Source organism: Comamonas sp. MYb396 (assembly GCF_037479555.1).
Lineage (GTDB): Bacteria > Pseudomonadota > Gammaproteobacteria > Burkholderiales > Burkholderiaceae_C > Comamonas.
Genome location: NZ_JBBGYU010000005.1, coordinates 135,121 through 190,182 on the forward strand (window position 1 = coordinate 135,121; position 55,062 = coordinate 190,182).

Consider the following 55,062-nt stretch of genomic DNA (forward strand, 5'->3'; position numbering starts at 1 on the left):
TCGCCGTTGCTGGCCGTGGGGCCCAGCGGTGTCGAGCAGTGCCTGATAGCCGGCTGGCGGCAATTGGGCTTGTTGGGCGATGCGCCAGTGGCGGAGCCGCTGGCACCCGCGCAGGGCCCGGTGCTGGTGTTGGTGGGCAGCCTGTCGCCGGTATCCAGCCAGCAGATCGCGGCCAGCCAGCAGTTTGATAAGCGGGAGGTGGAGGTGGGCCGGCTGTTGGCCGAAGAGGGCTATCTAAGCGCTTGCGCGGCCCAGCTGGCCCAGGGGCTGCACGAGGGGCGCCCTATGCTGGCGCACACCAGCCGACCTGACCAGGTGGTGGACGCGGCCACGACGGCAGCGGTGGCACAGCGCAGTGCGCAATTGGTGGCAGAAACCTTGCGCCTGGTGGCAGCACAGGGCCAGCCCTTGCGGCGCCTGGGCATTGCGGGCGGCGATACCTCCAGCCTGGCGACCCAGGCTTTGGGGTTGTGGGGGCTGGCCTTCCACAGCACCTTGGCGCCCGGCGTGACCTTGAGCGTGGCGCGCAGCGATGATGCGCGCATCGATGGGTTGGAGCTGATGCTCAAAGGCGGGCAGATGGGCGATGCGCAGCTGTTCGACCGGCTGGTGACGGGGGCGGGCTGAGGGGCGCGTGGGCTGCAGCGCAGACGTAAAAAAGCCCCAGGCGCTATGCCTGGGGCTATCTTGTGGTGTGGTGTGCTGTGGCTTGCTGCGCAAGCAAAGGCGCGGCCTGCGCCGCGCCAGGGCTTACTTGCCTTCCTTGCGCGCTTGGGCTTGGGCGGCGACCAGGGCCGTCATGTTGACCACGCGGCGCACGGTGGACGAAGGGGTCAGCACATGGGCGGGTGCCTCGCTGCCCAGCAGGATCGGGCCGATGGTGGTGCCGTGCGAGGCAGTGGTCTTGAGCACATTGAACAGGATGTTTGCGGCATCCAGGTTCGGGCAGATCAGCACATTGGCTTCACCGGTCAGGCTCGACTCGATGAGCGTGCGCTCGCGCACGTTTTCGTCCAGCGCAGCATCGCCATGCATTTCGCCATCGCATTCGATGTCGGGGTTGGCAGCGGCGAACAGGTCGCGGGCAGCGCGCATCTTGAGCGCCGACTTGCGGGTGGACGAGCCGTAGTTGCTGTGCGAGAGGAAGGCCACCTTGGGTGGCAGACCAAAGCGCTGCACCTCTTGCGCGGCGAGCTTGGCGATCTGGGCCAGCTCTTCGGCGGTGGGGTCTTCGTTGATGTAGGTATCCGCGATGAACAAGGTGCGGTTTTCCAGCATCAGCGCGTTCACGGTAGCCAGGCGGTTGGCGTCGGTCTTGTGGCCCAGCACGTCTTCGATATGGCCCAGGTGGCGGTCAAAGCGGCCCATCACGCCGCAGAGCATCGCGTCGGCATCGCCCAGGTGCACCATCAGTGCGGCGATCACGGTGTTGGAGCGGCGCACCGCCGACTTGGCCACCTCAGGCGTGACGCCATTGCGGCCCATCAGCGCGTGGTAGGCCTCCCAGTACTGGCGGAAGCGCGGGTCATCTTCAGGGTTGACGATGTCCACATCCTTGCCCAGTTGCAGGCGCAGACCGGCCTTGGCAATGCGTGCTTCGATGACGGCAGGGCGGCCGATCAGGATGGGCTTGGCCAGGCCGTCGTCCACCGCCACTTGCACAGCGCGCAGCACGCGGTCGTCTTCGCCTTCGGCGTAGGCCACGCGTTGCACGTTGGCCTTGGCGGCTGCAAAGACCGGGCGCATGAACATGCTGGTCTGGTAGACGAAGCGGGTGAGGTTCTCACGGTAGGCGTCGATGTCCTCGATCGGGCGTGCTGCCACGCCGGATTCTTGTGCAGCCTTGGCCACGGCGGGCGCAATGCGCAGAATCAAACGGGTGTCGAAAGGCGTAGGGATCAGGTAGTCGGGGCCGAACTTCAGCTCCTTGCCCTGGTAGGCGGCGGCCACTTCGTCGCTCACGTCCTGCTTGGCCAGCGCGGCAATTTCGCGCACGCAGGCCAGCTTCATCGCTTCGGTGATCTTGCTGGCGCCGCAGTCAAGCGCGCCACGGAAGATGTAGGGGAAGCACAGCACGTTGTTGACCTGGTTCGGGTAGTCCGAACGGCCGGTGGCGATGATGCAATCGGGGCGAACGGCCTTGGCCAGCTCGGGGCGGATTTCTGGCTCGGGGTTGGCCAGCGCCAGGATGATCGGCTTGTCGGCCATGGTCTTGACCATGTCGGCGGTCAGCACGCCGGGAGCCGAGCAGCCCAGGAACACATCCGCGCCGTTGACCACGTCGGCCAAGGTGCGGGCCTCGGTCTTTTGCGCGTAGCGCGCCTTGGAGGCGTCCAGGTTGCCGGGGCGGCCTTCGTAGATCACGCCCTTGGAGTCCACCATGAAGATGTTCTCGCGCTTGACGCCCAGGCCCACCATCACATCGACGCAGGCAATGGCAGCCGCACCGGCGCCAGAGACGGCGATCTTGACGTTGCCGATCTGCTTGTCGACCAGCTCCAGGCCGTTGAGCAGTGCGGCGCTGGAGATGATGGCCGTGCCGTGCTGGTCGTCATGGAACACCGGAATGTTCATGCGCTTGGACAGCTCTTGCTCGATGTAGAAGCACTCGGGGGCCTTGATGTCTTCGAGGTTGATGCCGCCCAGCGTGGGTTCGAGGCTGGCGATGATGTCGATCAGCTTGTCCGGATCGCGCTCGGCCAGCTCGATGTCAAACACATCGACGCCGGCAAACTTCTTGAACAAACAGCCCTTGCCTTCCATCACCGGCTTGCTGGCCAGCGGGCCGATATCGCCCAGGCCCAGCACGGCGGTGCCATTGGTGATCACGCCCACCAGGTTGCCGCGCGAGGTGTAGTCAGCAGCCAGGCTGGGATCGGCCTCGATGTCCAGGCAAGGGTAGGCCACGCCTGGCGAATAGGCCAGCGACAGGTCACGCTGGTTGGACAGCGGCTTGGTCGGGGTGACGGAGATCTTGCCCTTGCTGGGGCTGCGGTGGTATTCGAGTGCGGCTTCGCGCAGTGCCTGTTCGGCGGCGGACAGTTGTTGTGCCATAAGAGTGAATCAATCCAGAGTGAACCAAGCTGATGATAAAGGCGCAGGCCCACCCCTATGGGGCAGTGGGCCTAAGTTTCGATGCTGCACCGCAGCAATCTTGTCAGTGGGCATCTGCTTGCTGCGCAGCCTTGATGATCTGGGCCTGGTCGAGTTTGGCGCCGTTGAAAAACAGGTTCAAGGCGACGGCACAGATGGAGGCCAGCAGGATGCCCGATTCGATCAGCGGGTGGATGGCGTGGGGCATCCATTGGCGGAACTGCGGTGCAATCAGCGGGATCATGCCCACGCCAATCGACACGGCAACGACCATGGCGTTGTAGCGGTTATGGCGGAAATCCACATTCGACAGGATACGGATGCCGGTGGCGGCCACCATGCCGAACATGACCAAGCCCGCGCCGCCCAGCACCATGGTGGGCAGCGATTCGACCAGCGCGCCCAGCTTGGGCAGCACGCCCAGAATGATCAGGATAAAGCCGCCGGCCACGCAGACAAAGCGGCTCTGGATGCCGGTGACTGCGACTAGGCCGACGTTTTGCGAGAAGCTGGTGTAGGGGAAGGTGTTGAAGATGCCGCCCAGCAAGGTGCCCAGGCCATCGGTGCGCAGGCCCCGGGTCAGGTCGGCGGGGGTGACCTCTTTGTTGGTCATGTCGCCCAGTGCCAGGAACATGCCCACCGATTCGATCATCACGACGACCATCACCAGGGTCATCGTCAGGATCAGGATGGGGTCGAACACCGGCATCGCGATCTCGAACGGCATGACAAAGTCAAACCACTCGGCATGCGCGACTTTTTCATAGGTCATCAGGCCCATGGCCGAGGCCACGATGGCGCCGATGACAATGCCGGCCAGCACCGCGATATTGGCCATAAAGCCCTTGGCAAACTTGGTGATCAGCAGGATGGAGACCAGCACCAGCGCGGAGATGCCAACGCCGCTCAGGTCCGCATAGCGGGGGTTGGGCACGGACGGCAGGATGGCCAGGCCGTGTGGGATGGGCGGCAGCGCCGAGCCCGGCGCGCCAGCGGCCATCTGGGCGCTTTGCAGCCATTTGACATGCTCGGGGTTGGGCACGGAAGGCGCCGTGGGGCCCACCGGGTTGCCAAAAATCCAGTTGATCCCCACGCGCATCAGGCTGATGCCGATCACCGTGATGATGGTGCCGGTGACGACCGGCGGGAAGAACCGCAGCATGCGGCTGACCAGCGGTGAGATCAGGATCGATATGACCCCCGCACCGATGACCGAGCCAAAGATGAGGCCTGCGCCATAGACGCCTCCTGTGGTCTGCGCCATCGAGATCATCGGCGCCACGCTGGCAAAGGTCACGCCCATCATCACCGGCAGCTTGATGCCAAACCAGCGGGTCGCTCCCCAGGCCTGGATCAGGGTGACCAGACCGCAGACGAAGAGATCAGCCGATATCAGCTTGGCGATCTGGTGGGAATCGAGGTTGAGTGCGCGCCCTACTATCAGCGGCACCGCCACGGCCCCCGCATACATGACCAGCACATGCTGCAAGCCCAAGGTGGTGAGGCGCCCCAGGGGCAGCACCTGGTCGACGGGGTGTTTGTCAGACTGCATCTTTATCACTCCTCATGCGGGGAATTTCTGACCAGAAAAGCCAGTGTTATGTCTTAAAAATCCATACAAAAAGTGTATACACATGCGCTGATGGCGCACCCCCCTGATTACCCTCAAGCCGCCACCATGCGATGGGGAGTGGCCGGTCGGATGCGCGTGGCTCGTTCACAAAAATGCCTGCCGCCACATGCAAAACCGCTCCCAGGCACGGGGCATGGGGGCGGTGGATGCAAAAAACGGTAAGGCGGCGCTGCCGGGCGCCGCGTTGGATCAGGCCAACAGATCGACCAGCGAGCGGGCGATGACCTTGGTGGCGCGGCGCAGGTCTTCCAGGTCCAGGCGCTCGTCGGCGCGCTTGGCATGGCTCTCCAGCACGGTGCGGGGGCCGGCGCCGTAGATCACACCGGGAATGCCACGCTCCACATAGAGGCGCACATCGGTGTAGAGCGGTGTGCCCACAGCTGGGGGCTTCTCGCCAAACACGGCTTCGCCATGGGTCTGGATGGCATCGACCAGCGGCTGGTTGCCGGCCAGCGGCGTCATCGCATTGGCCAGCAGCAGGCGCTTGATGTCGATGCGCACGGCGTCGTCACCTTGGTAGCCGCGCTCGTTGTTGAAGCGCTCCACCGCCTTGGCAATCACCTGGCGGATATGGGCTTCGACCTCGACCGGGTTTTCCTCGGGGATCATGCGGCGGTCGATCTTGAGCAGCACCTTGCCCGGGATCACATTGGTGTTGGTGCCCCCTTCAATGCGGCCAATGTTCAGGTAAGGGTGCTTGATGCCTTCGACCTTAGAGCAGACCTTTTGGTAGGCGGTGTTTTCCGCATACAGGTCGTTCATGATCGCCACGGTGGCCTGCAGCGCATCCACCCCGGTGTGCGGCACGGCGGCATGGGCCATCTTGCCGTGTACGGTGATCTCCATCTGCAGGCAGCCGTTGTGGGCGACGACCACCTCATAGCTGAAGCCGGCAGCGACCATCAAGTCGGGTTTGGTCAGGCCTTTTTCCAGCAACCAGCCGGGGCCCAGCAGGCCGCCAAACTCTTCGTCGTAGGTAAAGTGCAGCTCCACCGCGCCCCGGCTGGGCTTGGCCACGGCCTCCAGTGCGCGCAAGGCGTAGGTGAAGGTGGAGAAATCGCACTTGCTCACCGCAGCAGCGCGGCCATAGAGCTTGCCGTCAACAATGCGGGCGCCATAGGGGTCATGGCTCCAGCCCTCGCCGGGCGGCACCACATCGCCATGGGCGTTGAGTGCAATGGTGCGGCCCGAGCCGGCTGCGCCAAAGGGGCGGCGCACGATCAGGTTGGTGATCGAGGTCATGCCGTAGGCTTCGACATCGGCCTGGGGCACTTCATGCTTTTCAGCGGTGTAGCCCATGGCCTGCAGCAGCTCGGCGGTGCGCTCGGCGTGGGGCGTGTTGTCGCCCGGTGGGGTGTCGGTAGGCACTTGCACCAGCTTCTGGAAGAACTGCACCTGCTCGTCAAAGTGCTGGTCAATCCACTGGTCCAGGGCGGCGTAGGTGGCGTTGTTCGTGGTCATACGGTTTCGTTTTCTAGTTGTTGAAGGACGTGGCTGAAGCTGTCGATCGCTAGCTGCATGTCATCGGCGGTCGAGGACTCCAGCGGGTTGTGGCTGATGCCGCTGTTGATGCCGCGCACAAAGAGCATGGCCTGGGGCATGATCTCGTGCAGCTTCATCGCATCATGGCCGGCGCCGCTGGGCATGCGGAACAGCGGCACGCCCTGGGCGGCCACGGCCTTTTCCCAGCGCTGCTGCCAGGCCGGCGCGCTGGGGGCGGCAGCCGCTTGCATGGTTTGCTCGGCGCGGTAGCGCAGGCCGCGCTTGTGCGCAATCGCCTCCAATTGGCCCATCACATCGCGCACCAGCGCGTCGCGCTGCGGATCGGTGGGCGCGCGCATGTCAATACTGAACTTGCACTGGCCGGGCACAACGTTGATCGAGCCGCTGGGCACTTCGAGCATGCCGACGGTGGCGACCGAATCCCCGTCTTGCGCGGCGCGCTGCTCGGCATACAGCATCAGCTCGGCCACGCCGCAGGCGGCGTCGCGGCGGCGGTCCATCGGCGTGGTGCCGGCATGGCTGGCCATGCCCACCATTTCGCAGACATAGCGCGAGCTGCCGTTGATCGAGGTGACGATGCCCAGCGGAATATCCAGCTCGGTCAGCACCGGGCCCTGCTCGATGTGGACCTCGATAAAGCCCAGGTAGTTGGATGCATCGCGCTGGATCTTGGGGATGTCGTCAATGCACAGGCCGGCATGCTGCATGGCTTCGCGCATCGTGATGCCGGCGGCATCGGCCTGGTCCAGCCACTGCGGGTTGAAGTGGCCGATCAGTGCGCCCGAGCCCAGGAACGTGGCCTTGTAGCGCTGGCCTTCTTCCTCGGCAAAGGCCACCACTTCGATGCCAAAGGGCAGGCGCTTGCCGGCGCGGTGCAGCTCGCGCACGCAGGCCATCGGCACAAAGATGCCCAGGCGCCCGTCGTACTTGCCGCCGTTGCGCACGGTGTCGTAATGGCTGCCGGTGAGCAGGTATTGGCCGCCTTCCTGCGCGGGGCGGTAGCGGCCCACCACATTGCCGACCGCATCGATCTCGACCTCGTCAAAGCCGCTGTCGCGCATCCAGTGGCTGATGCGCTGGGCGCAGGCGCGGTGGGCATCGGTCAGATAGGTGACGGTGAGCTGGCCTTTTTCAGCAAAGCCCTCGTCGCTGTGCTGGGCCAGGCGCTCCTGCCAGTCCCAGACGTCATTGCCCAGCACCGGCTCGTAGCCGAACTTGTCGTTCAGGCGGATCTCGGCAATGCGGTGGATGTTGCGCAGCGCCTCGTTGCGCTCGAAATCGGGGTGGTGGTTCAGGCGCCGCGCAAAGGTGGCGATGATCTCCTGTTTGGCCAGGCCCAGGCCCCGTGGCCCGCGCACCGCCAGGATGAACGGAAAACCAAAGCGGGCGTTGTAGTCCGCATTGAGCTGCTGGATCTGCGCGAACTCCTCGGGTGTGCATTGCGTCAGGCCCGCGCGGTTTTGCTCCAGCGTGGACTCTGCCGTCAAGGTGTTGGCCACCATGGCCTTGCCCGCCAGCTCCGGGTGGGCGCGGATCAGCGCCAGCTGCGCATCGACCGGCGCCTGCGCCAGCACGCGCACCATCGCGTGCTTGAGCTGGGCGAGCGAGGCAAAAGGCCGCTGGGCCAGCGCGGCTTGGGCAATCCAGGGCGAGTGCTCGTACAGCCCATCGAGCATGGCCAGCGCCGCATCGGGCGTGGCTTGGTTGAGTTGTTCCAGGGTCAGGGCCATGTGTTTCCTATCGAATGGATGGGGTACTAGCGCTTCTTTTCGCTTGGGCGCGGCGCTGTGTCATCTTTCAAAGCGTGGGGGCGGGAAAGTGCGCGGCCCAGTGGCGGGCAATGTCGATGCGGCGGCAGACCCAGACGTTCTGGTGCTGCTGGATATGGTCCAAAAAGCGCTGCAGTGCGGTGATGCGGCCCGGGCGGCCCAGCAGGCGGCAGTGCATGCCGATGCTCATCATCTTCGGGCGGTTCTCGCCGGCCGGGTCGCCTTCGGCGTACAGCACATCAAAGCTGTCCTTGAGGTACTGGAAGAAGGGATCGGCATGCGAGTAGCCCTGGGGCAGCGCAAAGCGCATGTCGTTGCAGTCCAGGGTGTAGGGAACGATCAGCTGGTGCGCGGCGCTGCCATCGCTCTTGCCGACCTTCATCCAGAAGGGCAGGTCGTCGCCGTAGTAGTCGCTGTCATAGGCAAAGCCACCAAAATCGGCCACCAGGCGGTGGGTGTTGGGGCTGTCGCGGCCGGTGTACCAGCCCAGGCCGTGGGTGCTGCGGCTGCCGTAGAGGCTGTGGAAGATGTCCATTGCCTGCTGCATATGGGCGCGCTCGACCTCTTCGGGCGTATTTTGGTAATGCACCCATTTGAGGCCGTGGCAGGCCACCTCATGGCCCAGATCGGAGAACGCCTGGGCCAGCTCGCGGTGGCGCTGCAGCGCCGAGGCCACGCCAAACACCGTCAGCGGCAGGCCGCGCTTTTCAAACTCGCGCAGCAGGCGCCAGACGCCGGCGCGCGAGCCGTATTCATAGATGCCATCCATGCTCATGTGGCGGTCCGGGTAGGAGGCCGGGTTGAACATTTCCGAGAGGAACTGCTCGCTGCCCGGGTCGCCGTGCAGCACATGGTTTTCACCGCCTTCCTCGTAGTTCAGCACAAACTGCACCGCAATGCGTGCGCCCTGGGGCCACTGGGCATGGGGCAGATCGCGGCCGTAGCCGATCAGGTCGCGGGGGTAGGGGGTGGTAGCGTCGTAGGTCATAGCGTGATCGAGGACAGAGCCATGGATAAATCGTTGCTGGGAATCTCGCGTTCGAACTGCAGGCCTTGCTCCACATGCTCCAGGTGCGCGATCATCAGCTGCACTGCGCCTTCGGCATCCTTGCGGGCAAGGGCCTGCACAATCTCTTCGTGCTCCTCATGGGAGTGGGCGGCGGCGCTGGCCGACTGGTACATCAAGGTGATCAGCGCGCAGCGCGAGATCAGATCGCCCAGCAGTTGGGCCAGCACTTCGTTGCCCATCAGCTCGGCCATGCGCACATGGAAGTCGCCCAAGAGTTCGGTGCGCTCGGTGACATCGGCGCGGTGCACGGCGGCGGCTTCCTGGCGCACATGCTCGCGCAAGACCTTGATCTGCTTGGGCGTGACGGTCTCGACAAAGCTGCGGGTCATCTGCGCTTCGAGCATCTTGCGCACGGCAAAGACCTGGCGCGCTTCGGTGACGGACGGGGTGGACACAAAGGCGCCGCGTGCGGGCTCCAGCGTGACCAGGTGGTTTTGCGACAGCTGGAACAGCGCCTGGCGCACCAAGGTGCGCGATACGCCAAAGTGGTCGGCGAGTTTTTGCTCGGCCAGCTTGGTGCCCGGCAGCAACCGGTGCTCGACGATGGCACGGGTCAGGGCTTGGGCAATGGTGGACGTTGAGGTGGATTCCATGTCAGGATAGTAGGCCGAATGACAAAAAGTGTATACACTTTTAGTGCACATCACCAGTCCGATCTTACCCAGAATCATCAGGAGATTTACCTATGGGCCTGAGCACCCACGTTCTCGATACGATGCACGGCTGCCCCGCTGCGGGCATGGACATTGCGCTGTACGCCACCGATGGCGGCGAAGCGCGCCTCATCCGCCGCGAAACCCTGAACCACGACGGCCGCACCCAGACTCCGTTGTTTGACAATGCGACGCTGCGCCCCGGCACCTACCGCCTGAGCTTTGAAGTGGCGGCCTACTTTGCCGCCAAAGGCGTGGAGCTGCCCAGCCCCAACTTTTTGAACCAGGTGAACCTGGACTTTGGCGTGGCCCATGCCGACCAGCACTACCACGTGCCGCTGCTGGTCAGCCCCTGGAGCTATTCGACGTACCGGGGGTCTTGAGGCTTATCGACGGCAATGGGGTATGGGGCAAGCGCCTGCCCTTGACCTGTCTCAAACGCGCATCGCCAAAACTGTAGGCCGAAGCCGCAAGTTGCGGCTGCGGCCTTCCAGCGTCATCGGGGATGGCTACTATTTGCTCCTAGGCGCACCGCAGGATTCGCAGCGGTGCCAACCTGATTGACATAACAGCAAATTTCAAAGGAGTAGGTATGCAACGTTTCTCTATGCGCACCCTGGGTGTCGCCGCTGCAGTGGTTGCCGGCGCTCTGTCGATGGCGGCCTGCACGGTCACCAAGCCTGAAACCAGCAATGCGCCTCGTGCCGATGAGACGTCGGTAGACGCCCGCGCGAACGCCGCGCTCGAGCGCCTGTACCAGACCGCTCCTGGCTCCAAGGACCTGGTCGCACGCTCCAAGGGCGTGCTGGTGTTCCCATCGGTGATTGGTGGCAGCTTTGTGGTGGGCGTGGAGCACGGCCGCGGCGTGCTGCGCGTGGGCAGCCGCAGCGACAGCTACTACAGCACCACGGGCGCGTCGATCGGCTGGCAGGCCGGTGGCCAGTCCAAGGCTGTGATCTATGTGTTCAACACGCCCGAAGCGCTGGCGAAGTTCCGCCAGAGCAACGGCTGGTCAGTGGGTGCAGATGCCACCGTGGCCGCAGGCCGCGTTGGCGCCAACGGCAGCATCGACACCACCTCGGCCCAGGCCCCGGTGACCAGCTTTGTGCTGAACAATGCCGGCCTGGAAGCGGGCGTGTCGCTGCAAGGCGCCAAGATCACCAAGATCAAGGAATAAGGCAGCGCCCACCGCGTCTGCACAGCACAAACCGGCCAGCAGGCCGGTTTTTTTGCGTTTGTCGCGCCTGTCCTATGCCTGCCTTTATTGCTGGCCTTCGCTCAAGGTGTGCAGCTGGAACTTGCCCGAGGCATCCCAGAGCCAGGTCTCGGTGTAGGAGACCATGACCTCGCCATGGCGCAAATGCTGGGGGGCGGGAAAGGGCGCAGCGGCCTGCACCAGCGCCTCGATCAGTGGCGGCACTTCCTGGGCCTGCGCGGGCTCGCGCATCCAGTTCATGTCCTGGATATGGCCGTCTTCGTCGAGCAAGAGCTCCAGCACGCCAATGGCATAGAGCATGGGCGGCAGCATGCCCGGGTAGATGCGATCGGCGTAGCGCTCATACAGGTGCTGGGCGCAGCGCTTGCGGTAGGCCTCGTCGGCGACCGGGTTGAGCACCGAGTCCTGCCCATCGGCCTCCGGGGACCATTGGGGCATGCGCGCGCCGGGCAACTGGGTCAGCACCGACAGATAGCTGTCCTGGTCGTCGTCCTGCTCGGGGGCGTGGGGCGGCTTTGCGGGCCCGCCGGCTGCTGCCCGTGGGGGCGCGGGCGACGTTTGCGGTATACGAAAAAGCGTATGCCAAAGTCGTGACAGCAGGGAGGTGGAGGGTCGATCGCTCATGGTACAAATCCGTCTATAGCGGCCCTGCAGTATGGCAGGCCGATCTTCATCATGGAACAAGGCATGCCCGTACTGCAGCAATTATTGGCGCGCCTGGCGACGCAGGATGCCTGTCTGGTCCAGGTGGAGTCTACCCAGGGATCGGCTCCGCGCGACGCCGGTGCCTGGATGGCCGTGTTTGCCCAGGACCAGCTGGGCACGATTGGCGGTGGCCACCTGGAGTGGCAGGCCGCCAACAAGGCCCGTGATCTGCTGGCCCGTGGCGGCGCGCCGCAAAGCGAGCGCTTTGCGCTGGGCCCGCGCCTGGGCCAATGCTGCGGCGGCGTGGTGCACCTGCGGTTTCAGCGCATTGCGCAGGCCGACAGCGAACCGCTGGCGCTGCAGCTGGCGCCCGAGTGCAGCCCCGTGGCGGTGTTTGGCGCGGGCCATGTGGGCGCAGCGCTGGTGCAGGTGCTGAGCAACCTGCCGCTTGCCATCACCTGGGTGGACAGCCGCGAGGCGCTGTTTCCGCCCGCGTTGCCGGCCAACGTGCAGACCGAGTACTCCGATCCGATCGAGGGCGCGGTGGCCGCTCTGGCGCCGGGCAGCAGTGTGTTCATCCTCACCCACGACCACCAGCAGGACCTGCAGATCAGCCAGGCCTGCCTGCAGCGCCAGCGCCAGCACGGCGATCTGGATCTGGTCGGGCTCATTGGCAGTGCTACCAAGCGCGCCAGCTTTGCGCACCGGCTGGCCGAGCGGGGTTTTGCCGATGCGGAGTTTGCCCGCATCACCTGCCCGATCGGGCTGCCGGGCATCCAGGGTAAGGCCCCGGAGGTGATTGCGATTGCTGTGGCCGCGCAGCTTTTGCAGCATCTGCAGCGAACGCAGCATGCCTGATGCGTCTTCCCCCCTGGGCAGGTGCCATGCATGCGGTGTAGAGGCCACCTGCAGCGGGTTTGCTGCGTTGCATCAGGGTTTTATCTAGGGGCTGTGCAGCTTTTTGCCGACCTTTGGGTGGCAGAAATTGCATACACTTTGAGTCTACAAAAGGTCGCAGCGGTGCCCCGGTCATTCCGATGATGGCTGTGGATTGCGGCCTGTCTGCTGCTCAGATCGCCCGCCGTGGTGAGCAGGTTCAACAAGTGGCCGGTGCCTCCACGCTGGCTGCTTGATGAGGAGAGCGGGCATCACCCCTCCCTCGCACTGGCAGACCCCACGCTGCCAAGGATGAGAGCAATGGAAGGCTATATCCTCGATTGGGCGAACCTGTTGTTGCGCTGGCTGCATGTGATCACAGCCATTGCCTGGGTCGGTTCGTCGTTCTATTTTGTGTTTCTCGACAGCAGCCTGACCCCGCCGGAAGACGAAGACCTGAAAAAGCAGGGCGTCAGCGGCGAGCTCTGGGCCGTGCATGGCGGCGGCTTCTACCACCCGGTCAAGTTCAATGTCTCGCCGCCCAAGCTGCCCGACCACCTGCACTGGTTCTACTGGGAGAGCTACACCACCTGGCTGTCGGGCTTTGCGCTCTTGACGGTCTCCTACCTGTGGAACGCCAATATCTACCTGGTCAACCCGGCCGACCCGAATGCGATGAGCGCGCCGCTGGCGGTGTTCACGGCGCTGAGCTTTCTGGCGGTGTTCTGGCTGCTGTACGACGGCATCTGCCGGGTGTTTGGCTTCAAAAAGCATGGCGATGCGATTGTGGGCGCGATGGTGCTGGTGCTGGTCTGCATTGCCGCGTACCTGGCCTGCCATATCTTCCCGGGCCAGGCGGCCTTCTTGCTGATGGGCGCGATGCTGGCCACCTCGATGAGCGCGAATGTGTTCTTCTGGATCATTCCTGGCCAGCGCACCGTGGTGCGGGCCCTGAAGAATGGCGACCCGGTGGACCCCATCTACGGCAAGCGCGGCAAGCAGCGCAGTGTGCACAACACCTATTTCACGTTGCCGGTGCTGTTTGCGATGCTGTCCAACCACTACGGCTGGCTCTACAACCAGAAGTACAACTGGCTGGTGCTCATCGGCATGATGTTTGCCGGCGCGGCCATTCGCCAGTTCTTTGTGCTGCGCCACGGCCACAAGCTCGGCCGCAACAAGCACCCCTGGCCCTATGCGCTGATCGGTGTGCTGGTGATTCTGGGCGTGATCGCCTGGCTGCGCCCCGGCCCCAAGCCCGCAGCAGCCGCTGCGCCCGCGTCGGCCCCCGCCAGCCAGCCCGCAGCTGGCGCCGTGCCCTATGGTGAGGTGGCCAAGGTGTTTGCCCAGCACTGCGTGCTGTGCCACAGCGCCACGGGCCTGGCGCAAAAGAATGTGAAGCTCGACAGCCCCGGCGAGGTGGCCCAGCATACCCAGCAGATCTACCAGCAGGTGGTGGTGCTGCGCAAGATGCCCTTTGGCAACCCCGATGGGCTGAGTGCCGACGAGCGCGATCTGGTCAAGCGCTGGTTTGAATCCGGCGCCTCTACCGCGCCTTGATGGCGGGTGCCAGGGAGCGGGGCGGCGGCCCCGCCCGCCGAAATCCGACTACAGCCTGGGGTGGCTGATCGGCGTAGGATGGGAGGGTTGGGGCATGCCCAAGCCCCTCTTTGCGGTGGGTGGCTGGGGATGCGTGTCACAAATCCACATCTTCTCGCATGTCAAATTTCGATATCCAATTGCTGCTGACCGCCTTGGTGAGCGTGCTGGTGCTGGTGGCGCTGATTGTTTCGCGCATCCGCATGCACCCCTTGCTGGCCTTGCTGATCGTCTGTATCGGCGTGGGCTTTGCCACTGGCATGGCGCCGGGCGACATTGCCAAGAACATCACCAATGGCGCGGGCAAGACGCTGGGCGCGGTCGGCGTGGTGATTGCCTTGGGCGCGATGCTTGGCAAGATCCTGGCCGACTCGGGCACCACCGAGCGCCTGGCCAGCGCCATTCTGCGCCACACCTCGGACCGCATGATCCCCTGGGCGATGACCCTGGTGGCCTTCATCATCGGCATCCCGATGTTCTTCGAAGTGGGCCTGGTGGTGATGCTGCCGCTGATCTTCAGCGTGGCGCGCAAGCTCGAGAGCCGCGAGAACTTCAAGGGCTCGGCCTATGTCTATGTGGGCGTGCCGGTGATTGCGGCACTCGCCTCGATGCACGGCATGGTGCCGCCCCATCCGGGCCCGCTGACCGCCATTGCGACCTTGAAGACCACCGTCGGCCCGACGATGCTCTACGGCTTTTTGGCCGCCTTGCCCGCGATGGTGCTGGGCGGGCCGCTGTACGGCGCCTTTATCACGCCGCGCATGACGACCCGGCCTGAGCAGGCGCTGCTCGACCAGTTCACCGAAGCCAAGCCCGACAGCGGCAAGGACCAACCCGGCATTGCGATGGGCGTGCTGTCTGCCCTGCTGCCTGCGCTGCTGATGCTGGCCCATGCGCTGGCCGAGATGGCCTTGCCCAAGGGTTCGGCCCTGCTGCAGGTGGCCAGCTTTCTGGGCAACCCGCTCATTGCGATGCTGCTGGGCGTGCTGTTCGCCGCCTTCACCCTGGTCTACCTGCGCGGCGGCGATGCCGAAAAGCTGCGCGACACCCTGGGCGCCAGCCTCAAGCCAATTGCCGGCATCATCATGATCATTGCCGGCGGCGGCGCTTTCCAGCAGGTGCTGACCAGTGCCAAGGTGGGTGACGCCATCGTGCACCTGACGCACCAGTTTGCGTTTCCGCCGCTGGTGCTGGGCTGGCTCATTGCGATGCTGCTGTCGGTCTCGACCGGCTCGGCCACCGTGGGCATCGTGGGTGCGGCCGGTTTGCTCGCGCCGCTCGCCGCTGCCGACCCCTGCCTGAACCTGCCTCTGCTGGCGCTGTCGATCGGCTGCGGCTCGCTGTTCTTCAACTATGCCAACCATGCCGGTTTCTGGATGGTCAAGGAATCCTTTGGCATGACCATGGGGGAGGCGACGCGCACGATCACCGTGGTGCAGTCCATCGTCTCGTTCGTGGGCCTGTTGATGGTGCTGCTGTTCAACACCTTGCCGGCGCTGGGCGGATAGCGCTTTTTCCCATAAGAACCTGTTCAAAGCAAAAGGGCCGCAGCAGCAATGCTGGCGGCCCATTTTTTTGCGCACAAGGGCGCTGCGCTCAGTCGGCCGGCTTGTCTTGCGCAGGCGCGTCGCTGCTGTCCGCGCCGGTCGCTGGCTCCTGCTCGGGGGCGTCGCCATCAGCGCCTTCAGGCGCGTCCGAGGCATGCCCGCTGGCCTTGCGCAGGGCTTTTTCTTCCTTTTTCTTCTTCTTTTCCAGCTCGCGCTGGCGCTTTTCATACTGGTAATTCGGCTTGGCCATGTTTTTTGTTCCTTATCGGTGTGCAGCCTCCACCATACAGCATGCGCCGTACTCGGGGCGCCGCCATAGGATTGTTTGAAGGCCGCAATGGGTAAAGTGGGCGGTTTGGGGGCCTGGCCGAGGCGGTCAGGATGTAGGTGCTGCTCCCAGCAGCTGGGAATGCGGGCTGCAGGCAGCAAAAAACCGCCCGAAGGCGGTTATGGGGAGCGGTGCCGGACGATCAGGCGCCTGCCACTTCAATGCCCTTGAATTCGCCGGTGGCAATCTTTTCCTTCCAGATCGCCGGGCCGGTGATGTGGGCGCTGGTGCCGCCGGCATCCACCGCCACGGTCACGGGCATGTCGACCACGTCGAATTCATAGATCGCTTCCATGCCCAGATCGGCAAAACCGACCACCTTGGCCTGCTTGATGGCCTTGGAGACCAGGTAAGCGGCGCCGCCCACGGCCATCAGGTAGGCCGATTTGTGGTTCTTGATCGCTTCGATGGCGACCGGGCCGCGCTCGGACTTGCCGATCATCGCGATCAGGCCGGTCTGCGACAGCATCATGTCGGTGAACTTGTCCATGCGGGTGGCGGTGGTCGGGCCGGCAGGGCCAACGACTTCGTCACGCACCGGGTCCACCGGGCCCACGTAGTAGATCACGCGGTTGGCAAAGTCGACGGGCAGCGGCTCGCCCTTGGCCAGCATGTCCTGGATGCGCTTGTGGGCAGCGTCGCGGCCGGTCAGCATCTTGCCGTTGAGCAAGAGGGTGTCGCCCGGCTTCCAGCTGGCCACTTCTTCCTTGGTCAGGGTGTTCAGGTCCACGCGCTTGGACTTGTTGTAGTCCGGTGCCCAGTCGATCTTGGGCCAGGTGTCCAGCGATGGGGGATCGAGGTACACCGGGCCGGAGCCGTCCATCACGAAATGGGCGTGGCGGGTGGCGGCGCAGTTGGGGATCATCGCCACGGGCTTGGAGGCCGCGTGCGTGGGGTACATGTTGATCTTCACGTCCAGCACGGTGGTGAGGCCGCCCAGGCCCTGGGCGCCAATACCGAGGGCGTTGACCTTCTCGAACAGCTCCAGGCGCAGCTTTTCCACCTGGTCGAGCTCGGCACCGCTGGCCGCTTTTTGCTGCAGCTCGTACATGTCGAGGTCTTCCATCAGGCTTTCCTTGGCCAGCAGCACGGCCTTTTCAGCGGTGCCGCCAATGCCGATGCCCAGCATGCCCGGTGGGCACCAGCCCGCGCCCATGGTCGGCACGGTCTTGAGCACCCAGTCGACGATGCTGTCGCTGGGGTTCATCATGATCATCTTGGACTTGTTCTCCGAGCCGCCGCCCTTGGCCGCCACGGTCACATCCAGCTTGTCGCCCGGCACGATCTGCACATTGATGACGGCGGGCGTGTTGTCCTTGGTGTTCTTGCGGGCGAACTGGGGATCGGCCACCACGGAGGCGCGCAAGGTGTTGTCGGGGTGGTTGTAGCCCCGGCGCACGCCTTCGTTGATCGCGTCTTCCAGGCCCATCGTGAAGTCTTCCCACTTCACCTCCATGCCCACCTTCAGGAACACGTTGACGATGCCGGTGTCCTGGCAGATGGGGCGCTGGCCGGTGGCGCTCATCTTGGAGTTGGTCAGGATCTGGGCCATCGCATCCTTGGCCGCCGGGCTTTGCTCGCGCTCGTAGGCCCGTGCCAGGTGCTGGATGAAATCCGATGTGTGGTAGTAGCTGATGTACTGCAGGGCGCCCGCGATCGAGTCGATCAGGTCCTGCTGACGGATGGAGGTGGTCATCGTGCTTGTGGGGTGGGTTTTGGATTGCGCAAGGCTATGGTGCCGTTGGCGCTCGGTATCACGGGGGCAATTATCGGCCTTTCGCCAGGCCGGTGGTGGCAAATGCCCGATAAGTCTTCTAGAAGACTCAGGTGTCGCGCAGGTGTCGAGATGGCGCAAGAGCATGCGCCCAGTATGGCTGCTTGATGCAGATGAGAACGGCTGTCATTGCCTGCGTTAGGATGCGATGCCGCGCCCGCTTTGCCGCAAAGCGGGCGGCATCCTATTTACGAATCCTGCGGCCCACCAGCCACACGCTTACCAGCCAGACGAGCCGCGTTGCAATTGTTGAGATACAAGGAGTGATCCAGACATGACAGCTACCCGCCAGGAAAAAGACACCTTCGGCCTGATCGATGTGCCGGCCGACAAACTCTGGGGTGCCCAGACGCAGCGCTCGCTGCAGAACTTTGACATCAGCGGCGAGAAGCAGCCCGGCGAGATCATCCACGCGCTGGCGCAGGTGAAAAAGGCCAGTGCCACCGTCAACCACGCGCTGGGTCTGCTCGACGAGAAGAAGGCCAAGGCCATCAATGCGGCGGCCGACGAGGTGATTGCCGGCCAGCATCCCGATGAGTTCCCGCTGGTGGTCTGGCAGACCGGCTCGGGCACGCAGACCAATATGAACGTCAACGAAGTGCTGGCCAACCGCGCCAGCGAGCTGCTGGGCGGCGAGCGCGGTGAGTCGCGCCTGGTGCACCCCAATGACGAGGTGAACAAAAGCCAGTCCAGCAACGACGTCTACCCTACGGCCATGCATGTGGCCGCCGTCACCGCCATCGAGCGCAAGCTGCTGCCTGCATTGGAGAAGCTGCGCCGCACCCTGCAGGCCAAGAGCGAGGCCTTCAACGACATCGTCAAGATCGGCCGCACCCACTTGCAGGATGCGACGCCGCTGACCCTGGGCCAGGAGATCTCCGGCTGGGTGGCCCAGCTCGAACACGGCGCCAAGCACATCAAGTCGGCGCTGCCCCATCTGTATGAGCTGGCGCTGGGCGGCACCGCCGTGGGCACGGGCCTCAACGCCCCCAAGGGCTATGCCGAAGGTGTGGCGCAAGAGCTGGCCAAGCTGACCGGCTACCCCTTCATCACCTCGCCCAACAAGTTTGAATCGCTGGGCTCTTGCGACGCGCTGGTGTTTGGCCATGGCGCCCTCAAGACGCTGGCCGCCAGCCTGATGAAGATCGCCAACGATGTGCGATGGCTGGCATCGGGCCCGCGCAGCGGTCTGGGCGAGATCTCCATCCCCGAGAACGAGCCCGGCTCGTCGATCATGCCGGGCAAGGTCAACCCCACGCAGTGCGAAGCGATGACCATGCTCTGCGCCCAGGTGTTTGGCAATGATGCGGCGATCAACGTGGGCGGTGCCTCGGGCAACTTCGAGCTCAACGTGTTCCGCCCCATGGTGGCGCACAACTTCCTGCAAAGCGTGCGCCTGCTGGCCGATGGCATGGTGAGCTTTAACGACCACTGCGCCGTCGGCATCGAGCCCAACCGCGAGCGCATCACCGAGCTGGTCAGCCGCTCGCTGATGCTGGTGACCGCCCTGAACACCCATATCGGCTACGACAAGGCGGCTTATATTGCGAAGAAGGCGCACAAGGAAGGCAGCAGCCTGCGCGATGCCGCTGTGGCCAGCGGCCATGTGACGGCCGAGCAGTTTGACCAGTGGGTCGTGCCCGAGCACATGGTCGGCAATCTGTAAGCGCTATTGAGACGCTGGAACGTCCCAGGGCCCGCATCGCTGCGGGCCTTTTTTTTTGCTCGGCCGAGCTTGCAGGCCTGCTGCCTTCAGGCCTGCGCCCGCGCCACCCAGGCCGAACGGCCACCTTGCCAGGCCAGCAGCGCCAGGGTCAATAGCATCGCCACATTCACCGCTTGCCAGCCTAGGGTCTGGATCAGCACGCCGCAGCTGAGCGACATCAGCGCGGCGCTGCCGTTGTTGGTCCATTCCATCATCGGCTGGGCCTGGGGGCGCTCCTCGGGGCTGCAGGCCTGGTTCAGCAGGCTGGTGCCGGCGAGGATCATCAGGTTCCAGCCGGCGCCCAGCAGCAAGGAGCTGAGCAGGAACGGTACAAATTCCGTGCCGATCAGCGCCACGCCTGCGCTGGCGGCCAGCAGCGCCGCGCCCAGCCAGGCCAGGCGCCGGGCGCCAAAGCGGTCCACCGCGCGGCCCGCGAACAAGGACGGCGCAAACATGCCCAGCACATGCCACTGGATCACCTGGGTGGAGCTGGCCAGCGAGTGGCCCGCGCCATGCATGGCCAGCGGGGTGGCGTTCATCACCAGCACCATCAGCCCATGGCCGCAGGCGCTCAGCACAATGGCCTGGCGCAGCGCAGGGCGCTGCCAGAGCTGGCGCCGCGAAAGTGGGGGCTTGGCGGCAGACTTGGCCTGCATCGGCAGCTGCAGGCGGGGCGGCAGGCATTTCAGCAGCGCGCAGGCCAGCAGGGCCAGCACCGCAATGGCCAGGTAGGCGCCGGCCAGCGGTGTGGCCAGCGCGCCTGCGGTGTGGATGGCCAGGCTGGGGGCGAGCAGGGCGGCCGCGATGCCGCCGGCCAGTACCCAGGCTGCGGCACGGCCGCTGTGCTCGGCCGGCATGCCGTCCAGCGCCGTGAAGCGGTAAAAACCGGCAGAGGCCTGGTAGCCGCCCAGCAGCAGCATCGCCAGGCAAAACAGCCCAAAGCTGGCCTGCACCACTGCCCAGGCGGCCAGCAGCCCGGCCGCAACCCCCAGCAGTGCCCCGTATTGCAGGCCCCGCGCGCGGCCATGCCGCTGCATCCAGCGGGCCAGCTGGCCAATCGACAGCAGATTGCCTGCCACCAGCAAGGTCAGCGGCACCGTGGCCAGCACCGGCCAGGGCGCCAGCTGCCGGCCCACGAGGCCGGTGAGGGCGATGCCGATGATCGAGCAGGACCAGTACAGCGCTTGCGCGATGCTGAGGGTGAGCAGTTGAGGGTGGCGTTGGAGCAGCATGGGTGGTGATTTGGGAATAACGGGGCGTGGGGGAGCTGCCGGGCAGCATCGGCTGTCCGGATCGCATGGTTTGGGCAGGAGGGTTCAGCCGCTCAATGGCGGGCGCTGGTTAACCCACGCCAAAGCGCTCGGCAAAGGCCTGGGGGCTGACGGCCAGCGTTTTGTGAAAGCTGCGGCGCAGGTTTTCCGGGTGGCCAAAGCCGCACAGCCGCGCCACCGTGGAGACGGAGGCCTGGCGCTGGCTGAGCAAGGTGGTGGCGGCCTGCAGCCGCACGCGTTCCACATAGCGGGCCGGCGTGGTGCCCAGCTCTTGCTGGAACACGCGGGCCAAGGTGCGGGGCGGCAGGCAGGCCTGCGCGGCCAATTTCTCCACACCCAGGCGCTCGCCCAGGTGGCCGGGAATCCATTCGAGCAGGCCAGCCAGGCGCGGCGCCTGCGTGGTCTCGGCTGCCAGCAGCGGGCTGAACTGCGCCTGGCCGCCGGGCCGGCGCACAAACATCACCAGGTGGCGGGCCACGGCCAGCGCCATGCTGCGGCCCAGGTCGGCCTCGACAAGGCTCAGCGCCAGGTCGATGCCCGAGGTCACCCCCGCCGATGTGAAGATATGGCGCTGCTGCGGATGGCTGGCATCAAAGGTGTGCAGCCGGTCGCCATCGACCTGGATGGGGCGCTCCATCGCCGCGAGCTCGGCCAGGCGGCACCAGTGGGTGGTGGCAGGCAGGCCGTCGAGCAAGCCGGCGCGTGCCAGGATCAGCGCGCCCGAGCAGACCGAGCCCAGGCGCTGCACCTGGGGCGCCGTGCGCTGCAGCCATTGGCGCAGGCCGCTGTGGTGCTGTACATCGACCACGCCATCGCCCCCCGGCACCAGCACGGTGCTGTTGGCGCCCGGGCGCAGCTGGCCCAGGCCCTGGGTGGCGATGGTCTGCAAACCGCAGGACAGGGTTACCGGCCCCGCCTCCAGCCCGGCAAAGACCAGCTGGTAGAAGGCGGGCTGGCCCTGGCGCTGGCGCACATCGTTGGCAGTGGCAAACACCTGCATGGGCCCGGTGATGTCCAGGCTCATCGCGCGCGGGTAGGCAATGCAGATGACGCAGTGGCCGGGCTGGGCGCTGTGGGCGGCGGTGGTGCGGGATGGAGGCATGCGCACAGTGTGCATGCAGCGCGATGTGGCAGCAATGACATTGATCGCACAGATTCTGCCAAGCTGCAGTTAAAGCGCAACAACTATGGCCGTGATTGGGCAATGCAAACGGCCAAGCGAGGAGTTTGTAGGACAGCTGCGCGACAATAGCCGATTGCAATCCAACAGCGAAGACGCAGCGGCACAGCTGCGCGTCCCCCACACGATGACTGCCTTGAACCAACCCGGAATCCTGCTGGCGCTGCCCGCTGCCAGCCGCTACCAACTCTGGAACATCTCGGGCGACGCCCCGGCCGTGCGCGCCGCGCTGGCGCGCCTGCAGCAATGGGCTGATGGCGAGCAGGCCGTCGTCTGCATCGGCCAGCCGGTGGCCGATTTGCTGGGTGTGCAGGTGCCGGGCCTGCGCAATTTTCCAGCCATCACCGGGCCCCAAGGCCCGCTGGCGCTGACGCCCCATGCGCTGTGCCTGTGGCTGCGCGGCAATGACCAGGGCGATCTGCTGCGTCTGTCGCGCGAGGCCGCAGCGCTGCTGGCGCCGGCCTTCAGCCGCGAGAAGGTAGTCGATTGCTTCCGCCATGGCTGGAACGGCAAGGATGCGGTGCGCGATCTGACCGGCTACGAAGACGGCACCGAAAACCCCAAGGACGACGACGCTGTGCACGCCGCCATTGCCGATGGCATGGGCCCGGGGCTGGATGGCGGCAGCTACTTTGCCGTGCAGCAGTGGCTGCATGACATGGACGCCTTTGCCCGCATGAGCGCCTTGCAAAAGGACCACATGATTGGCCGCCGCCTGAGCGACAACGAGGAGCTGGACGATGCGCCCGAGTCGGCCCACGTCAAGCGCACCGCGCAGGAGAGTTTCGAGCCCGAAGCCTTTATCCTGCGCCGCAATATGCCCTGGTGGAAGGTGCAACCCGATGGCAGCGACGCCGTGGGCGCCATCTTTGCCGGTTTTGGCCGCAGCTATGAGGCCTTTGAAGCGCAGATGCGCCGCATGGCGGGCGAGGAAGACGGCATTGCGGACGGCCTGTTCCAGATGTCCAACCCCGTTACCAACGCCTACTACTGGTGCCCGCCGATGCTGAACGGCCGCATCGATTTGCGCGCGCTGGGTTTGTAAAACGCTAATTCCAGAGCGTGGGCTTGTTGACCATCAGGTAATACACACCCAGCATCGCCACAAAGGCCGGGTAGCCCAGCGCTTCCCAGCGCCCGGCCAGGCGCCGGTAGGCGTCGGGCAGCGGCAGGCCCTGGGCACCGGCGTTCGCGGCCAGGCGGGCCATGCGAATTTGCATGGCCACCACCGGCAGCCAGCACAGGCCCGCCAGCACATACAGTGCCATCGACAGCAGCAGCCAGGGCGTGTGCCAGGGCCAGCCGGCCATCACCATCAGCGCCCAGCCGCTGAGCGGCTGGATGATGACCGCCGGCGTCGTGAACCACCAGTCAGCCCGCACCACCAGCCGGCTGACCACCGCCTGGGCCGCCACATTGCCGCTGCGGTTGGCAAAGAACATATAGAAGGCCGAGCCAAAGCCGGTGCCGACCATCAGCACGCTCGACAGGATATGCAGGGTTTTGAGCAGCAAATAGGTGTTCATCATTCACTCCGTCCGTCGCGGGGGCTGCTTTGCCACAGCAGCCAGAGCGCGGCAGCAATCGGCAGGTTCTTGGACAAGGGGCCCAGCGGGTGCAACCACAGACTGGGCAGCAGCGCGGTGGCGGCCAGGGTCATCGCCAGCATCGCTGCCAACGATGCGGCATAGGCCCTGCGCCCGGGCCGGCACAGCAGCCACAGACCCAGCAGCAGATCCAGCGCAGCGCCGCCGCCTATCAGCCAGGCTTGCAGGCGAGGATCAGCAATGCCGCCCGCTACCAAGAGCGCAGTGCTGTCGCCCTGCCACTGCAGCCAGCTGGCTGCGGCCGTCCACAGCCAGACGGCGACCAGGCTCAGGCGCAACAGCTGCAAGGGCGGGTGCATGGGCTGAGCGCGCGGCGGGGTGGTCATGCGCGGCTTTCGGGCGATGGGGTGGCTGCCGGGTTGCGGATCAGGGCCAGCATCTGCGCCGGATCTGTGGGCGCACGCCCGAGCCACTGGGCCATTGGCGCCGGGTCGCAGCAGTTGTCCAGCGATGCCAGCTGCAAGGAGGCGCTGCACCAGGGGCTGCTGGGCACCGCATCGCCCAGCCGTGCACTGGCCTGGGTGGCCCAGCCGGGCAGGCGCAGCTGCAGCGGCTGGCTGCGGCCCGCTTGCTGGCGCAGGCTGGCAATCATCTGCGCCATGCTGAGGCGCTGGGGCCCACCCAGCGGCACGATGCCGGTGGTGGGGGACTGCAGCAACCGTAGCATCACCTCGGCCAGTTCATCAACGGCGACGGGCTGCATCAGGCGCTGCTGCATCACCGCTGGCAGCACCAGCACCGGCAGCAGCGCCAGGCGCATGAACAGCTGGGTGCTGGCGCCTTGCGCGCCGATGACGATGCTGGGCCGCACAACAATGCCATCGAGCTGGCCCTGCGCGGTCAGGGCCAGCAAATGGGCATCGGCAGCACGCTTGGTGCGGGCGTAGTCGGTGTCGTTGCCCTCCACCCCCAGGGCCGAGAGCTGCATCACGCGCCGCACCCCTGCCTGGGCACAGGCCTCGAACAGCGCTTGCGGGCTGGTCTGGTGCAGGGCTTCCAGGCTGGCACCGTCGGGCCCCGGCTGGTCGCGCAGGCTGCCCACGGCGTTAATGACCATGTCCACGCCTTGCAGATGGGGCAGCCAATCGGCAGGCTGCTGTATCTTGCCAAACTGCAGCGGCGGTTGCGAGCGCCGGCTGGCGGCAATAACGCGCAGGCCCTGGGCACGCAGCTGGCGCGCCAGCGCCTGGCCGATAAAGCCCTGGCCGCCGCAGAGCAGGACGGTGGGCTGGGGGGTGTTGGGGCTGTGCATGGTCTCTCCTGGTGGCCAAGGGCGTTGAGGGTTGCAGCGCGTTTAGCGCGGCCGATCGATATCGCAGGCATCGCTGCCGCGTGCACAGGCCGCACTGCGTGCAGCAGCCTGCCGGGCCTGGCGCCGCACGGTGCACTGCAAGCCTTGCTCCAGCACCCAGGCCATCGGTGCCAGTGGCAGGCGGTAGCGGTTGCGCGCGAGCAGCGGGTAGAGCTTGTCGAGCGCATCGGCCACCAGCGGCAGCCCGGCCAGCCGGGGCACCCAGGCCCAGCCCACACCCAGGTAGGCGCGGGTCAGGCAATCGACCCCGATGTAGACCTGGCCATCGGCGCCCACGCCATGGATGGCCTGCATCAGCGCGGCCTTGTCGGCCGGGGCCTCACTCAGGTCGGCGCTGCTGGCGTCAATAAAGATGAGCTTGCCCGCCTGGTTGCGCAGCATCAGATGGCGCATCTCGGCATTGCACATGCGGCAGCTGGCGTCGTAGTAGATGGTCAGCGGGAAGCGGGTGTCGGCGGTATCACGGCTCAGCATATGCATTCCTTTCGATGTTTCTGTCAAAACAGAAATAATGGCGCCAAAAAAAGGCCGCTCTCCTTGCAGGGCACGGCCATGGGGTTCTCAGGGCTTGCTCAGCGCCTCGGGCTCCTGCGCCGCAGCACTGCCGCGCACAAAACGCTGCACGGTCGCGCCCAGGGTCAGGATCTTGTCCAGGGTGGCGGGCGAGAGCCGCAGCATCTCGTCGCTCCAGGCGCCCAGCTTTTGCATCAGCTCCAGGGTCGCCAGGATGCGGTCCTGGCCATCGGGGCTCTCGTGGGCAAAGTCGGGGCTGTTGACCAAGGACTGCAACAGGCGGGTGGTGGGATCGAACTCGCGCTCCTTGCGCTCCCGCACGATGGTGCGCAGCAACTCCCAGACATCGACGCTGGTCTCGAAATAGTCGCGCCGGTCGCCTAGCACGTGCGTCACCCGCACCAGCTGCCAGGATTGCAGCTCCTTCAAGCTGTTGCTGACATTGGAGCGCGCCACATTCAAGGTCTCGCTCAGTTGCTCGGCATTGAGCGGCTTGCCCAGCACAAACAGCAGTGCATGGATTTGTGAGACGGTTCGGTTGACGCCCCACAGCGATCCCATCTCGCCCCAGTGCAGCACAAATTGTTGTTGGATGTCGGTCATTTGCATGGGTTGGATTTTAGGGCTTCATTTATTTCTGTCAAGACAGAAATAAAGATGCAATAAAAAGGCCATCGCGGATGGATGGCCTTGGTTTGGGTTGTTTTGCTGGCCGCCTGGTCGCAGATGCCGCCAGCGCCGTGCTCAGTGCAGCAGGTTATTGCCCGGCGCCTGGGGTTGCACGCGGAAGAAGCCGGTGCCGCAGGTGCCCGTGCCGATCTCTTCTTCGGTTGCTTCGCGCACGGCAGCGACCTGGATGTCCAGGCGAATGGCAATGCCGGCCAGCGGGTGGTTGCCGTCCAGCACCACATGCTCGGGGTAGAGCTCGGTGACGGTGTAGATCATGTCGCGCGGCGCATCGGGGTTGGTGCCCTGGGGCAAGGCATGGCCTTCGATGGTCATGCCTTCTTCCAGATCAGCCGGGAACAGCGCGCGCGATTCCAGAAAGACCTTTTCTTCGTCGTAATCGCCAAAGGCGTCTTCGGGCTCCAGGTGCAGCTGCACGCGGCTACCGACGGTATGGCCTTGCAGCGCCTGCTCCACGCGCGCCAGCAGATCCTGGCCTCCGACCAGGAATTCCACGGGCTCGTCGAGCACATCCAGGGCCTCGCCCAAAGTGTCTTTCAGCGTCCAGGTCAGTGCGACCACGCATTGATCAATGATTTCCATAGGACAATTGTCGCAGTTTGGGCCCGGGCGCCCAGAGGATTACCGAGAAAGCCATGCAAATCGAACAAGCACTGCCTCTGCTGGGGGGCATCTCCCCGGCCCAGTTCATGCGCCGTTACTGGCAGAAAAAACCACTGCTGGTGCGCGGCGCCGTCAGCGACTGGAAAGACCTGCAGCTGCCGCTGCCACGCAGCGAGCTGTTTGCGCTGGCCGGCGAAGAGGGCGTGGAGTCGCGCCTGATCCAGCACAAGGCGGGCGCCTGGACGGTCAAGCATGGGCCCTTCAGCCGCCGTGCGATCCCTTCGCTGAAGACGCCGGAGTGGACCTTGCTGCTGCAGGGCCTGGATCTGCACAGCGATGCCGCCCATGCGCTGCTGCAGCGCTTTGCCTTTGTGCCTGCCGCGCGCCTCGATGACCTGATGGTGAGTTACGCCAGCGATGGCGGCGGCGTGGGCCCGCATTTCGACAGCTATGACGTGTTCCTGCTGCAGGCCCATGGCAAGCGCCGCTGGCGCATCGGCAAGCAAAAGAACCTGGCGCTGAAGGACGGCATTCCGCTCAAGATCCTGGCCGAGTTCGAAGCGCAAGAGGAGTATGTGCTCGAGCCCGGCGACATGCTCTACCTGCCGCCGCGCTATGCGCATGACGGCGTGGCCGAAGGCGAGTGCATGACCTATTCGATCGGTTTCCGCTCCCCGGCGCAGCAGGAGCTGGCCGGCGAGCTGCTGATGCGCATGTCCGAGAGCGATGAGATGGACGAGGTCAACGCCAAGGCCGGCTCGCCGATCTACCAGGACCCCAAGCAGGCGGCGGTGCAGGCGCCTGGCGCGATACCGCCTGCGATGCTGGACTTTGCCCGCGCGGCGATCGAAAGGCGCCTGGCCGAGCCGCTGGCGCTGGCCCGTGCGCTGGGCGAGGCGCTGACCGAGCCCAAGGCCAATGTCTGGTTCGAGCCCGAGGATTCGCCCGCCATGCTCGAAGCCGTGGCGCTGGACCGCAAGACCCGCATGGTGTACGACGAACACCATGTCTTCATCAATGGCGAGAGCTACCGCGCCGCAGGCCGCGACTTCAGCCTGATGAAGAAGCTGGCCGATGGCCGCCATCTGGACCGGCGCGATATCAGCGGCGCCAGCGACGATGCCTTGCAGCTGCTGTCGCAGTGGTGCGAGGACGGCTGGGCCCACGCGGTGCCGCAGTGATGGCCAGCGCCAGCCCCGCGCCCGCTGCATGGCAGCCCGCCGATGGCCTGAGTGGCCGTTTTGAGGGCCGGGCTGCGTTCGATGCGCAGGTGCTGCATTTTCTGCAGCAGGCCGCTGTGCAGGGCTGGCGCCAGGTCATCGTAGCCGACCTGGATTTTGCCGACTGGCCCTGGGGCAGCGCCGATGCGGTGGAGCTGCTGCACCAATGGGCGCGCCAGGGCGGGCAGATGACGGTGCTGGCCCACCGCTTTGACAGCCTGGTGCAGCGCCACCCGCGCTGGGTGCAATGGCGCAGGACCTGGGACCACCGCCTGCAGTGCCGCAGGCTGCTCAGCCGCGATGAGGCGCAGATCCCCAGCGCGCTGTGGTCGCCCCAGTGGGCCGTGCAGCGCCTGGATGTGGCGCGCTGCGTGGGCGTGGCCAGTGCCGAGCGCAGCGCCATCGTGCCCTTGGGCGAGCGATTGCAGGAGTGGGTGCGCTCGGCCAGCACGCCGGACTTTGCCGCGACGGTGCTGGGTTTGTAGGCCATTGTTGACAAGCGTGTCTTTCGTTGCTGCGCGGCAACGAAAGACATACGCCTGGCATAGTCAGCCAGACCGGGTAATCCCTATAATTCATTTCAGACGCTGAGGCGTTAATTACTTTGTGCTACGCACTCTTGGCCCGGGCGTTCTGTTTGCCCTGGCCCGTTCCACAAAAATCCACCGTCGTTAGGAATATCCAAATGAAGAAATCCCTTGTTATCGCATCGTTGATGGCTGCTGTTGCTCTGGCTGCTTGCGGCAAGAAGGAAGAAGCTGCTGTGCCCGCACCAGCACCTGCGCCCGTGGAAGCGCCAGCACCTGCACCCGCACCTGCTGTTGAAGCTGCCAAGGATGCCGCCAACGCTGCTGCTGATGCTGCCAAGGACGCTGCTGCCGATGCCAGCGCTGCTGCTTCGAAGGCTGCTGACGCTACCAAGGAAGCTGCTGGCAATGCCGTCGATGCGACCAAGGACGCTGCCCACAACGCTGCTGAAGCCGCCAAGGACGCAGGCGCTGCTGCCGCTGATGCTGCCAAGTCGGCTGCTGACGCTGCCGCCAACGCCGCTACCGCTGCCAAGGAATCGGTGAGCAAGTAAGCGCTGAGCCGCTGGCCTGGTGGATGCCGGGCCTGCGTTGCAGACTTGCCTGAACGAGCCCGTGCTTTGCACGGGCTTTTTTGTTGGGCGCTGATGGCTGATTGCCGATGGCCGATGGAAGGGCGCGCCTTTGCACCCTAGGCCCTTTAGAACAGGTTCCTAGTGCCCCAAGCCCGCGCGCGCCCATGAAAAAAGCCACTGCGGCTACGCAGTGGCTTTGGGGGTGTTGCGGTACACGGCCAGTTTAGGCCGGGCAGTGCATCACTTCATGTCGTCTGCCAGCACCTTCAGAATGCGCTGGGCATTCGCCGAGGTGTCGGCCTTGCCGCTCTCGTTGAGCACGGTGACATTGCTGGTGTTGGCTTCGCTCTTGACCTGGATGCGGTACTTGATCGGGTCCGGTGCATCGGGGTTGCGGTTGAAGATCTTGGCAAAGAAACCATCGGGCTTCTTGTTCAGATCGGTCGGGTCGATGTAGCGCACAAAGTACACGCCCTGGCTGCGGTCGCGGTCCTCCACGGTGAAACCGGTGCGGTCCAGCGCCAGGCCCACACGGCGCCAGGTGCGGTCAAATGGATCGCTGACCTGCAGCACCGGCGAGCCATCGGCCGCGGACGCGATCTTGGAGGTGCTGACAGGGGCCAGTGGCGCAGCCGCAATCGCCTTGGACTGCTCTTCGCTCACGCCCAGCTTGACCATGATGCGGCGCAGGAATTCGGTTTCCAGCTCTGGATCGGCCTTGCGCGGCTGCCAGATGGTGCTGTCCTTTTCCTTGTTGGAGTAAACCTCTTCCATGCCGCGGTGGCTCACGTAGATTTCGGTCTTGCCATCGGGGCGGCGCTCGATGCGGGTGCGGAACTTGTCCTGCTCACCGGTCGAGTAGATCGAGTCAAACACCTTGCCAATGGAGCGGCGGATGAAATCCTGCGGCAGCTTGGCGCGGTTTTCGGCCCAGTCGGTTTCCATGATGCCGATGTCGGGGCGCTCGATGGTCAGCGCAAAGCCGCTTTCCTGCCAGAAGTCCTTGACCGGCTCCCAGACCTTGTCGGCGGGGCGGTCGATGACCAGCCAGCGCTGGTTGCCATCGCGCTCGATTTGCACGTCGCCAATCTGCGACGCGGCGGTGTTGGCCGTGCCCTTGGGGGCCGCATCCTTTTGCACCTGGTAGGCCGCAGCCGAGACCGTGCCGCCAGGCACGACATAGCGCGAGTCCTTGGACAGCTGGGTCAGGTCCGGGGGGACTTCCAGCGTTGGCCCTTTGGAGGCGCTCTTGTAGTCGATCTTGTCGCCTTCGAGAATATTGCCGGTACCGCAAGCGGCCAAAGTGACAGACAGGCTCAGCACGCTGAGTTTTGCGAGGGAATTCACGTTCAAATCCTTAACAGAGGCAACGCGCAGATGTTGCTTTAGAGCAAGGAGGCTCCGCGCATTGCAGCTTCCACCGTGCCATGCAGACCGGCGGAAAGCTCGGTCATCGGCAGGCGCAGGGTCGGGCCACACAGGCCCATCTTGTTGGCCGCCCACTTTACCGGAATGGGGTTGGCCTCCAAGAAGAGGGCTTTATGCAGCGGCAGCAGTTTATTCTGAATTTCCATAGCCCGACCAACATCCTTGGCAATTGCCGCCTGGCATAGCTGGCTCATCAGGCGTGGTGCGATGTTGGCCGTGACGCTGACATTGCCGTGTCCGCCGCACAGCATCAGGGCCACGGCGGTGGGGTCATCACCCGAGTAGATGCCAAAGCCGGCTGGCGCATCCTTGATCAGCCACTGCGCGCGCTCGATGTTGCCGGTGGCTTCCTTGATGCCGACGATGCCGGGCACTTCGGCCAGGCGCAGCACGGTGTCGTGCTGCATGTCGGCCACGCTGCGGCCCGGTACGTTGTAGAGGAAGATGGGCAGGTCGCCCACCGCTTCGGCAATCGCCTTGAAGTGCTGGAATTGGCCTTCCTGGGTCGGCTTGTTGTAGTAGGGCACGACCTGCAGCTGGCTGTCCGCGCCCACGCTCTTGGCGTACTTGGCCAGCGTGATGGCTTCGTGGGTGGAGTTGGCGCCACAGCCGGCCATGATGGGCACGCGCTTGTTGGCCTGCTCGACCGAGACCCGGATGATCTCCATGTGCTCTTCGACGGTGACCGTGGGCGACTCGCCCGTGGTGCCCACCACGCCGATGCAGTTGGTGCCTTCGGCGATATGCCAGTCGATCAGTTTTCGCAGGCTTGCATAGTCCACGCTGCCATCGGCATGCAGGGGGGTGATCAGGGCAACAATACTACCGGTCAATGGAACACTGGTGGAAGTCATAGCGTGGAATGAAAGCTGGATGGAAGATTCTAGCGGGGGCTGGACTGCCGCCGCCGCAGGCAGTATAGCGTGCCCAGCGGCAATCGCTGTCATATTGATTGCAAACGCCTTTATTGTTTGGTCATTTTGAATGTTTTGTATCGGTTATTTGGTTAATTTGACGTAAATTTGAGGGCGATTGCTTGATATCGATTGTGTAATTGAATGCGCATGGGCGCGGGTAAGTCCTGTGGCCCCACGGGGGATGGCGCTGCCTGCCGTGAACTGCGGCACAATGCCTGCCATGCTGATGTATCCCCAATTTGACCCGATTGCCATCAAGCTCGGCCCGCTGGCTGTGCACTGGTATGGACTGACCTATCTGGTCGCCTTTGGCCTGTTTTTGTTCCTGGGCATACGCCGCCTCAAGGACCAGCCCTTTGCCTCGGTCACCACGCCCACGCGCTGGCTGCGCAAGGATGTCGAGGACATTCTGTTCTATGGCGTGCTCGGGGTCATCGTCGGCGGCCGCCTGGGCTACTGCCTGTTCTACAAACCCGGTTACTACCTCAGCAACCCGCTGGAGATCCTGGCGGTCTGGCAGGGCGGCATGAGCTTCCATGGCGGCCTGGTGGGCGTGATTGTGTCCATGGTGCTGTTTGCCAAGCTCAAGGGCCGGCCCTGGCTGCAGGTGGCCGACTTTGTCGCGCCTTGTATTCCGCTGGGCCTGGCCTCGGGCCGCGTGGGCAACTTCATCAATGGCGAGCTCTGGGGGCGCTTTTCCAGCCCCGATCTGCCCTGGGGCATGGTGTTTCCGCAAAGCGGCTCGATGCTGCCGCGCCACCCCTCGCAGATCTACCAGTTCTTGCTCGAAGGCGTGCTGCTGTTCGTCATCATGTGGCTGTACTCGCGCAAGCCGCGTGGCGAGGGCCAGGTGGCTGGCGTGTTCCTGATTGGCTACGGCCTGCTGCGCTTCATTGCCGAGTATTTCCGCGAGCCCGATGACTTTTTGGGCCTGCTGTCGCTGAACCTGAGCATGGGCCAGTGGCTCAGCCTGCCGATGGTGCTGCTGGGGATTTACCTCTGGAGCCGGGGCCGCAAGCAGCCGGTGTTGACGACGGCCTGAACCGCGTATCCCCTGGATTTATAGGGCTATACTGACCAGCCGCTGTGCCGGAACTCTCTGGCACAGCGGCTTTGTTTTTTGCCTGAGCGGAGAGAAGACGATATGACCAAAAAATGGGTGCTGGGCCTGGTGGCCGGTGTGTGCGTGCTGGGCAGTGCAGCGGTGTCTGCGCAGCAGACCTTGCCCGATCTGAAAGTGGCCGTGGACCTGAGCTATGAGCCCTTTACCTACAAGCTGCCCACAGGCCAGCCCGCCGGTTTCGACGTCGACATCGCCAATGCGCTGTGCGCCCAGATCCAGCGCAAGTGCGTGTTTGTCGAGCAGGTCTGGGACGGCATGATCCCCGGTCTGCAGGCCAAGAAGTACGACGTGATCATCAGCTCGATGGCCAAGAACGAGGACCGCGCCCGTGTCGTGGACTTCACGAACAAGTACTACCACACCGGTGCGCGCATCGTGATGCCCAAAGGCTTCAAGTACACCGGCCCCGAGTCGCTCAAGGGCAAGAAGATTGGCGTGCTCAAGGCCAGCATCCAGGAGAAGTGGGCGCTGACCTACCTCAAGCCTGCAGGCGCCGATGTGGTCTCCTACCCCGGCCGTGACCCGGTCTACCTGGACATCAATTCCGGCCGCCTGGACGGCTCGGTCGCCGACAGCGTCGAGATCGCCTACGGCTTTTTGAAAAAGCCCGAGGGCCAGAACTTTGAGTTTGTCAGCGACACCTTGGTGGACAAGAAGATCTTTGGCGAAGGCGCCAGCATTGCGATGCGCAAGGGCCAGCCCGAGCTGAAGAAGTCGCTCAACGATGCGATTGCCGCCATCCGCGCGGACGGCCGCTACAAGCAGATCGCCGACAAGTACTTTGACTTTGACCCTTACGGCAAGGACTGAGAACGCAACGCAGTTCGCAACGGCAGGGGGCGTGGCCCCCACCAGTAACGCTAGCAGGCCTGGTGCAACCGGTGCCTGCTTTTTTTGTGCCCGCAGCCGAGGAAGGTAAGCGTTTGCACCGGTAACAGTGGTCGCGGGGTATGAACCGGGTGTTAACACGGGGGACAAAATGCGCTGTAATTTCTCATAATTACAGCATTGCACTGCTGGACTGGTCTCTGAGCAAGAGACAAAGCCAAAGCTAATTCCAATGACAAAGTGGGAGTCTGGGGCGGGCGGTGCAGAGCGAATTTTTCCCAAAGGAGTGAGCGGATGGCGGTTGCCGGACAGCCTTTGCACGACACGGTGGCGATCCAGGTGCGTGACCTGATCTTTGCCGGCACCCTCGCCGCAGGCGAACTGCTGGATGAAAAGGCACTGTGCGACCAGCTGTCCGTCTCACGCACACCGCTGCGCGAAGCCCTCAAACTGCTGGTCTCCGAAGGGCTGCTGCGCCATGAACCCCGGCGCGGCTGCTTTGTCGAGACCGTGACCGAGCGCGATCTGGACGATATCTTTCCGGTCATTGCGCTCTTGGAGGGGCGCGCCGCCTACGAGGCCACCAAGAAACTCAGCAGCGCCGACCGCGCCGTGCTCGATGTGATGCACGAGCAGCTGACCCACTACGCCGAGGCGGGCGACATCGCGGCCTACTACCGCATGAACCACCAGATCCATGAGGCCTTCATCACCCTGGCCGACAACCGCTGGCTGGCCCAGGCCATTGCCGATCTGCGCCGCATTCTGCGCCTGGCACGGCTGCACCAGCTGCGTGCGCCCGGCCGCCTGCAGGCCAGCTTGCAGGAACACCTCGATATCTATGCCGTGATGCTGACGGGCGACGCCGATGCCGCCGAGCAGACTATGCGCAACCATTTGCTGCAGCAGCGCAAGGCCCTGCTGCGCACCACCCCCCTTTCACTGTCAAGGATTGCTTTATGACCACCGCTACCGAAACTTCGCCCGCCACTGGGGTGGACAGCGCCGCCAACAGCTGGCTGCAAAAAAGCGCGGCCTGGCTGCGCTCGGTCGGCATTCCTACCGAGCTGGGCAGCAGCAGCGCTGCCGAAGGCGAGCGCAGCACCACCGAGCGCCTCAAGGCCACCTTGCGCCGGGGCAATGAGGCGCTGTCGCCGCGCGAGCTGCGCCGCCTGCTGGCCGACCTGCAGGCCGTGGGCGCCAGCGAGGTGAGCGATGCCGAAGGCGGGCGCCTGGCCGAGCCGGTGATGCAGTGGTATGCCGCCGCCCAGCCCGAGCAGCGCCTGGACTGCTGGCGCCTGCTGTGCGAGCAGTTTGTGCCCGATGTGGCCAAGATCGGCCAGGCCCGCCAGCGATATGAGGACGCGATCGGCACCGCCAGCATGGCCGCTGCCGAGCGCCACCTGCGCAAGGCCTTGCAGACCCCGCGCATGCGCCTGTTCCAGCGCTTTGCGGTGCCCGCGCAGGGCATGCGCTTCTTGCTCGATCTGCGCGCGCAGATGCTGCCCCAGCTCAAGAGCCAGGAATGGCTGGTCGCCGTGGACGCCGATCTGGAATACCTGTTCTCGACCTGGTTTGACATCGCCTTTTTGGAGCTGCGCAGCCTCAGCTGGGATTCGCCCGCGTCCTTGCTCGAAAAACTCATCAAGTACGAAGCGGTGCATGACATCCGCAGCTGGACCGATCTGAAAAACCGCCTCGACAGTGACCGCCGCTGCTACGGCTTTTTCCACCCGCGCCTGCCCAACGAGCCGCTGATCTTTGTCGAGGTGGCCCTGGTCGACAAGATGTCGGACAGCATTGCGCCGCTGCTGGACGAGGCCGCCGCCGCAGCCGATGTGAACAAGGCCAGCACGGCGATCTTCTACTCGATCAGCAACACCCAGACCGGTTTGCGCGGCGTGAGTTTTGGCGATTCGCTGATCAAGACCGTGGTCGAGCAGCTGCTGCAGGAGTTTCCCAAGCTGCGCCAGTTCGCGACCTTGTCGCCGATACCGGGTTTTCGCAGCTGGCTGGGCAAGAACGCGGCCGAGGTCTGGGAGGGCGCCGACAAGCGCCTGCGCGCCGAGCTGGGCAAGGCACTGGACAAGGCCGAGCCGACGGTGGATGACTGGATGGCCGCGCTGGAGCAACCGGGCCAGTGGCAGGCGGGCGATGCGGCCGCCAAGCTGCTGCGGCATGCTGCTGCCCGCTACCTGGGCAAGAGCCTGGTCAAGGACAAACCGGTGGACCCGGTCGCGCGCTTTCACCTGGGCAATGGCTCGCGCGTCGAGCGCCTGAACTGGGCGGGTGATACCTCGGCCAAGGGCATCAAGCAGTCCTATGGTTTGATGGTGAACTACCTGTACGACTTGAAGCGCCTGGACAAGCACCGCAATGCGCTCGCCCAGGGCAAGATTCCGGTGTCATCGGGCATCGAGGCGCTGGCCAAGGTCTGAACCTGTTTTTGAGGATGGCAGGCCAGCATCGCGCCCCGGGCGCTGCGCTGGCCTGGAGAGAGCTGCAGGCCCCCATCAGGGCCGCAGCCTGGGTGGTAGGCATTCTTTGCTGACCACCCAGGGCCTGCGCGTTGCTGTCGGCGCGCGCAGGCGGGTGTGCGTGGATCTTTAAAAATAACCGTTAGGAGACAAGATGACCAAGAGCAATACACCTTCCCCGTCCAGAAGACGAACCCTGCTGGGCCTGGCCGCTGGCATGGCGGGCACGGCGCTGCCCGCCTGGAGCTGGGCCAACACTGCAGCAGCCAAGGACTGGCCCACCAAGCCGGTGACCTGGGTGGTGCCCTTTCCCGCAGGGGGCGGCACCGATGCCTTTGCGCGGCCGCTGTCCTCGCAGTTCTCGAAAATCTCGGGCAAGACCCTGGTGATCGACAACAAAGGCGGCGCTGGCGGCACCCTGGGCGCCAGCTTTGCTGCGCGCCAGCCCTCCGACGGCTACCATTTCTTCATGGGCGGCACCCACCATGTGATTGCGCCCTCGGTCTACCCCAAGCTCGATTACGACATCCAGAAGGACCTGGTGCCGCTGGCCCTGCTCGCCACGGTGCCGCAGGTGCTGGTGGTCAACCCCAAGCGGGTGACGGCGGCCAATATGCAGCAGCTGCTGGCCCAGCTCAAGGCCAACCCGGGCAAGATGAGCTTTGCCTCGGCCGGCGCGGGCACCAGCCACCACCTGGCTGGCGAGCTGTTCAAGATCCAGAGCCAGACCGACATTCTGCATGTGCCTTACAAGGGCGCGGGCCCGGCGCTGCAGGACCTGATTGCCGGCAATGTGGACATGCTGTTCGACGGCCTGGGCTCGTCGGCCGCGCATATCGCCGCCGGGCGCATCAAGTGCCTGATGGTCTCGGGCAGCCAGCGCAACCCATCGCTGCCCGATGTGCCCTGCGCTGCCGAAGTGGGGCTGCCCGATTACAACGTGACCACCTGGTACGGCCTCTGGGCCATCAAGGGCACCTCGCCCGAGCTGCAGGCGCGCATGTTCGAAGAGGCCAAACGCATGGGCGCGTCGGAAGAAATCAAGGCCATCTGGGCCAAGAATGGTGCGGAATATGGCAGCATGACGCAGCCGCAGTTTGCCGCCTTTGTGGCCGACGAGGTCAAGCGCTGGGCCGAGGTGGTCAAGGCCTCGGGTGCGAAGATTGAATGACAAGAGGAGCGAGATGATGGCGGGGCAGGTTCGTGTGCAATCGTGGGTGGCGGGCAAGGAGGCATCCCGCGCGCAGGCCGTGCGCGTGGTGCTGGACCATGCGGGCAAGCGCAATGCCATGTCGCGCGCCATGTGGCGCCAGCTGCGCCGCGTGTTTGAGGACCTGCAGCGCCAGCCCGGGCTGCGCTGCATCGTGCTGCAAGGCGAGGGCGAGGCCTTTTGTGCCGGTGGCGATATCTCGGAGTACGCCGGCTTTCGCTTTCAGCCAGAGAGCCTGGCCGCCTTCCACGAAGGCGAGGTCTGGCCGGCGCTCCATGCCATGCTGCAATGCGATGTGCCGCTGGTCGCTGCCATTGACGGCGCCTGCATGGGCGCGGGCGTGGAGCTGGCCAGCTGCTGCGACACCCGCCTGGCAACAGACAGAGCCCAGTTTGGCGCGCCGATTGCCAAGCTGGGCTTTCCGATGGCGCCCAAGGAGGCGGCGCTGGTGCTGAGCCAGGTGGGGCCTGCCAAGACGCGGCAGATGCTGCTGGAGGCAGCGGTCTTTGGCGCCGAGCAGATGCTGGCCTCGGGCTTTTTGAGCCAGGTGTACCCCGCTCAAGACCTGCACGCCCAGCTGGAACGCAGCGTCGCCCGCATCTGCGGCCTGGCGCCCCAGGCCGCCCGCATGACCAAGCAGCTGCTGCGTGCGCTGGCCGAAGGCGATGCCCAGGCCCCGGTGCTGCAGCAGCCCTATGCCTATGCCGATTCGGCAGAACACCGCGAAGGCATTGCCGCCTTTGTCGCCAAAAGAGCAGCCCAGTTTTGACCGTGCCTGCGCTGGCCACCGGCCAGGCCGCAGGCGCCAAGGAAACCACCAACCAAGTAGACAAACATGACCAACGACAACCTGTTCTGCGCCCTGCGCGCGGCCTTTCCTGAGGACCTCGATGCCATCGCCGTGGAGACCACCTCGGCCAGCGGTGAGCCGCTGAACTACAGCTGGCGCGACCTGGACCGCATGAGCGCGCGCATCGCCAACCTGCTCGATTCACTGAATATTCCTTCCGGCAGCCGCGTAGCGGTGCAGGTGGAAAAGTCGGTCGAAGCGATGGCGCTGTACCTGGCCACCTTGCGCGCCGGCCATGTGTTTCTGCCGCTCAACACCGCCTACCAAAGCGCCGAGATCGAGTACTTTGTCACCAATGCCGAGCCGGCCGTGGTGGTCTGCTCGCCGGCCAACTTTGGCTGGGTCTCCAAGATCGCTTTCCAGTGCGGCACGCAAAGCGTGTTTACCCTGGGCGATGACCGCAGCGGCACGCTGCTGGAGCGTGCGGTGCACTGCGCCGATGCGCACACGCCTGCGCAGAAATCTGCCGACGATATGGCTGCCATCCTCTACACCAGTGGTACCACCGGGCGCAGCAAGGGCGCGATGCTGAGCCATGGCAACCTGCTGAGCAATGCCGTGATGCTCAAGGACTACTGGGGCTGGAAAAAGGGCGATGTGCTGATCCATGCGCTGCCGATCTTCCATGTGCATGGCCTGTTTGTCGCGATCCATGCGGCCTTGCTCAATGGCAGCAAGATGGTCTGGTTTGCCAAGTTCGAGCCCAAGGCGGTGATTGCCGCGATGGCGCGGGCGACGGTCTTCATGGGCGTGCCGACCCTGTATGTGCGCCTGCTGGCCGAGCCGGGCCTGACCAAGGCGGCGGCCCAGCACATGCGTTTGTTCATCTCCGGCTCGGCGCCGTTGCTGATCGAGACCTTCCGCGACTGGCAGACCCGCACCGGCCACACGATTTTGGAGCGCTATGGCATGAGCGAGACCATCATGCTGGTCTCCAACCCCTACCAGGCCGATGCCCGCCATGGCGGCCAGGATGAGCGCCGGGGCGGCACGGTGGGCTTTCCGCTGCCGGGTGTGGGCGTGCGGGCGCAGGGCGATGACGGCCAGGCGCTGGGCGCCGATGAGATCGGCCATATCCAGGTGCAAGGCCCCAATGTGTTCAGCGGCTACTGGCGCATGCCCGAGAAGACCGCGCAGGAGTTCACGGCCGACGGCTGGTTCAAGACCGGCGACGTGGGCAAGATCGATGCGCGCGGCTATGTGACCATCGTCGGCCGCAGCAAGGACCTGATCATCTCCGGCGGCTACAACGTCTACCCGGCCGAGATCGAGGGCTTCATCAACGAACTGCCGGGCGTCGCGGAAAGCGCGCTGGTCGGCGTGCCGCACCCCGATTTTGGCGAAGTGGGCGTGGCCGTGGTCATTGCCAAGGCGGGCCAGCAGCTCGATGCCGAGGGCATCATTGCGACTTTGAAAAAGCAGCTGGCCAACTTCAAGATTCCCAAGCGCTGCTTTGTCGTGGGCGAGCTGCCACGCAACACCATGGGCAAGGTGCAAAAGAACCTGCTGCGCGACCAGTACCAGGGCCTGTTCAAGGGCTGATGCGCCCATGAAGGCGGCCTGCGCCGCCATGACAAAACCCTCGCGCTGTGGCAGCCAAGAAGCTGCCACAGGCGAGGGTTTGCTATTGGGCGGATGCGCTTAGGTGGCGATCAGCGCAGCACCAGCACCGGTATCGTCGCATGGGTCAGCACATGCTGGGTTTCGCTGCCCAGCAGCAGGCGCTTCAAGCCCCGGTAGCCGTGCGATGCCATGACGATCAGGTCGCAGTTTTCCTTTTTCGCCGTCTCCAGCAGCGCCTCGGCAATCATGTCGGACTTGATCACCAGGGTCTTGATGGGCACGCCGGTGGCAGCGCCTTCGGCCACCACCTTGTCGACAATGCCCTGGGCGGCGCGTTCCCAGCCGTCCTCGATGCGCGCAATGTCATCGGGGTTTTGCATGGTGCTGCCCTCGAAGTAGCTGCGCGGGTAGTTGGGCGAGATGTTGACGGCGGTGACCGTGGCGTGGCTCAGCTTGGCCAGCGCGAGGGCGTGGCGCACGGCCTTCTCGGACAGCTCAGAGCCATCGGTGGCAAGCAGGATATGTTGGTACATGGCAGGCTCCTTTCAGGTCAGACGTAGGGCAGGGCGACCAGGGGCCAGCCTTGCCGTGGATTCAACACAGAGCATCGCCGCTTGCGGCTTGAGCGGATGTCGGATCAGACCGCGTTTGTATCCGCTGACGCGGCGACTTGGAATAGCTGCTTAGCTTAGGCCGAGCAGGCCTGGGTGTTGATCAGGCCCTGGAGCTTGTCGGTGTCCAGAATGCGCACATGGCGCTGCTTGACCTCGATGATGTTCTCCTCGGCAAACTTGGAGAAGGTGCGGCTGACGGTCTCGAGCTTGAGGCCCAGGTAGCTGCCGATTTCCTCGCGTGTCATGCGCAGGATCAGCTCATGCTGCGAAAAGCCCCGGGCATGCAGGCGCTGCACCAGGTTCAGCAAGAAGGCGGCCAGGCGCTCTTCGGCGCGCATGCTGCCCAGCAGCAGCATGACGCCATGCTCGCGCACGATCTCGCGGCTCATGACCTTGTGCACATGGTGCTGCAAGGCGGTCACTTCGCGCGACAGGTCTTCGAGCGAGGAGTAGGGCATCACGCAGACTTCGGCGTCTTCCAGCGCAATCGCGTCGCAGGAATGGCGGTCGTTGACGATGCCGTCAAGCCCGATGATCTCGCCGGCCATCTGAAAGCCGGTGACCTGGTCGCGTCCGTCTTCGGTGGCGATGCTGGTCTTGAAAAAGCCGGTGCGAATCGCATAGAGGGAGGTGAAGGTCTCACCGTTGCGGAACAGCGCGCTGCCGCGTTTGATCTTGCGCCGGGTGGCGACGATCTCGTCGATGCGCTCCATTTGTTCGGCCGACAGTCCCACGGGCATGCACAGCTCGCGCAAATTGCAGTTGGAGCACACCACTTTGATGGAGTTGGATGTCATGTATCAATACCCGTGAACAAATATTCATGTAGGAACGGCGTTCCTCGTATGCGCCTATTGTGCGTGCAGGCGCCAAATGGGTTCTTGATGTACATCAAGGACGCGTGGCAGAGCTTGGGGCACATTGGGGGTCCGCTAGGAAGAAGCCACATGATTTCCCTGACCCCCGACCTGCTGCGCCGTTTTGATGTTCCCGGCCCCCGTTACACCTCGTATCCTACCGCAGACCGATTTGTTGAAGCCTTTGCTGCGAATGAGTACAAGCAGGCGCTGGCGCAACGCGGCACCGGCCTGGCTGGCAGGCTCGCTCCGCTGTCCTTGTATGTGCATGTGCCGTTCTGCGCCTCGCTGTGCTACTACTGTGCCTGCAACAAGATCATCACCAAGCATGCCGAGCGGGCCGACGAGTACCTGGACTACCTCGAGCGCGAGCTGGACCTGCAGCTGGCCCATGTCAGCGCCCGTCCCACCATCAGCCAGCTGCACCTGGGCGGCGGCTCGCCCACGTTCTTGACCGATGCCGGCCTCAGCCGCCTGATGGACATGGTCAAGCAGCGTTTTCATCTGCAGCCCGGTGGCGAGTACTCGATCGAGGTGGACCCGCGCACCGTGAGCCGCGAGCGCCTGCAGCATCTCTACCAGCTGGGCTTTAACCGGCTGAGCTTTGGCGTGCAGGATTTTGACCCGCTGGTGCAAAAGGCCGTGCACCGCGAGCAGCCCGCCGACCAGGTGTTTGCCTTGGTCGAGCAGGCGCGTGAGATCGGCTTTGAATCTATCAATATCGATCTGATCTATGGTCTACCCCAGCAAAGCCCGGCCAGCTTTGTGCGCACGATGGAGCAGGTCAATGCGCTGCGGCCCGACCGCATTGCGCTCTACGCCTATGCGCACCTGCCCGAGCGCTTCAAGCCCCAGCGCCGCATCCAGGCGCAGGACCTGCCCAGCCCGGCCGACAAGCTGGCCATGCTGGCCCAGGCCCTGGCCGCGCTGGAAGGCGCCGGTTATGTGTATGTGGGCATGGACCATTTCGCCTTGCCCGACGATGCCTTGGCGGTGGCCAAGCGCCAAGGGCGCCTGCACCGCAACTTTCAGGGCTACAGCACCCAGCCCGATTGCGATCTGCTGGCGCTGGGCGTGTCGGCCATCGGCCGCATTGGCGCGACCTACAGCCAGAATGCCAAGACCCTGGAGGAGTACTACGACCTGATCGACCAGGGTCAGATCCCCGTGGTGCGGGGCCTGGCATTGACGCGCGATGACCTGCTGCGCCGCGCGGTGATCATGGGCCTGATGTGCCAGGGGAGCCTGGCGATTGAATCGCTGGAGCAGGCCTGGCTGATTGATTTTGCGCAGTACTTTGCCGCCGAGCTGGCCCAGCTGCGCGAGCTGCAGGAGCAAGGCCTGGTGCAGCTGAGCGACGAGGCGATCAATGTGACCGAGCTGGGTTGGTACTTTGTGCGCGGCGTGGCCATGGTGTTCGACAAGAACCTGCAGGCCGACCGCAACCGGGCGCGCTTCTCGCGGATTATCTAGCCCGCTCTGGCAAGTCTCAGCCCTGCCAGGCCGCCAGGCTCTTGTAGAGCATGTACGCGGCCAGGCACAGCAAGATGCCGCCAAAGATCTTCTTGAGCTGGCCCACCGGCAGCCGGTGCGCGGCACGGGCGCCCAGCGGCGCCGTCAGCACGCTGCAGGTGGCAATGGCGGCCAGGCCGGGCAGCCAGATATAGCCCAGCGAATGCGGTGGCAGGCCCTGCAGGTGCAGGCCAGCCACCATGAAGCCGATGACATTGGTGACCGCAATTGGAAAACCCAGTGCCGAGCTGGTGGCCACCGCGTTGTGCATCGGCACGCTGCACCAGGTCATGAAAGGCACGCTGATGAAGGCGCCACCGGCGCCCACCAGGCCCGAGAGGCAGCCGATCACGCCGCCAGCGGCCACCTGGCCGGCCGTGCCCGGCATGGCGCGCATGGCCTTGCTGTTGGGCTTGCGGAACATGCGCAGTGCCGAGTAACCAATGAACAGGCCAAAAAACAAACCCAGGTAGCTGCCCTTGAGCACCGCAAAAATGCCCAGGCTGGCCAGCAGGCCGCCCAGCACAATGCCCGGGGCCAGGCGTTTGACAAGGTCCCAGCGCACGGCGCCATGCTGGTGGTGGGCGCGCACGCTGGACATCGAGGTGAAGACGATGGTCGCCATCGAGGTGGCAATCGCCATCTTGATCGCCAGCTCCGGCGCCACGCCCTGGGTGCCCAGGATGTAGGTGATAAAGGGCACCAGCACCATGCCGCCGCCAATGCCCAGCAGGCCCGCCAGAAATCCGCCGATCAGGCCCAGAAACGACAGCGGCAGCAAAACAAGAGGATCAGTCATGGCGCGCAGTAAAAAGGCCACCTGAAACAGGTGGCCTGAAACCCCGCTGTCGCGGAGAGGAGAAGACAGGTTGGGCAGCCTGCCCGAAAAAATCAGGTGTTCGCAGCGGATCCACTGGACCGTCATCCTGAACCGGGGGTTCAGGTGGGCAAGGGCAACCTATCGTTGGGTTCATCTGACGCGAGACGATCACGCTCAATAGGTGATGTACCAAGCCCGTGCTCGTAGAGCATTGGTTCAAGGAACTATAAAGTCCAGCAGGGCTGCGAACGCCTCCATTGTAATCGCTCGCGCCTGCTGCACCCACCAAAACTGCATGCCAATGTGCCTGGATTGGTCAAAAAAGATAGCTGGCTAGCTATATTGAGTAATGGAAAAGGTGGTATTTTGTGCGGAGGCATTGCATGGGGCGGCAATCTGGTGTTGGCGCCAGCTTGCCGCCAGGCCTCAGGCGCTGGTGTCCAGGGTTTCGGCAGCCTTGGCAGGGGCGGGCGCCAGTGCGGCGTCCAGCCTTTGCATGACAGACTGCAGGCGGGGTTCGTCCCAGTCGAGGCTGGCCTGGCCGCCGGCAGCGGGCTGGGCTTGGGCCTCGGCCATCGCGGCAGACTGGGCAGCGGCCTGTGCCTGCAACGCGTCCGCCGTCTGGCTGAGCTGGCTGTTCTGCACCTGCAAATCCAGCAGATCAAAGGCGACATTGAGGGCAGCCAGCACGGCGATGCGCTCGCGGCCACGGATCTTGCCCGCGTCGCGGATACCGCTCATGGCCTCATCGACATGCTTGACGGCGGCCAGCAGACGTGCTTCCTGGCCTTCGGGGCAGCCCAGCATATAGCTTTGCTGCATGATGTGTACTTCCAGCTGTTTCATCATTCGTCCTGGTCAAAGGTCTTGGGCAGGCGTTCGATCAGTGCATCCACGCGGGCGCGGGCCGCTGTCAGGCGCGATTGGAGGGAGTCGCGCTCCTGGGTCAGGGTGGTGACTTGCTCTTGCAATTGGGCGTGGGCGCGTTGCAAAGCCTCATGACGGCTCAGCAGTGCCTCCACCCGCTCAAGCATCAGATCCATAGAAGGCGTAGTGGCCATAGAGAGACAGTCTTCTTAAGTGCGCAATGGGTTTAACGCTAAAATTGTACCCGTTGGTGCTCGCCCCAGTGGTTCACATGGGGGCAGTTCAACGGGAAGCAGGAGCGCTGCTTGTGCCCTACAAGCCTTACGCAACCTGCGCTGCCCCCGCAACGGTAAGCGATGGTTGGCTTTTGCGCCATCCACAGCCACCACTATGCCACTGAATACCTTGAACAAGTGTTTGGGAAGGCGTGTGCTGTGTCATCGCCAGCCCGGATACCGGCCAACAATAGTGGAGGCGCGCGGCTGAGGCCTTGCTGCGGCCTCCGTGTTCCCCATTGCCGGCGGGGAGGCTGGCGCGGGGTGGTTCATCACCAACTCAGTGCATGTTTTCCTCTGCTTTTTCGACACGCCGCTGCGCGCGTCCCGCGCTTGCGCCCCGCTCGGGCACCCTCCATTCCCCCCGTTTTTTGGCCTTGGCCATCGCATCGGCGTTGCCCCTGTTGGCGCTGCCAGCACAGGCGCAGCAGGCTCCAGCCGCCCAGGAAACAGAGGGTAAAAACCTGCAAGAGATGGTGGTGACCGCCAACCGCATCGAGCAGCCGCTCTCCGATCTGGTGGCCGATATGTCCATCATTGATGCGCAGACCATCGAGCGCCAGGGCCCGGGCAGCGTGGCCGATGTGCTCGCGCGCGTTCCGGGCATCCAGATTTCGCGCAACGGCGGGCCGGGCACGACGACCAGCGTGTTCATGCGCGGCGCCGATTCACGCTTTACCGCGGTCTATGTCGACGGCGTGCGCATGGATTCGCAATCGACCGGCGGCGCCTCCTGGCAGTCGATTCCGCTGGCGCTGATCGACCGCATCGAAGTGCTGCGTGGCCCGGCCGCTGCCGTCTACGGCTCGGACGCGATGGGCGGCGTGGTGCAGATCTTCACCAAGAAGGGTGAGGGCGGCGTGCCCCAGCCCTATGTGGGCCTGGGCTTTGGCAACCGGGGCACGTTCACGGCCGAGGCAGGTATCTCCGGCAGCGCCGAGGGCTGGGATTACGCGCTGGGCCTGAACCGCTCGCAGACCGATGGCTTCAATGCCCGTACGGTCGCCACCGCCAACCCGGACAAGGACGACTACCGCAGCAATGCGGTCAGCGGCCGCCTGGGCTACCAGATCAATCGCCAGCACCGGCTGGAGGCCACCTTGCTGGCCAGCGATGTGAACTCGGGCTATGACAGCAGCCTGTCCGAGGACGACCGCAGCCTCAACAAGATGTATGCGCTGGGCCTGAACTGGCAGGCGCAGTGGACCGAGCACTACAGCACCAAGCTGCAGTTCAGCCAGTCGCGCGACTACTACGAGACCCGGCCCTCGCCCTACCAGACGGACACGCGCCTGCACAATTACCTGTTCCAAAATACATGGCGCCTGGGCGTCCACACCTTGACGGCCGCGCTGGAGCGGCGTGACGACGCACTGACCAATGGCGGCGTTGACCGCGACCGCCACCAGAATGCGCTGGCGCTGGGCTATGGCCTGAACACCGGCCCGCACACGGTGCAGCTGAACCTGCGCCGCGATGACGACAGCGAGTTTGGCGGTAAGACCACTGGCAGCGCCGCCTATGGCTATACCTTTGCAACGAACTGGCGCGCCACCGCGACCGTGGGCACGGCTTTTCGCGCGCCCACGCTCTACCAGCGCTTTAGCGAATACGGCGACGCATCGCTGCAGCCCGAGAAAAGCCGCAATGCCGAGCTGGGCCTGCGCTGGGCGCAGGGTGCCGACAGCTTCTCGGCCACGGCCTACCGCAACCGGGTCACCAACCTGATCAACTTCTCGTCGCCCGGCAGTTGCGACAGCGAATTTGGCTGCTATGCCAACGTGGGCAAGGCACGCCTGGAAGGCATTACCCTGGCGGCCACGACCAAGCTGGGCGCCTTCAACCTGCACGGCTCGGTCGACTTCCAGAACCCGCGCGATACCGAAAACGACAAGCTGCTGGCGCGCCGCGCCAAGCGCTATGCCACCCTGGGCGCCGAGACCCGTGCCGCCGGTTGGACCTGGGCTGCCGATCTGCAGACCAGCGCCAAGCGCTTTGACAATGCCGCCAACACCAATGTGCTGGGCGGCTACACCTTGTTCAACCTGTCGGCGCAGACCGAGATCGTCAAGGATGTGAACCTGATCGCCCGGATCAACAACCTGACCGACAAGCGCTACCAGACCGCACGCACCTATGCCACCGAAGGGCGCAGCGTGTATGTGGGTGTGAAGTGGATGCCGCGCTGAGCGCAGAGGGGATAAGCCAGCCATGACAGAGACGAAGGTTCAGGACCGCCCAACAGCCGCTTGCGTGGCCCTGCTGATTGCGGCGCCCGCATCCGGCCAGGGCAAGACCACGGTGACGGCAGCCTTGGCGCGCCTGCATGCCCGCCAGGGCCGGCGGGTGCAGGTGTTCAAATGCGGCCCGGATTTTCTCGATCCGCAGTGGCTGCGCCTGGCCAGCGGCCAGCCGGTGCATGCGCTGGACCGCTGGATGAACGGCGAAGCCGATGTGCGCGCACGCCTGTTCCAGGCCGCGCAAAGCAACGATATGCTGCTGATCGAAGGCGTGATGGGCCTGTTCGACGGTGCCAACAGCGCGGCCGAGCTGGCCAAGTCGCTGGGCATCTCCGCCGTGGTGGTGGTGGATGCATCGGCCATGGCCGCCACCTTTGGCGCCATTGCCCATGGCCTGCAGCACTATGACCCGGGTCTGCAGCTGGCCGGCGTGCTGGCCAACCGCGTGGCCACCGCCCACCATGGTGAGATGCTGCGCAGCGGCCTGCGCGATGCGGCACTGTGGCTGGGCGCGATGAACCAGGTGAGCCTCGATGCTGCGAAACCGCGCGCCAACCTGCTGCCCGAGCGCCATCTGGGCCTGGTGGCAGCCCATGAACTGCACGACGCTGCCGAGCGCCTGGATGCCGCCGCCGATGTGCTGGCGCAAACGCCGCTGGGCCAGCTGAGCTGGCAGGAGTGGCAGCAGCGCTGGACGGTGGCCTTTACCGCGCCTGCTGCTGCCGCCCCGGTGCCCGCCTGGCTGGCCGGGCGGCGCATTGCCGTCGCCCGCGATGCCGCTTTCAGCTTTATCTACACCGCCAATCTGGAATGCCTGCAGGCCATGGGTGCCGAGCTGGCCTTTTTCTCGCCGATTGCCGGCGACCGCCTGCCCGCCTGCGATGCGCTGTGGCTGCCGGGTGGCTACCCGGAGCTGCATCTGCCGGCGCTCAAGGCCAATGCCGGCCTGCAGCTCGATCTGCAGGCGCACCTGGAACAGCGCAAGCTCGTCTGGGCCGAATGCGGCGGCATGGTGGCACTGGCCGAGGGCCTGACCGACCTGGACAGCCGCTGGCACAGCTTGTGGGGCTTGCTGCCAGCGCAGGCCGTCATGCAGCAGCGCCTGGCGGGTCTGGGCATGCAGCAGCTGCTGACGCCCTGGGGCATGCTGCGCGGCCATACCTTTCACTACTCCAAGCTGCAGAGCGAGGCCCTGGAAGTGGCACGCAGCAGCCGCCCGGGCCAGGCGGCCGACAGCGGCAAGGGCGAAGCCGTCTACCAGCAGGGCAGCATCCATGCGAGCTATTTCCATGCCTGGTTCCCCTCGTGCCCGCAGGCGGTGGCCGCCTTGCTGGGGGTGGACATGCCGGTGGTCGATCCGCAGGCCTGGCATACCGAGGCACTGAACGCCTAAGATGCGCGGCATGGATGACTCTCTTTTCCACGTTGATGGCGCGCCGCTGAAATTGCTGCTGCTGGGCGGGCAGAAATCGGGCAAATCGCGCCAGGCCGAGCTGCTGGCGCGTGCCTGGCTGCAGGCCGGTGCCGGTCGCAGCGCCAGCCTGGTCGCCACCGGCACCGCGTATGACGCCGAGATGCAGCAGCGCATTGCGCGCCACCAGCGAGACCGCCGCGCCCGCGTGCCGCAACTGGCCACCGTGGAGGCGCCGCGCGACGTGGCCCAGCAGCTGCTGGCGAGCAGCCGGCCCGAACACCTGCTGGTGGTCGACTGCCTGACCCTGTGGCTCACCAACTGGTTGATGCCGATGGAGCCCTCACCGCTTGAGCCTGCGCAGACCTGGCAGGCCCAGTGCGATGCCTTTATCGCAGCCCTGCAGTCCGCCACTGGCCCCATCATTCTGGTCAGCAATGAGATTGGCCTGGGCGTTATTCCTATGGGCCGTGAGGTGCGCGCCTTTGTCGATGCGCTGGGTCTGCTGAACCAGCAAGCGGCAGCGGCCTGCAACCGCGTACAACTGATGGCGGCGGGCTTGCCGCTGCAGATGAAATGATGGCTTTGTTGATGGCTCCCCCATCCTTTCTGCGGAAAACGCTGGCCTGGGTAGCGCTGATGCTCGCATTGCCGATGGCCCAAGCGGCACCGTCTGCCAGTGTGGATGAACTGCGCCTGCAACCCTTTGCCAACGCGCCGGTCTGGAAGGACCAGGACCTGGTCAGGCCCGCGGCCATCGTCGATGACCGGGGCCGCAAGGTCCAGTTGGCGCAAGCGCCGCAGCGCATCGTGAGCCTCTTGCCATCGCTGACCGAGAGCACCTGCGCGCTCGGTTTGTGCGAACGCCTGGTGGGGGTGGACCGCTATTCGGACTGGCCTGCCTCGGTCAAGAAGCTGCCGGTGGTAGGCGGCGGGCTGGACCCGAGCGTGGAATCGGTCGTGGCGCTCAAGCCCGATGTGGTGCTGCTGTCCGATGCCTCCAAGGCGGCGGAACGCTTGCAGGCGCTGGGCCTGAAGGTGGTGGCGCTCGATGTGAAGTCCAAGGCCGATATCCACCGCGTGCTGGGCACCCTGGGCCAGCTCTTGGGCGTGCCCCAGGCGCAGGGCGCTGACCGGGTCTGGCGCGCGCTGGAGTCGGGCATTGATGCGGTGGTGCGCGGGCTGCCCGAGCGCACGCGCCATACCCGGGTCTACTTTGAGGTGAGCCGCGGCCCTTATGCGGCCGGCCCCCAGTCCTTTATTGGCGAGACCCTGACCCAGCTGGGCGTGGACAATGTGGTGCCCGCTGAGCTGGGCCCGTTTCCCCGGTTGAGCCCCGAGTTTTTGCTGCGCGCCCAGCCCGATGTGATCATGCTGGGCAACCGCAGCATGCAGGCTGCTACCAGCTACCCGGGCTGGAACAACCTCCAGGCCGTCAAGGCGGGCAGGGTCTGCGTGTTCAGCGATGAAGAGTCGTATGCGATCGTGCGCCCGGGGCCGCGCATGGCCCAGGCCGCCGCGCTGATGGCGCGCTGCCTGGCCGACAAGGCGCCAGGCAAGGCCGCGGTGGCGCGCTGATGGCCGCTTTGCACAGCTCTGCACCCGCATCCGCAGCGCAGCGCGAGGCCGCGCCCGGCCTGCGCCGCAGTGCCTGGCTGGCGCTGGTGCTGCTGGTGTTCAGCGCCTTGCTGCTGCTCGTCGGCGCCAGTGTGGGCAGCACCGGTTGGGAGAGTGTGCTGCGCATGCGCGATGACCCGACTTCCTGGCAGATCGTTGTCGATATCCGCCTGCCGCGCTCTTTGGGTGCCTGGCTGGCCGGTGGCCTGCTGGGCCTGGCGGGAGCTGTCGCTCAGGGCCTGTTTCGCAACCCGCTGGCCGATCCCTATTTGCTGGGCAGTGCCTCCGGCGCCTCGCTGGGCAGTGCGCTGGGCCTGGTTCTGCTGGGCTCGTCCGTCACCAGTCTCAATCTGCTCTACCGCCTGGGCATGACCGGCATGGCTTTTGTCGGCGCGGCCTGCGCGGTGGCGCTGACGGTGGTGCTGGCGCGCAATGTGCAAAACACCTTGCGCCTGCTGCTGGCCGGCGTGATTGTTGGCGTGGTGCTGGGTGCCATGCGCGATCTGCTGGAGCTGCGCCACCCCGATATTCTGCAGGCCATGCAGGCCTTCACCCTGGGCACCTCGGCCTTTGTCGGTTGGGAAGGCTGCGCGCTGATGGCCGCCGTGCTGCTGGTCTGCGTGCTGGCCACCTGGTGTTGTGCGCGGGTGCTTGATGGCCTGACCCTGGGCGAGGCAACCGCTGCCAGCCTGGGCCTGCCGCTGGCGCCGCTGCGCTATGGCCTGGTGGCCGTGCTGGCGCTGGCCACCGGTACCTCGGTCGCGCAGACCGGGCTGATTGCCTTTGTGGGCCTGGCCGCCCCGCACCTGGTGCGCAGCCTGGTGCAAGTGGGCCATGGCCGCAGCACCGTGCTGGCCGCCGCGATGGGCGGTGTGCTGCTGTTGGCCGCGGATATCCTGGCGCGCTGGCTGGTGGCGCCGCAAGAGCTGCCGGTGGGCGTGCTCACCGCCGCACTGGGCGGCACTTACCTGCTCTGGCGCATGCACCGCAGCACCCGATCGGCAGGAGGCCTGTGATGCCGACCACTGCGACCACACCTGCGCTGAGCGCCACCAATATCCACGCCGCCGTGCATGCACGGCCGATTCTGCAAGGCGTCAACGCCCAGTTTGCGCAAGGCCGCTGGACCAGCATTGTCGGCCCCAATGGCGCGGGCAAATCCAGCCTGCTCAAGGTGCTGGGCGGCCTGTGGCCGGCGGCACAGCTGCAGGGCGAGGTGGCGCTGCTGGGCAAGGATTTGCAGCGCTGGCCGCGCAAGCAGCGTGCCCAGGCGCTTGCCTGGCTGGGCCAGGGCGAGGTGGTGACGCAGGAGCTGACGGTGATGGATGTGGCCATGCTCGGCCGCCTGCCGCACCAGCCCTGGTTTGCAGCGCCCAGCGGCGCAGACCATGCAGTGGTGGAGCAATGCCTGCGTGCAGCGCATGCCTGGGACTGGCGCCACCGGCCGGTGGCCGAACTGTCGGGCGGCGAGCGCCAGCGCGTGCTGCTGGCCCGGGCCATGGCCGTGCAGGCCCCCGTGCTGTTGATGGATGAACCGCTGGCCAACCTGGACCCCCCGCACCAGACCGACTGGGTGGACAGCATGCGGGCCTTGACCGCCCAGGGCAGCACCGTGGTCAGCGTGCTCCACGAGATATCAGTGGCGCTGCTGGCCGACCATATGCTGGTGCTGCAGGCGGGCAGGGTGCTGCACCAGGGCCGCTGCGACGACCCGGCAACGCATGCCGCGCTGGAGGCGGTGTTTGACCACCGCATCCAGGTGCGTGCCATTGATGGCGTGTGGATGGCCTTGCCGCGCACCGCTGCTCGCCCTTGAGGGCGAGCTGAACCTGACTTGACGCTGGGCCTGGCCCAGGTCCAAAGACACAAGCTAACTAGGAAAGATATCCAATGCAGATTGAAACGCCACCCAGCGAAAAGCCTTATGAAAAGCCCGAGGGCGAGCGCCGTGGCCTGGTGATCGTCAACACCGGTGACGGCAAGGGCAAGAGCACGGCGGCCTTTGGCCTGGCCTTCCGCGCGACGGGCCGGGGCAAGGCGGTGAAGGTCTACCAGTTCATGAAGGTGCCGACCGCCCGTTTTGGCGAGCACCGCCTGGCCGAGCAGGTGGGCCTGCCGGTCGAAGGCCTGGGCGATGGCTTCAGCTGGAAGAGCCGCGATCTGGAGCACAGCGGCCAGCTGGCGCGCGATGGTTGGGAAAAGGCCAAGGCGGCCATCCTGTCGGGCGCGTATTTTCTGGTGGTGCTCGACGAGATCACTTACCCGCTGATCTATGGCTGGCTGCCCTTGCAGGAGGTGCTGGACACCTTGGCCGCCCGGCCCAAGGAAGTGCATGTCTGCATCACCGGCCGGCGCTGCCCGCAGGAGATCATCGATGTGGCCGACACCGTGACCGAGATGACCCTGATCAAGCATGCGTTCAAGGCCGGCATCCCGGCGCAGCGCGGCATTGAAGACTGAGGCCCCGCAGCCGATTGCTGGCATGAGCGACACCCACTCCGCCCCCACCAACGCCCCCACGATTGCCGCCACCGCCTTCAGCGAGGCCGAGCGCGCGGCCGTCTACCGCGCCATCCATGAGCGGCGCGACATGCGCCACTTTGCCGGCGGCCAGGTGGACGATGCTGTCCTGCTGCGCCTGCTGCGGGCGGCGCACCATGCGCCCAGCGTCGGCTTTATGCAGCCCTGGCGCTTTATCCGCGTGCGCGATGCGCAGATGCGCAGCCGCATCCATGCGCTGGTCGAGGACGAGCGCCTGCGCACCGCCCAGGCGCTGGGCACGCGCGAGGCCGACTTTATGCAGCTCAAGGTGCAGGGCGTGCTGCAGGCGGCCGAGGTGCTGGTGGTGGCCATGCCGCCCGGGCGCGAGGCCCATGTGTTTGGCCGCCGCACCTTGCCCGAGATGGATGTCGCCAGCACCGCCTGCGCGATCCAGAACCTCTGGCTGGCCGCGCGTGCCGAAGGGCTGGGCATGGGCTGGGTCTCGCTGTTCGAGCCCCAGGCGCTGGCGCAGCTGCTGGCCATGCCTGCCGGCGCGCACCCGCTGGCTGTGTTGTGCCTGGGCCCTGTGGAGGCCTATTATGCCGAGCCGATGCTGCAGCAGGAACGCTGGGCTAGCCGTGCACCCTTGCAGGACATGCTGATGGACGAGTGCTGGCAACCAGACCAAGGACCGCAGCCATGACCGATGGCGGCTTGTGGCCGCTGGCGCTGGCCGGTGGCAGCCCGCTGCTGCAGCTGGTCCAGGCCTTGACGGCTGCTGGCCCTGCCGTGCACTGGCAGGCGCCGATGGCGGCCTTGCTGGCCGTGTTGGTGGCCTTGTTGGTCGATTGGTTGTGGGGCGAGCCGCCGGTGCGACTGCATCCGGTGGTTTATATGGGTAAGTTGCTGGGCCTGCTGGGCCAGGCGATTGCGCCGCGCCAGGCGCAGCAGCGCGCCTACGGGCGCTTTGTGCTGGCAGCGCTGGCCTGGTGTGGGCTGGCCGCTGGCGCCTGGCTGGTCTATGCAGCGCTGCAGTGGCTGCTGCAGCTGGCGCCCTGGTGGCTGGGCGCGGTGGGGGCGGGCGTACTGCTCAAACCGCTGCTGTCCTGGCGCATGCTGCGCAGCGAGGTGCTGGCGGTGGAGGCCGCGCTCGGCGAATCGCTGGACGCGGGCCGGGCCCGCCTGTCCTGGCTGGTGAGCCGCGATACCGCCCAGCTCGATGCTGCGACAGTGCGCGAGAGCGCGATCGAGACCCTGGCCGAGAACCTGAGCGATTCGGTGCTGGCACCGCTGTTCTGGTTTGCCGTTGCCGGCCTGCCGGGCGCGGCGCTGTACCGGCTGGCCAACACGGCCGATGCGATGTGGGGCTACCCCGGCTGGCGCGGCCAGGGCGCGCAGCGCCGCCACTGGCAATGGGCGGGGAAATGGGCGGCCCGGGCCGATGATGTGCTGAACTGGTTGCCGGCCCGCATCACCGCAGCCTGGTTGGCTGCGTTGGCGGGCGGCCTGTCCTGGCCCGGCTTGCGGCGCGATGCGGCGGTCACGCCATCGCCCAATGGCGGTTGGCCGATGGGGGCGATGGCGCAGGCGCTGGGCCTGCGCCTGTCCAAACCCGGTGTGTACCAGCTCAACCCGCAAGGCAGGCCGCCGCAGGCTCTGGACGTACAGCGGGCGCTGGCCTTGGCCGGCCGGGTGGTGGGGGCGCAGGCACTGTGCGCCTTGCTGCTGGCCCTGGGTTTGGCGCTAAAGATAGCAATCGCCGCAATGGCGCAAGGAGCCTTGGCCCATGGCTGATAACGAGCATGGTGGCACCGACGCCTTGGGCGTGCCGGCGCATGATTTCTCCACCAACCGCAATGCCTGCGGCCCCTGCCCAGAGGCGGTGGCGGCCTTGCAGGCTGCGCACCTGGCGCAGTACCCTGATCCGCAGTACACGGCGCTGCGCCTGCAGCTGGCGGCCTTCCATGCGGTGGCTCCTGAGCGCCTGGTTATCGGCGGCAGCAGCAGCGAGCTGATCCACCGCCTGACCCAGCATGCGCTGCGCCAGGGCGCCACCAAGGTCAGCCTGCCGCGCCATAGCTATGGCGACTACGCCCAGGCGGCCGAAGTATGGGGCCTGTGCCCCGGCGCCCGCAGCCCGGTTTGGGGCGAAGGCCTGCACTGGGCCTGTGAGCCCTCCAGTCCACTGGGCCGGGTCGAAGATATGTGGCAGGCTTTGCCCGCTGACGCAAGCCACCATGGCCTGGTGCTGGATTGCGCCTACCGGCCGCTGTGGCTGGAAGGCCCTGCGCCGCCACGCGACATGGCCGCGCTCTGGCAGCTGTGGACGCCCAACAAGGCCCTGGGCATGACGGGGGTCCGCGCTGCCTATGCGATTGCACCCGAGGACACGGCGCAGGCGCAGGTCGATGCGCTGCGGACGCTGGCACCTTCCTGGGTGGTGGGCGCCCATGGCGTGGCCATGCTGCAGGCCTGGGTGACGCCCGAGGTGCAGGCCTGGCTGGCCCGCAGCCTGGACACCCTGCGCCACTGGAAGGGCCGGCAGCTGGCGCTGTGCGAACGCCTGGGCTGGGCGGTGCTGCCCGGCCACCAGGCCAACTACTTTGTCGCGCGCCTGCCGCTGGCGCAGGCAGACTTGCCCGCGCGGCTGGCAGCACTGCGCAGCCAGGGCATCAAGCTGCGCGATGCCCGCAGCTTTGGCCTGCCCGGCCATGTGCGCCTGGGCGTGATGGCGCCGGTGGCGCAGGCGGCGCTGGCGCGGGCCTGGCTGTCGCTGGCAGATGCATAGCGAGGACATGCGGCAACCGCTACCATTTGGTATGGATTTACAAACTTTGCAACTGCGCACCGTCTTGGTGGAGCGCTATGTGACGCCGCTGCGCGAGGGCGGCTCGATGCCGGCCGTCGTCGAGGCGGACGATCTGGGCCTGTATGTGCTCAAGTTCCGGGGGGCTGGCCAGGGCGTGCGCGCGCTGATGGGCGAGCTCATCTGTGGCGGCATCGCCCGCGCGCTGGGCCTGCCGCTGCCCGAGCTGGTGCTGGCCCTGCTGCACGCCAAGCTCGCGCA

The 55,062-nt window shown here is 65.3% G+C and carries 53 protein-coding genes, 1 pseudogene and 1 riboswitch (2 of these 55 cut by a window edge); of the genes and pseudogenes, 30 read left to right on the forward strand and 24 right to left on the reverse strand.

Annotation, left to right across the window (positions count from 1 at the left end):
- Positions 1–627: the end of a four-carbon acid sugar kinase family protein gene (locus WH265_RS13195; RefSeq protein WP_339558581.1), read on the forward strand. Its footprint begins 729 nt before the window's first position; 627 of the gene's 1,356 nt are visible here — the last part of the coding sequence; the start codon falls outside the window, past its left edge; it ends in the stop codon at positions 625–627.
- A 123-nt stretch (positions 628–750) separates the two neighbouring features.
- Here the strand turns inward: WH265_RS13195 and WH265_RS13200 are convergent, their stop codons facing one another.
- The 6 genes from WH265_RS13200 to WH265_RS13225 form a co-directional block, all read right to left on the reverse strand.
- Positions 751–3,054: an NADP-dependent malic enzyme gene (locus tag WH265_RS13200; protein WP_339558582.1), complete on the reverse strand. Its 2,304-nt coding sequence runs from the start codon at positions 3,052–3,054 to the stop codon at positions 751–753.
- A 103-nt stretch (positions 3,055–3,157) separates the two neighbouring features.
- The gene (locus WH265_RS13205; RefSeq protein WP_021027045.1) at positions 3,158–4,645 is read right to left on the reverse strand and encodes a nucleobase:cation symporter-2 family protein; all 1,488 of its coding nucleotides are present in this window, start codon (positions 4,643–4,645) and stop codon (positions 3,158–3,160) included.
- Between the two features lie 270 nt (positions 4,646–4,915).
- Positions 4,916–6,187 (reverse strand): M20/M25/M40 family metallo-hydrolase, encoded by a 1,272-nt coding sequence (locus WH265_RS13210; RefSeq protein ID WP_339558583.1) that lies wholly within the window; start codon positions 6,185–6,187, stop codon positions 4,916–4,918.
- Complete coding sequence (gene uraD, locus WH265_RS13215; RefSeq protein ID WP_339558584.1) at positions 6,184–7,959, reverse strand: 2-oxo-4-hydroxy-4-carboxy-5-ureidoimidazoline decarboxylase; 1,776 nt, start codon at positions 7,957–7,959, stop codon at positions 6,184–6,186. Before uraD ends, WH265_RS13210 begins: the two co-directional genes overlap by 4 nt.
- Before the next feature lie 67 nt (positions 7,960–8,026).
- Positions 8,027–8,986, reverse strand: coding sequence for an allantoinase PuuE (gene puuE, locus WH265_RS13220; protein WP_339558585.1), 960 nt, complete (start codon positions 8,984–8,986; stop codon positions 8,027–8,029).
- Complete coding sequence (locus tag WH265_RS13225; RefSeq protein WP_339520354.1) at positions 8,983–9,660, reverse strand: GntR family transcriptional regulator; 678 nt, start codon at positions 9,658–9,660, stop codon at positions 8,983–8,985. Before WH265_RS13225 ends, puuE begins: the two co-directional genes overlap by 4 nt.
- Positions 9,661–9,752: 92 nt before the next feature.
- Between WH265_RS13225 and uraH the strand changes: the two genes are divergently transcribed.
- Both uraH and WH265_RS13235 read left to right on the forward strand, forming a co-directional pair.
- Entirely contained in the window at positions 9,753–10,103 is a 351-nt protein-coding gene (uraH, locus tag WH265_RS13230; RefSeq protein WP_021027040.1) for a hydroxyisourate hydrolase, read from the forward strand.
- 209 nt (positions 10,104–10,312) lie between these two features.
- Positions 10,313–10,897: a BPSL1445 family SYLF domain-containing lipoprotein gene (locus tag WH265_RS13235; protein WP_021024725.1), complete on the forward strand. Its 585-nt coding sequence runs from the start codon at positions 10,313–10,315 to the stop codon at positions 10,895–10,897.
- Between the two features lie 84 nt (positions 10,898–10,981).
- On the opposite strand, the gene WH265_RS13240 is transcribed toward WH265_RS13235, so the two are convergent.
- A complete protein-coding gene (locus WH265_RS13240) occupies positions 10,982–11,560 on the reverse strand; it encodes a hypothetical protein (protein ID WP_339558586.1) in 579 nt (192 codons plus the stop codon).
- Positions 11,561–11,623: 63 nt separating this feature from the next.
- On the opposite strand from WH265_RS13240, the gene xdhC reads away from it, so the two are divergent.
- The 3 genes from xdhC (at position 11,624) to WH265_RS13255 (ending at position 15,564) form a co-directional block, all read left to right on the forward strand.
- Complete coding sequence (xdhC, locus tag WH265_RS13245) at positions 11,624–12,439, forward strand: xanthine dehydrogenase accessory protein XdhC (protein WP_339558587.1); 816 nt, start codon at positions 11,624–11,626, stop codon at positions 12,437–12,439.
- 339 nt (positions 12,440–12,778) lie between these two features.
- Entirely contained in the window at positions 12,779–14,017 is a 1,239-nt protein-coding gene (locus WH265_RS13250) for a urate hydroxylase PuuD (protein WP_339537477.1), read from the forward strand.
- Between the two features lie 158 nt (positions 14,018–14,175).
- Positions 14,176–15,564 carry a GntP family permease gene (locus WH265_RS13255; protein ID WP_339558588.1) on the forward strand — a complete coding sequence of 463 codons (1,389 nt, stop codon included), beginning with the start codon at positions 14,176–14,178 and terminating at the stop codon, positions 15,562–15,564.
- An 88-nt stretch (positions 15,565–15,652) separates the two neighbouring features.
- Here WH265_RS13255 and WH265_RS13260 read toward each other — a convergent pair whose 3' ends face one another.
- Entirely contained in the window at positions 15,653–15,853 is a 201-nt protein-coding gene (locus WH265_RS13260) for a hypothetical protein (protein WP_021024730.1), read from the reverse strand.
- A 220-nt stretch (positions 15,854–16,073) separates the two neighbouring features.
- Positions 16,074–17,627: a fumarate hydratase gene (locus WH265_RS13265; protein ID WP_339558589.1), complete on the reverse strand. Its 1,554-nt coding sequence runs from the start codon at positions 17,625–17,627 to the stop codon at positions 16,074–16,076.
- 352 nt (positions 17,628–17,979) lie between these two features.
- On the opposite strand from WH265_RS13265, the gene fumC reads away from it, so the two are divergent.
- The gene (gene fumC / locus WH265_RS13270; protein WP_116925816.1) at positions 17,980–19,371 is read left to right on the forward strand and encodes a class II fumarate hydratase; all 1,392 of its coding nucleotides are present in this window, start codon (positions 17,980–17,982) and stop codon (positions 19,369–19,371) included.
- Positions 19,372–19,457: 86 nt separating this feature from the next.
- Here the strand turns inward: fumC and WH265_RS13275 are convergent, their stop codons facing one another.
- Together WH265_RS13275 and WH265_RS13280 are read right to left on the reverse strand one after the other, a co-directional pair.
- Complete coding sequence (locus WH265_RS13275; RefSeq protein WP_339558590.1) at positions 19,458–20,642, reverse strand: MFS transporter; 1,185 nt, start codon at positions 20,640–20,642, stop codon at positions 19,458–19,460.
- A gap of 109 nt (positions 20,643–20,751) precedes the next feature.
- The gene (locus WH265_RS13280; RefSeq protein WP_339558591.1) at positions 20,752–21,783 is read right to left on the reverse strand and encodes a GlxA family transcriptional regulator; all 1,032 of its coding nucleotides are present in this window, start codon (positions 21,781–21,783) and stop codon (positions 20,752–20,754) included.
- 205 nt (positions 21,784–21,988) lie between these two features.
- On the opposite strand from WH265_RS13280, the gene WH265_RS13285 reads away from it, so the two are divergent.
- Positions 21,989–22,906, forward strand: coding sequence for a Dyp-type peroxidase (locus WH265_RS13285; protein WP_339558592.1), 918 nt, complete (start codon positions 21,989–21,991; stop codon positions 22,904–22,906).
- A gap of 4 nt (positions 22,907–22,910) precedes the next feature.
- On the opposite strand, the gene WH265_RS13290 is transcribed toward WH265_RS13285, so the two are convergent.
- The 6 genes from WH265_RS13290 to WH265_RS13315 form a co-directional block, all read right to left on the reverse strand.
- A complete protein-coding gene (locus tag WH265_RS13290) occupies positions 22,911–23,387 on the reverse strand; it encodes a DUF2269 family protein (RefSeq protein WP_339558593.1) in 477 nt (158 codons plus the stop codon).
- Positions 23,387–23,794 (reverse strand): DoxX-like family protein, encoded by a 408-nt coding sequence (locus WH265_RS13295; RefSeq protein WP_043340150.1) that lies wholly within the window; start codon positions 23,792–23,794, stop codon positions 23,387–23,389. Before WH265_RS13295 ends, WH265_RS13290 begins: the two co-directional genes overlap by 1 nt.
- Positions 23,791–24,720 (reverse strand): NAD-dependent epimerase/dehydratase family protein, encoded by a 930-nt coding sequence (locus tag WH265_RS13300; protein WP_339558594.1) that lies wholly within the window; start codon positions 24,718–24,720, stop codon positions 23,791–23,793. The genes WH265_RS13295 and WH265_RS13300 overlap by 4 nt, the downstream gene beginning before the upstream one ends.
- A gap of 42 nt (positions 24,721–24,762) precedes the next feature.
- Positions 24,763–25,254, reverse strand: coding sequence for a thiol-disulfide oxidoreductase DCC family protein (locus tag WH265_RS13305; RefSeq protein WP_339537468.1), 492 nt, complete (start codon positions 25,252–25,254; stop codon positions 24,763–24,765).
- An 87-nt stretch (positions 25,255–25,341) separates the two neighbouring features.
- Positions 25,342–25,902, reverse strand: a complete 561-nt coding sequence (locus WH265_RS13310; RefSeq protein WP_339558595.1) for a GbsR/MarR family transcriptional regulator — start codon at positions 25,900–25,902, stop codon at positions 25,342–25,344.
- A 135-nt stretch (positions 25,903–26,037) separates the two neighbouring features.
- The gene (locus WH265_RS13315) at positions 26,038–26,562 is read right to left on the reverse strand and encodes an FKBP-type peptidyl-prolyl cis-trans isomerase (RefSeq protein ID WP_339558596.1); all 525 of its coding nucleotides are present in this window, start codon (positions 26,560–26,562) and stop codon (positions 26,038–26,040) included.
- 53 nt (positions 26,563–26,615) lie between these two features.
- Here WH265_RS13315 and WH265_RS13320 point away from each other — a divergent pair, with 53 nt between their 5' ends.
- From WH265_RS13320 to WH265_RS24245, 3 genes and pseudogenes are all read left to right on the forward strand, one after another.
- Positions 26,616–27,764, forward strand: coding sequence for a cupin domain-containing protein (locus WH265_RS13320; protein WP_339520545.1), 1,149 nt, complete (start codon positions 26,616–26,618; stop codon positions 27,762–27,764).
- Positions 27,764–28,288 carry a hypothetical protein gene (locus WH265_RS13325; protein ID WP_339537466.1) on the forward strand — a complete coding sequence of 175 codons (525 nt, stop codon included), beginning with the start codon at positions 27,764–27,766 and terminating at the stop codon, positions 28,286–28,288. Before WH265_RS13320 ends, WH265_RS13325 begins: the two co-directional genes overlap by 1 nt.
- 200 nt (positions 28,289–28,488) lie before the next feature.
- A pseudogene (locus tag WH265_RS24245) lies at positions 28,489–28,702 on the forward strand (hypothetical protein); the annotation flags it as partial.
- A 443-nt stretch (positions 28,703–29,145) separates the two neighbouring features.
- Here WH265_RS24245 and bamC read toward each other — a convergent pair.
- On the reverse strand, positions 29,146–30,252 hold the full coding sequence (bamC, locus tag WH265_RS13335; protein WP_027010943.1) for an outer membrane protein assembly factor BamC: 1,107 nt from the start codon (positions 30,250–30,252) through the stop codon (positions 29,146–29,148).
- 38 nt (positions 30,253–30,290) lie between these two features.
- Positions 30,291–31,187, reverse strand: coding sequence for a 4-hydroxy-tetrahydrodipicolinate synthase (gene dapA, locus WH265_RS13340; RefSeq protein WP_339558597.1), 897 nt, complete (start codon positions 31,185–31,187; stop codon positions 30,291–30,293).
- A 274-nt stretch (positions 31,188–31,461) separates the two neighbouring features.
- Here dapA and lgt point away from each other — a divergent pair, with 274 nt between their 5' ends.
- The 7 genes from lgt to WH265_RS13375 all read left to right on the forward strand — a co-directional run bounded on the left by lgt (position 31,462) and on the right by WH265_RS13375 (position 39,280).
- On the forward strand, positions 31,462–32,292 hold the full coding sequence (gene lgt, locus WH265_RS13345; protein ID WP_027010942.1) for a prolipoprotein diacylglyceryl transferase: 831 nt from the start codon (positions 31,462–31,464) through the stop codon (positions 32,290–32,292).
- 102 nt (positions 32,293–32,394) lie between these two features.
- Positions 32,395–33,183: a transporter substrate-binding domain-containing protein gene (locus tag WH265_RS13350; RefSeq protein WP_339558598.1), complete on the forward strand. Its 789-nt coding sequence runs from the start codon at positions 32,395–32,397 to the stop codon at positions 33,181–33,183.
- Positions 33,184–33,495: 312 nt separating this feature from the next.
- On the forward strand, positions 33,496–34,164 hold the full coding sequence (locus tag WH265_RS13355; RefSeq protein ID WP_021027073.1) for a GntR family transcriptional regulator: 669 nt from the start codon (positions 33,496–33,498) through the stop codon (positions 34,162–34,164).
- Positions 34,161–35,639 carry a malonyl-CoA decarboxylase gene (locus WH265_RS13360; protein ID WP_339558599.1) on the forward strand — a complete coding sequence of 493 codons (1,479 nt, stop codon included), beginning with the start codon at positions 34,161–34,163 and terminating at the stop codon, positions 35,637–35,639. The genes WH265_RS13355 and WH265_RS13360 overlap by 4 nt, the downstream gene beginning before the upstream one ends.
- Positions 35,640–35,832: 193 nt before the next feature.
- Positions 35,833–36,849: a Bug family tripartite tricarboxylate transporter substrate binding protein gene (locus WH265_RS13365; protein WP_445228527.1), complete on the forward strand. Its 1,017-nt coding sequence runs from the start codon at positions 35,833–35,835 to the stop codon at positions 36,847–36,849.
- A gap of 16 nt (positions 36,850–36,865) precedes the next feature.
- Positions 36,866–37,657 carry an enoyl-CoA hydratase/isomerase family protein gene (locus WH265_RS13370; protein ID WP_339558600.1) on the forward strand — a complete coding sequence of 264 codons (792 nt, stop codon included), beginning with the start codon at positions 36,866–36,868 and terminating at the stop codon, positions 37,655–37,657.
- 66 nt (positions 37,658–37,723) lie between these two features.
- Positions 37,724–39,280, forward strand: coding sequence for a malonate--CoA ligase (locus WH265_RS13375; RefSeq protein ID WP_339558601.1), 1,557 nt, complete (start codon positions 37,724–37,726; stop codon positions 39,278–39,280).
- Between the two features lie 110 nt (positions 39,281–39,390).
- Here WH265_RS13375 and WH265_RS13380 read toward each other — a convergent pair whose 3' ends face one another.
- Positions 39,391–39,834, reverse strand: coding sequence for a universal stress protein (locus WH265_RS13380; protein ID WP_021027068.1), 444 nt, complete (start codon positions 39,832–39,834; stop codon positions 39,391–39,393).
- A gap of 155 nt (positions 39,835–39,989) precedes the next feature.
- Positions 39,990–40,712, reverse strand: a complete 723-nt coding sequence (fnr, locus tag WH265_RS13385) for a fumarate/nitrate reduction transcriptional regulator Fnr (protein ID WP_021027067.1) — start codon at positions 40,710–40,712, stop codon at positions 39,990–39,992.
- Between the two features lie 150 nt (positions 40,713–40,862).
- Here fnr and hemN point away from each other — a divergent pair, with 150 nt between their 5' ends.
- Positions 40,863–42,245 carry an oxygen-independent coproporphyrinogen III oxidase gene (hemN, locus tag WH265_RS13390; protein ID WP_339558602.1) on the forward strand — a complete coding sequence of 461 codons (1,383 nt, stop codon included), beginning with the start codon at positions 40,863–40,865 and terminating at the stop codon, positions 42,243–42,245.
- Between the two features lie 16 nt (positions 42,246–42,261).
- On the opposite strand, the gene WH265_RS13395 is transcribed toward hemN, so the two are convergent.
- The 3 genes from WH265_RS13395 to WH265_RS13405 all read right to left on the reverse strand — a co-directional run bounded on the left by WH265_RS13395 (position 42,262) and on the right by WH265_RS13405 (position 44,165).
- On the reverse strand, positions 42,262–43,083 hold the full coding sequence (locus WH265_RS13395) for a sulfite exporter TauE/SafE family protein (RefSeq protein WP_339558603.1): 822 nt from the start codon (positions 43,081–43,083) through the stop codon (positions 42,262–42,264).
- A gap of 447 nt (positions 43,084–43,530) precedes the next feature.
- Entirely contained in the window at positions 43,531–43,950 is a 420-nt protein-coding gene (locus WH265_RS13400; protein WP_339558604.1) for a cell division protein ZapA, read from the reverse strand.
- Positions 43,950–44,165, reverse strand: a complete 216-nt coding sequence (locus tag WH265_RS13405) for a hypothetical protein (protein ID WP_021027064.1) — start codon at positions 44,163–44,165, stop codon at positions 43,950–43,952. Before WH265_RS13405 ends, WH265_RS13400 begins: the two co-directional genes overlap by 1 nt.
- Positions 44,166–44,204: 39 nt before the next feature.
- A riboswitch (cobalamin riboswitch) is annotated at positions 44,205–44,449 on the forward strand.
- Positions 44,450–44,533: 84 nt separating this feature from the next.
- On the opposite strand from WH265_RS13405, the gene WH265_RS13410 reads away from it, so the two are divergent.
- From WH265_RS13410 to WH265_RS13460, 11 genes are all read left to right on the forward strand, one after another.
- Positions 44,534–46,435 (forward strand): TonB-dependent receptor domain-containing protein, encoded by a 1,902-nt coding sequence (locus WH265_RS13410; RefSeq protein WP_445228528.1) that lies wholly within the window; start codon positions 44,534–44,536, stop codon positions 46,433–46,435.
- A 22-nt stretch (positions 46,436–46,457) separates the two neighbouring features.
- The gene (locus tag WH265_RS13415) at positions 46,458–47,879 is read left to right on the forward strand and encodes a cobyrinate a,c-diamide synthase (RefSeq protein ID WP_339558605.1); all 1,422 of its coding nucleotides are present in this window, start codon (positions 46,458–46,460) and stop codon (positions 47,877–47,879) included.
- Between the two features lie 10 nt (positions 47,880–47,889).
- Complete coding sequence (locus WH265_RS13420; RefSeq protein ID WP_339558606.1) at positions 47,890–48,477, forward strand: bifunctional adenosylcobinamide kinase/adenosylcobinamide-phosphate guanylyltransferase; 588 nt, start codon at positions 47,890–47,892, stop codon at positions 48,475–48,477.
- An 11-nt stretch (positions 48,478–48,488) separates the two neighbouring features.
- Entirely contained in the window at positions 48,489–49,475 is a 987-nt protein-coding gene (locus tag WH265_RS13425; RefSeq protein WP_339558607.1) for an ABC transporter substrate-binding protein, read from the forward strand.
- Positions 49,476–49,552: 77 nt separating this feature from the next.
- Complete coding sequence (locus WH265_RS13430; protein WP_339558740.1) at positions 49,553–50,530, forward strand: FecCD family ABC transporter permease; 978 nt, start codon at positions 49,553–49,555, stop codon at positions 50,528–50,530.
- Positions 50,530–51,330, forward strand: coding sequence for an ABC transporter ATP-binding protein (locus WH265_RS13435; RefSeq protein WP_339558608.1), 801 nt, complete (start codon positions 50,530–50,532; stop codon positions 51,328–51,330). Before WH265_RS13430 ends, WH265_RS13435 begins: the two co-directional genes overlap by 1 nt.
- A 74-nt stretch (positions 51,331–51,404) precedes the next feature.
- Positions 51,405–51,974, forward strand: a complete 570-nt coding sequence (gene cobO, locus WH265_RS13440) for a cob(I)yrinic acid a,c-diamide adenosyltransferase (protein ID WP_021026297.1) — start codon at positions 51,405–51,407, stop codon at positions 51,972–51,974.
- Between the two features lie 22 nt (positions 51,975–51,996).
- Positions 51,997–52,698 (forward strand): 5,6-dimethylbenzimidazole synthase, encoded by a 702-nt coding sequence (bluB, locus tag WH265_RS13445; RefSeq protein WP_339558609.1) that lies wholly within the window; start codon positions 51,997–51,999, stop codon positions 52,696–52,698.
- On the forward strand, positions 52,695–53,789 hold the full coding sequence (cbiB, locus tag WH265_RS13450) for an adenosylcobinamide-phosphate synthase CbiB (RefSeq protein WP_339558610.1): 1,095 nt from the start codon (positions 52,695–52,697) through the stop codon (positions 53,787–53,789). The genes bluB and cbiB overlap by 4 nt, the downstream gene beginning before the upstream one ends.
- Positions 53,782–54,783, forward strand: coding sequence for an aminotransferase class I/II-fold pyridoxal phosphate-dependent enzyme (locus WH265_RS13455; protein WP_339558611.1), 1,002 nt, complete (start codon positions 53,782–53,784; stop codon positions 54,781–54,783). Before cbiB ends, WH265_RS13455 begins: the two co-directional genes overlap by 8 nt.
- A gap of 52 nt (positions 54,784–54,835) precedes the next feature.
- Positions 54,836–55,062 carry the start of a HipA family kinase gene (locus WH265_RS13460; RefSeq protein ID WP_339558741.1) on the forward strand. Its footprint extends 559 nt past the window's final position, so 227 of the gene's 786 nt are visible here — the first part of the coding sequence; its start codon is at positions 54,836–54,838; its stop codon lies off the right edge, out of view.

What these genes read in the sequence shown, in the direction of transcription:
- WH265_RS13200 (WP_339558582.1), bottom strand. Translation starts at nt 3,054, where the DNA reads ATGGCACAACAACTGTCCGCCGCCGAACAGGCACTGCGCGAAGCCGCA.
- WH265_RS13205 (WP_021027045.1), bottom strand. Translation starts at nt 4,645, where the DNA reads ATGCAGTCTGACAAACACCCCGTCGACCAGGTGCTGCCCCTGGGGCGC.
- WH265_RS13210 (WP_339558583.1), bottom strand. Translation starts at nt 6,187, where the DNA reads ATGACCACGAACAACGCCACCTACGCCGCCCTGGACCAGTGGATTGAC.
- uraD (WP_339558584.1), bottom strand. Translation starts at nt 7,959, where the DNA reads ATGGCCCTGACCCTGGAACAACTCAACCAAGCCACGCCCGATGCGGCG.
- puuE (WP_339558585.1), bottom strand. Translation starts at nt 8,986, where the DNA reads ATGACCTACGACGCTACCACCCCCTACCCCCGCGACCTGATCGGCTAC.
- WH265_RS13225 (WP_339520354.1), bottom strand. Translation starts at nt 9,660, where the DNA reads ATGGAATCCACCTCAACGTCCACCATTGCCCAAGCCCTGACCCGTGCC.
- uraH (WP_021027040.1), top strand. Translation starts at nt 9,753, where the DNA reads ATGGGCCTGAGCACCCACGTTCTCGATACGATGCACGGCTGCCCCGCT.
- WH265_RS13235 (WP_021024725.1), top strand. Translation starts at nt 10,313, where the DNA reads ATGCAACGTTTCTCTATGCGCACCCTGGGTGTCGCCGCTGCAGTGGTT.
- WH265_RS13240 (WP_339558586.1), bottom strand. Translation starts at nt 11,560, where the DNA reads ATGAGCGATCGACCCTCCACCTCCCTGCTGTCACGACTTTGGCATACG.
- xdhC (WP_339558587.1), top strand. Translation starts at nt 11,624, where the DNA reads ATGCCCGTACTGCAGCAATTATTGGCGCGCCTGGCGACGCAGGATGCC.
- WH265_RS13250 (WP_339537477.1), top strand. Translation starts at nt 12,779, where the DNA reads ATGGAAGGCTATATCCTCGATTGGGCGAACCTGTTGTTGCGCTGGCTG.
- WH265_RS13255 (WP_339558588.1), top strand. Translation starts at nt 14,176, where the DNA reads ATGTCAAATTTCGATATCCAATTGCTGCTGACCGCCTTGGTGAGCGTG.
- WH265_RS13260 (WP_021024730.1), bottom strand. Translation starts at nt 15,853, where the DNA reads ATGGCCAAGCCGAATTACCAGTATGAAAAGCGCCAGCGCGAGCTGGAA.
- WH265_RS13265 (WP_339558589.1), bottom strand. Translation starts at nt 17,627, where the DNA reads ATGACCACCTCCATCCGTCAGCAGGACCTGATCGACTCGATCGCGGGC.
- fumC (WP_116925816.1), top strand. Translation starts at nt 17,980, where the DNA reads ATGACAGCTACCCGCCAGGAAAAAGACACCTTCGGCCTGATCGATGTG.
- WH265_RS13275 (WP_339558590.1), bottom strand. Translation starts at nt 20,642, where the DNA reads ATGCTGCTCCAACGCCACCCTCAACTGCTCACCCTCAGCATCGCGCAA.
- WH265_RS13280 (WP_339558591.1), bottom strand. Translation starts at nt 21,783, where the DNA reads ATGCCTCCATCCCGCACCACCGCCGCCCACAGCGCCCAGCCCGGCCAC.
- WH265_RS13285 (WP_339558592.1), top strand. Translation starts at nt 21,989, where the DNA reads ATGACTGCCTTGAACCAACCCGGAATCCTGCTGGCGCTGCCCGCTGCC.
- WH265_RS13290 (WP_339558593.1), bottom strand. Translation starts at nt 23,387, where the DNA reads ATGAACACCTATTTGCTGCTCAAAACCCTGCATATCCTGTCGAGCGTG.
- WH265_RS13295 (WP_043340150.1), bottom strand. Translation starts at nt 23,794, where the DNA reads ATGACCACCCCGCCGCGCGCTCAGCCCATGCACCCGCCCTTGCAGCTG.
- WH265_RS13300 (WP_339558594.1), bottom strand. Translation starts at nt 24,720, where the DNA reads ATGCACAGCCCCAACACCCCCCAGCCCACCGTCCTGCTCTGCGGCGGC.
- WH265_RS13305 (WP_339537468.1), bottom strand. Translation starts at nt 25,254, where the DNA reads ATGCTGAGCCGTGATACCGCCGACACCCGCTTCCCGCTGACCATCTAC.
- WH265_RS13310 (WP_339558595.1), bottom strand. Translation starts at nt 25,902, where the DNA reads ATGCAAATGACCGACATCCAACAACAATTTGTGCTGCACTGGGGCGAG.
- WH265_RS13315 (WP_339558596.1), bottom strand. Translation starts at nt 26,562, where the DNA reads ATGGAAATCATTGATCAATGCGTGGTCGCACTGACCTGGACGCTGAAA.
- WH265_RS13320 (WP_339520545.1), top strand. Translation starts at nt 26,616, where the DNA reads ATGCAAATCGAACAAGCACTGCCTCTGCTGGGGGGCATCTCCCCGGCC.
- WH265_RS13325 (WP_339537466.1), top strand. Translation starts at nt 27,764, where the DNA reads ATGGCCAGCGCCAGCCCCGCGCCCGCTGCATGGCAGCCCGCCGATGGC.
- dapA (WP_339558597.1), bottom strand. Translation starts at nt 31,187, where the DNA reads ATGACTTCCACCAGTGTTCCATTGACCGGTAGTATTGTTGCCCTGATC.
- lgt (WP_027010942.1), top strand. Translation starts at nt 31,462, where the DNA reads ATGCCTGCCATGCTGATGTATCCCCAATTTGACCCGATTGCCATCAAG.
- WH265_RS13350 (WP_339558598.1), top strand. Translation starts at nt 32,395, where the DNA reads ATGACCAAAAAATGGGTGCTGGGCCTGGTGGCCGGTGTGTGCGTGCTG.
- WH265_RS13355 (WP_021027073.1), top strand. Translation starts at nt 33,496, where the DNA reads ATGGCGGTTGCCGGACAGCCTTTGCACGACACGGTGGCGATCCAGGTG.
- WH265_RS13360 (WP_339558599.1), top strand. Translation starts at nt 34,161, where the DNA reads ATGACCACCGCTACCGAAACTTCGCCCGCCACTGGGGTGGACAGCGCC.
- WH265_RS13365 (WP_445228527.1), top strand. Translation starts at nt 35,833, where the DNA reads ATGACCAAGAGCAATACACCTTCCCCGTCCAGAAGACGAACCCTGCTG.
- WH265_RS13370 (WP_339558600.1), top strand. Translation starts at nt 36,866, where the DNA reads ATGGCGGGGCAGGTTCGTGTGCAATCGTGGGTGGCGGGCAAGGAGGCA.
- WH265_RS13375 (WP_339558601.1), top strand. Translation starts at nt 37,724, where the DNA reads ATGACCAACGACAACCTGTTCTGCGCCCTGCGCGCGGCCTTTCCTGAG.
- WH265_RS13380 (WP_021027068.1), bottom strand. Translation starts at nt 39,834, where the DNA reads ATGTACCAACATATCCTGCTTGCCACCGATGGCTCTGAGCTGTCCGAG.
- fnr (WP_021027067.1), bottom strand. Translation starts at nt 40,712, where the DNA reads ATGACATCCAACTCCATCAAAGTGGTGTGCTCCAACTGCAATTTGCGC.
- hemN (WP_339558602.1), top strand. Translation starts at nt 40,863, where the DNA reads ATGATTTCCCTGACCCCCGACCTGCTGCGCCGTTTTGATGTTCCCGGC.
- WH265_RS13395 (WP_339558603.1), bottom strand. Translation starts at nt 43,083, where the DNA reads ATGACTGATCCTCTTGTTTTGCTGCCGCTGTCGTTTCTGGGCCTGATC.
- WH265_RS13400 (WP_339558604.1), bottom strand. Translation starts at nt 43,950, where the DNA reads ATGAAACAGCTGGAAGTACACATCATGCAGCAAAGCTATATGCTGGGC.
- WH265_RS13405 (WP_021027064.1), bottom strand. Translation starts at nt 44,165, where the DNA reads ATGGCCACTACGCCTTCTATGGATCTGATGCTTGAGCGGGTGGAGGCA.
- WH265_RS13410 (WP_445228528.1), top strand. Translation starts at nt 44,534, where the DNA reads ATGTTTTCCTCTGCTTTTTCGACACGCCGCTGCGCGCGTCCCGCGCTT.
- WH265_RS13415 (WP_339558605.1), top strand. Translation starts at nt 46,458, where the DNA reads ATGACAGAGACGAAGGTTCAGGACCGCCCAACAGCCGCTTGCGTGGCC.
- WH265_RS13420 (WP_339558606.1), top strand. Translation starts at nt 47,890, where the DNA reads ATGGATGACTCTCTTTTCCACGTTGATGGCGCGCCGCTGAAATTGCTG.
- WH265_RS13425 (WP_339558607.1), top strand. Translation starts at nt 48,489, where the DNA reads ATGGCTCCCCCATCCTTTCTGCGGAAAACGCTGGCCTGGGTAGCGCTG.
- WH265_RS13435 (WP_339558608.1), top strand. Translation starts at nt 50,530, where the DNA reads ATGCCGACCACTGCGACCACACCTGCGCTGAGCGCCACCAATATCCAC.
- cobO (WP_021026297.1), top strand. Translation starts at nt 51,405, where the DNA reads ATGCAGATTGAAACGCCACCCAGCGAAAAGCCTTATGAAAAGCCCGAG.
- bluB (WP_339558609.1), top strand. Translation starts at nt 51,997, where the DNA reads ATGAGCGACACCCACTCCGCCCCCACCAACGCCCCCACGATTGCCGCC.
- cbiB (WP_339558610.1), top strand. Translation starts at nt 52,695, where the DNA reads ATGACCGATGGCGGCTTGTGGCCGCTGGCGCTGGCCGGTGGCAGCCCG.
- WH265_RS13455 (WP_339558611.1), top strand. Translation starts at nt 53,782, where the DNA reads ATGGCTGATAACGAGCATGGTGGCACCGACGCCTTGGGCGTGCCGGCG.